This window comes from Trinickia mobilis (genome assembly GCF_017315705.1).
Taxonomy (GTDB): domain Bacteria; phylum Pseudomonadota; class Gammaproteobacteria; order Burkholderiales; family Burkholderiaceae; genus Trinickia_A; species Trinickia_A mobilis.
In genome coordinates, this window is record NZ_JAFLRF010000044.1 from 1 (window position 1) to 44,702 (window position 44,702).

Below are 44,702 nucleotides of genomic sequence, written 5' to 3' on the forward strand. Positions count from 1 at the left end.
TCTTTCGAGCGTTCGGCGGCGGGTGGGATGTTCCTCCCGACAGCCGAGTAGCAGAAGCAGCGCAAACGGCAGTGACTGTGAAATGACCGCCGCTCACTGACCTGCCAGCGGCGGCATAGACGGGATAACCGCAGCCGTCGCGGTCCTTGTATTCCAGCCCGAGACTATCTGTAGAAACGCAACGATCCGACAGCCAGGAAAATGAGGGAGGCGCAGGCGCAACTGGATGGATGGAACGAAGAGCGATGGCACTGTTTATTGTATTGCCACGGCTATTCGGTCGTCAGGCGCTTTCGCGCCTCAAGAAGTATGGAGGCGGAAAGCTTTGGGTCCGTCACAATCCGGGCGATCGTCACAGCCCCAATCATCGTCGAAAGCGTGACAAGCGCCTTTTTCTTCGCGGCAGCGGCTGGCAAATCGTCGAACTGCGCCGCCATGGCTTCCACCAGCTTCGAAAAGCCTTCCGTCGTCGCTTCGCGCACGTTCGCCGCGCTGCGTGCCAGTTCACTCCCCAAGGCTACGAAGGGGCAGCCGCTTCCCGGGTCATCTCGGTGCTTCGTCGAAAGATAGCCGGAAATTACTGCGGCAGGCCCACGGCCACCAGACGCGGCAGCTTCAACACCATCAATGAGCGACTGGATAGCCTGACTCACGGATTCCTCGATAACCTGATCCTTCGATTCGAAGTGCTTGTAAAAGCCCCCGTGAGTCAGCCCCGCCGCAGACATGACGTCCGACAGTGCCGCGCCGCCAATTCCTTTTCGCCGGAACTCCACCGACGCGGCATCTACGATGCGTTGCCTTGTCTGCGCCGCTTCCTGCCTCGATTTTCTCATCGCTCTCTGCCAATGCCGCATGGCGGCAACCATCCTCACCATCCAGAGGATACACAACATCTAAACAAAGTTCCACAAGCCTGCCAGGACGAGCGCCATCAACCGCATGGCGCAAATGACCATAAAGTTGTCATTTGCGAAGATAGCCCAAACGTCACATTCTGTCTGGAGTGATCCCAGTCCGAACGCGACTTTTGTTCGTTACTGAACGATCTTGGCCATCCTTGGAGAGGACCATGAAAGTGACGGCGATTTTCATGTGCATGTCCAACATAGCCGCCGCGACGCCTATCTCGCAGCATCGATCGATCCCTGCGAACTTGAACGCCGCATGCGCTCGATCGAAATCGACGGGTAGGGAGTCGAGCCAGTCGGCCCACGCGCCTCGAGACGATAGCGAAATGCGCGGAATACGGCGCTTGGCGCGCAGAGAGCTTAAATAAGCCCGGCCGTTCAACAAACCCTTCCCGCTCCCGGTTCGGTCGCGCCCGCCCCACTGACACGGGAATGTTCACGAAAACACGCTCGTGGCTATCGGCTCTTCAGGAGGGTTCGAACTTTTCGATAGCCTTCCCCGCTCATTGACATCATATTATGATGTTTAATATCATCTAAATGTCGAGACGGAATTGCAACCACATAGGCGCCAGATGCGTTCAAACCCTATAGACCTGTATGGCGCACGCACGGGGAACTGTCTGCGTGTCGCGATAGCTCTGGAAGAGGCAGGATTGCCTTATCGCCCCATCGGGCTGAATCTTCAGCAAGGAGAACAGCAGGAGGCGAAGTTCCTAGCCCTCAACCCGGCGGGCAAGGTGCCTGTGATCGTCGACCGCACCGATAATGACGAAGCGCTTGTTCTCACGCAATCCAATGCGATCCTGCTCTATGTCGCAGAAGCTGTTCCGGGAACCTTGTTCCCTGTTGGCGGCGCACGCCAACGTGCCATCGTTTATGAACGATTCTGCTACTTTTTGACGGATGTAATTGCCGTCAGCCACGCCGCATTTCACCTCCGGTCGGATGGCCAGAAGGGCGCTTCGCCGCAAGCGCTCGACCTACGCGCTATAAAGGCTCTCTCCGCTGCAGAGCGATTCGTAAAAACGTCCACGTTTGTCGCCGGGGAGACCTTTACATTAGCCGATATCGCAGCGGTCACTATCGCGTTCGCTCTTGAGCGGCACATTGATTGGAGCATGCTTCCACAACTTCATCGCTGGTACAGGGCCGTCATGGCGCGGCCTGCCGTCCTTCGAGGATTGGCGGCCTTCGGCGCGCGACAAGGGTAAAAAGATGTCGGCTACCGAAGGACCCCGCCTCTTCGGCAGCTTCATCGGGAAATCACTAACGACCCGTCATCGGCATCTGGCCGTGGGCGGCGCTTGCATTTGTAGGCCCGGCGACGGTTACAAGGGCCATCGCAACTCCGAGGGAGAGTGAGCGCATATCGAGTGCGATATTTCCGTTCAACTTAGATCTCTTGTGATTGTTTTGAGGTAGTTCGTTGGTCTTTGACGTTGCGAAGCAGCTCAAGCGGCGAATGCGTCACACTGGGAGTATTGACGGCGGTTATCGACCAAATCTCGGCCGCTCTCCGCAGTGAATACTCATGCAGGCACGCGACGCGCCGACTCGTTTAAATCCACTTGCTACATTCACGGCGCCTCGTTTGGAAAACCGTCAAGGCTCATAGTGCGACCTTCTTAATGCCCCGAGTCGGTACCGGCGGCCCTTGGCCCCACCTTGCGCAGCAGTGGCGCCAGCGCCGTAGCGATAACGAAAATGGCCATTATCAGAAGGAACGCATCGGCGTAGGCCATCGTCAATGCTTCGCGGAAGACCAACGAACGCAGTTGCTTGAGTGCGGCCAGCTTCGCACGGCCTACATCATCCATTGCCCGCCCGAACTGCGCTTGCGCTCGGTGCAGAAACAACTGTGCAGATGGGTCGCTTGCGGTAAGCCTGCTTGCGAGGCGCTCAAAGTGAAAATTTGTCCGATTGTTGAGGATCGCACCGCAAAATGCGATGCCCACCGCTCCGCCCAGGTTGCGCATCATGTTGAACAGTCCGCTGGCATATTTGAGCCGTTCCATGGGCAAGCTACCCAGACCCAGTGTGACGGCAGGCGCCACAGCGAACACCTGAGGAAAGCCACGAATGAGTTGCGGCCAGAGAAACTGATCTCCGCCCCAATCGTGCGTGATCCAGCTAAATCCCAGCATGGATAGCCCGAACATCGCAAGACCGAAAGTCATCAGCCAACGCAGGTCGACTCGGCGAGCGAGGACGATATAGAACGGCATACCCAGGAGTGCGCCAACTCCCGTCGCACAGACAATCGTGCCAATTTGCAAAGCCGATAGGTCACGCACGTACCCTAGGAACAATGGCACCAGATAGATGGTGGTAAAAATACCAATACCAGTAATGAAGGACAGGATGCAGCCGATCAGGAAATTGCGGTCCCTCAAGGCCCGTAGATCAACTACAGGACGGGGAAATGTCAGGCTGCGCGCCACGAAAAGCGTGCCGGCGATGGCCGAAACCCAAGCACCAAGACGGATGCCGGCATCATCGAACCAGTTCCAGCGCGCTCCTTCCTCGAGCACATACTCCAGGTTCCCAAGAAACGCGGCCATAAGGCCAATACCCAAGTAATCAGCGCCCTTTAGCAAAGAGAGGTCCGGTTCATCGATATCGACAAGCGTGGCAGTGCCGAAGGTCACCAGTAGACCAGGCACCAAGTTGATGTAGAACAACCAGCGCCAGGAAAGCGCATCAGTGACCCAGCCGCCAATGACCGGCCCGAGCGCCGGTGCCAGGGAGGCTATCGTACCAATCACAGCCGCGGCGAGTGGTTGCCGCTTGCCGGGGAAGTAGTGAAAGATCGAGGTGAAGACCGTGGGGATCATCGACGCGCCCAGCATGCCCTGAAGAGCCCGGAACACGATCATGCTTTCAATGCTCCAGGCCAGTCCGCACAGCATGCTGGCGACAGTGAACCCGAACGCTGACACAACGAACAGCCACCGGGTGGAAAAGACGCGTGTCAACAAGCCGGACATCGGGATAACAATAATCTCAGCGATCAGGTAGGCCGTCTGCAGCCACCCGATTTGATCCCTCCCGGCGGACAGACCGCCGCCGATATCCTGCAGCGACGCAGCGACAATTTGGATATCAAGCAGGGCGACGAACATACCAACGCACATCACCGCGAACGGCAATATCGGTGGCATCGACGCAGGCGTACGATCCGATGCGTTCATGACTCGAACCTGTGGCTGTCTACAGCGGCAGATACCGATTGCCCCGCAATCAACCCGCAAACGGCGGACATGGGTAAAACGAGTTCAATTTGCCCCAGCATCCGCGCATGCATTCGGATTCCGTTGGCGAACGCGAACTTGCCCGTCCGATCCCGCTGCATGCTTCCTCTCCTTGACCAATAGACGGGCTCCATCCCCAGCCCATCGTGGAAACGCGGGCCGCCGGCTTGCGCTCATTTAGCGTTCAAGCGACATCCTATTAGCGTTCAAATGCAATCTAAAGTCAACAGAAAATCGGAGGAAGCCTCAACTGGCACAGTCCCGCATTTGCAACGAACGTGCAGGCATAAGACTGTGTACATGACTAACAACGGGCGAGAAGTGATGGGAGAGTTGACGGGCGCAGCGGTCGGCCGCATACACCAAGCACGTGGATGGCAGACCCGGTAGCATCTCGGCGATGCGCTCATAGCCTTCGATCCAACGCAAACTTTCAAAAGCGGAGAGTAACCGCGATCCGCCGGCAGATTACAAGCGCTGTGCTATGTCATTGAAAGTAAACAGGCTTTTTCTCGACCGAGACTCGCCGGTCAAGATGCGGATAACGAGACGGGCTGTCGGGCCGAACCCGTTTGCGGCAATCATCGGCGTTCGACGCAACCTCCCCCTCGAAATCACCACCGGCGATCACAAAATCCTGCAGACCGGACTATCAGATGTCATTGGCCCCCAGCACCACGTATCTCGCGCACCCCGCGGCCAAGGCGTCGGCGCAGAAGCGTGCGCAACGTCGCGCCGTCGACATAGCCGACCTCGGCGGCGATCGCCTCGACATCAAGACGGCTTGTGCGGAGCAGATGAACGGCCCGCTCGACGCGAAGGTCTTGGAAGTAAGACAGCGGAGATTTGCCCAGCACGGCCTCGATGCGACGCTGCAGTGTTCGTGCACTTGTGGAAAGGGACTCTGCCGCTGCCTCAAGCGAAAAGCCCTGAGCGAGCCGGCCTCTTGCCCAACGCTCGAAGCGCTCGACGAGCGGGTCCGCCCGAGCCAGATGATCCGGAATCATGTAGGGCGCCTGTGAAGGCCGCGCGTCTACCAGCATGTAGCGGGCTACCATCGACGCAAGCGCGGGGCTCGCCTGATTCAGCAGCCAAAGAGCGAGGTCCAGGTGCCCCATCGCGGCTCCGGCCGTCGTAAAGTCACCCGAGGGCACCAGCATGCGCGTACTGTCCAGGCGGATCGCGGGATAACGCTGACGAAACAGCGGCGCGAGCCACCAGGTTGTGGTCGCTTCATGATCGTCCAACAGCCCAGATTCCGCCAGCACGAAAGTGCCGACGCAAGCGGCCGCGATCTTGGCGCCGTTGGCGTGGCTTTCGGTCAGCAATGCCATCGCATCAATCACGTCGCGCCGACCGAGCGCGGGCAGCAGTTGTGCAGGCATCTTCGTGCCAAGTGCAGGCACGACCAGCCAGTCGGGGCTGGTCATTGCGCTCACCGGTTTGACCGGAACGCGCATACCCAAAGCAGTCCGCACGACGCGTCGCATACCGATCAGCTCGATGTCGAAGCGCGGGCCCACTCCAGGCTCCTGAACTTCGGCGAGTTCGTTGGCGGTGGTGAAAACGTCGAGCATCGAAGAAAGTGCCGTATCGAAAACGCCGTCGAGGGCGAGTACCGTCAAACGCATGGCGTAAATGATCATAAAGTTGTCATTTATGACGATAGCCCAAACGCCGCACTCTGTCTAGAGTGATCCCAGTCCGAACGCGATTCTAGTTCGTGCCGACGATCCTGATCATCCTTGGAGAGGACCATGAAAGTGACAGCGACGGGCATGTGCATGCCCTTTACCGATGATCGACAGCAGCGCCTGCAAAGGGAGCAGTCGGTATGAGCCTTCCAAATGAGATCGTCACGTCGCAACGTGAAAAGGCAGACGAACACTATGGCCGCTCGAATCTGTTGGAAGCAATCCGAGCTGCGCTTGCGGCGGCGGGATCGGGGGATGGCGTATTGACGCCGGAGGTGCTCGCGCCGTTGGACCAATTCCATACGAGAGGCGCAGACGCGACGATTGAGCTTGCTCGTGAAGCAGGTATCGCTGTAAACAGCGTTGTGCTCGATATCGGCTCAGGCCTCGGTGGTCCGTCACGTTATCTCGCCTCGGCATTTGGCTGCCGAGTCTATGGCATCGACCTGAATGCCTCATTTGTGGACGCGGCGGCATACCTCTCGCAACGAGCCGACCTCGACTCGTTGGTGAGTTATCAATGCGCTGACGCTTTGTCAATCCCGTACGAAGACGGTTCGTTCGATTTTGTCTGGACACAGCATGTGGCCATGAACATTGCGGACCGCGACAAGCTGTATGCTGAGGCGTTTCGCGTACTGAAGCCCGGTGGCCGGTTCGCGATCTACGATGTCGTCGCCGCCAGTGGCGCGCCGCTACACTTTCCAGTGCCTTGGGCGAGTAATCAGAATACAAGCTTCCTGCTCAGCCCAACGTCAATGCGAGACATCTTGGAAGCTGCCGGCTTCCGTGTCATATCCTGGCACGATGGGACTCGGGCAGGCATCGAATGGTTCGAAGCACGTCGTGCAGCGTCGACGGCAACAGCGGGAACGCCTGCGCTCGGCTTACACGTCGTTATGGGACAAGCATTCCCGACGATGATTGCCAACTTCGCCCGCAATCTCGCCGAAGGCAGGATCGGACTCATTCAGGCTGTGCTCGAGCGTGCGGCCCAAACTAGATAGCGGCAGGTTAACCGGGCGGGCTTCCGTAATGCGGTGATGATCCCGCGGATATTATCAAGATCCAACGTAGAGATTTACTGCTACGTCTCTCTGAGAAAATTCAGATGGCACGCAACTCAAAAAGCCGAAAACCGATCCTTATTGGCACGCGGAATCATATCAAGCGCCGAACTTACCCCTGATGGCGTTGCTCGCAGCCGGCCCTGGAGCAAGCTCGAAATTCGGCCCAGTAGCGGGCTTGCCGGTACGCGCATCAACGACCACGAGTTTGGCAGGCCTACCGGTGCGCTTGTTGACAACTTGCAACGCGACACCGTCGTCCGCAAAGTGGTCATTACCAAAAGCGGTAAGCGCAAACAGAACGGACCGGAAGGCCTTTCCTCGCTCGGTTAGTAGATATTCCATGCGAGGAGGCGTTACGCTGTAAAGGCGCTTCTCAAGGAAGCCATTTTCGACCAAGGTCGCGAGGCGTCGGCTAAGAATATTGGGCGAAATCCCAAGATTACGCTCAAACTCGTCGAAGCGCGTCGAACCTCTTACTGCGTCCCGGAGGATCAAAATACTCCACCATTCGCCGACGCGCTCCAAAGTGCGGGCGATTGGACATTCCATGTCTTCAAAGCTTTTTCGTTTCATGGTTTCGAGTCTAGCTTAGTGAATTTCACTTTGCAAGTTACTGTATTGGATGACTTCGGCGTATCTAGGTGCTACGGTTGTCCGGACGCGTCCCGGCCAGCCAATAGGGGTTAATGCCAATGGCCGCACCGTGTGACTATTTTCAATGTAGCCACTTCAACAACGCAATTTATTGTCGCATCGCCGTTCTTCAGCCATTTCCCGTGTTCGGATTGAGCGGCTCCCGGTAAACCGGGCCATCATGTCAGCGAGTTCTCGGCGGCAGACCTGAAAGGTGCTGAAGCTGGCACGCCCAACAGGCTGTTGAAATATCCCTTCGCCAACACGTGCTATTCCATTTTGTGCCACATGCGGCGTCACGCCATGTGCGCGGCACGTTGCCACGAAATGTAGCAAAGCATCGCACCCGTGCCACAACTCTTGCGAAACCGCCGGGCCTGACAGTCCGCGCCGGATTCATGTGTCTCGTTGCTGCGCTTCTCGCCATGCCAGTTCTCATGAGAGGCAGCACTTCTGTCAGCATGCGTTCGCTGCGAATCGAATACAGCACCTGCAGCAGCAGCGCCCGAATCAGCTTCTCCGGCGCGATGCTCGGGCGACCGCTCTTGGCCTCGCTCTCGTACCTACGCGAGAAGAGTGCATCCATGCGAGTGAGCGTGTCGTTCAGCCACAGCCGAATCGGTCGCAACGGGTGATCGGCTGGAACGAAGTCATCCAGCCGAGACGTCGTGAACATCGACTCGATATAACCGTCCGCTCCGCGCATCGCTTTGGTCTCAGTGTTGTTCGATTCTTTGTCTCGACGTTTGCCCCTCCCGCCCGGATGACCGGCGCGGAAGGTATTTCAACAGCCTGCCAATAGTCGACCACCGTTACCTTCCCGTGCTTTCGCGCCCAGATATCCAGCGTGATGCCGCAATCCATAGTCCTGCAACGAGAAGCCCCTTCTCTCCATCAGGATTAGCGCGATTGCATCTCCGATCGCAGACATCACTGCCACACTGGCCGTCGGCGTAACTTCCAGTGGGCAAGGCTCCTTTACGATCCCCATATCGATCACCTTGTCACTTAGCCGACGCAATTCTGATTCGGGATGGGATGTGATGGCGATAATGGGCCCGCAGTCAAGATGACGAGCAAGCTGTATCGCATCCAGAACCTCCCTTGTTTTCCCGCTTGTCGAAAAGGCCACGATGCAATCTTTCGGCGATATCACCCCGAGGTCGCCGTGCACAGCCTCGCCTGGATGAAGGTAGGTTGCCGGGGACCCCGTAGAGCAAAGTGTAGCGCCGAACTTTCTAGCCACTAACCCGGCCTTGCCCATGCCCGTTGTAACGATCTTTCCGCAACAATTAAATAGCGTTTCGATCGCTTCATCGAAGGATGGATCCAAAGTTACTGCTGCAATTGCTGCAGCTTCCGCCGCCAATATTGCATGGGCCCTAGTTGTCCACTGCGACATTGTTCTTCCTTAGCTTCAGCGTGAGTCGTTTGCGCAGGTTGCGCGACTGCCGGCAGGCAGGCGTCTGGGATCGGCTGCACGAGGTACTTCTGGCGACGCTTCGAACCACCAATCGCATCGACTGGTCGCTGCGTGTTTCGTCATTCCTTGTACCGTCGACTCCGGCTCTCCACTTGATAAACCGACACCTGCATTGCCAAAGAGCAAAACCTGGCGCTTCTCGGCGATGGTATTAGTCAGACGCGGGTCCCATTCGCCCAAGTTGCCCCGGAAGCGATGACAGAAGAAAAGGGGCGGCTCAGCGGAATCCTTTCCGACCACTCGGTATGCGTGCCTGACTCCGCCACCTTCAACAGATCGCGTCTTTGCTGCCTGGAAGGCATTGCTTGTCACCATGCTGAATGCCTCTCCTTCAAAAAACGAATCGCTAGTGCCCAGCATGTTCAGGGCCCTTCATGCTTTCTACACAGTAGTAACTATCATTACAAAAGCATAATTTCGAGACCAGTGTTGATTACCCTCGCTCAATGCACGGGCGCTTGTCCATCTGCGAGCGGCGTGTTGGCGAGCGCTGCCACGGACTGCGACACCCCCGGAAGGGAATGACCCATCATTAACAACACCTGAAACACGGATCTGTAAGGCCTGTTGGAAACGTGTCGCTGTTGCTTCTTTTTGGATAGTAGATATCATGGTGATAGTGTCAAACGGTGGGGCGCGAGAAGCCATTGTGCAGGCCCCGAATCCGCGATCCTGGATGGTCCGATCGAACTGACCAAAGAGGAAGAGAAATGAAAGGACTCACGCCAGATTTCCGGCTTGTCTCCCCCAAGCCTGCCATCGAGTCTGTCTCTGTGACGGCAAATCTTGCCCTGCAGCGCTCATCCGACCTACTGGCATCTATGCCTGCTCCGATTGCAGCCCAGTTCGCCGAGCTAAATGCGCTGGAAATTGTGAGAACAGAATTGGACCTTGAAATGCCACCAGTCGGATTGGTGCTGCGACAAAGGGAGCAGATGTCATTGCCACGCAATACTTTGTCCGCACCGTGAGAGAGGCCGCGGGCAAATTATCAGCTTGACATAGCGAGTTAAATAGCCTTCCGGCTAACGACATCTTGGGGTGAAGCGCGAAAGGCTGGCAAACGAACCACGCCAGAAGAAATTCGCGTAGGTGTGCTGATTTTCTTTGGCGCTATACGAGATCTTTTGCAGGATAACGTTTTCATCGTGAAAGCCGCCGTGCCGACGACGCCGGGCTGAACGTAAGCCGTCGATCGCGGTCGATTACTTCAGGCCAGCTTCGGCTAGCTACGATCATTGGGCCGCGAGAGGCATTGGTCACTCGAATGTCTCTTCCACTTCGACAAGAGGTTCATCGCGTGCAGACTGAAACCCGAAAAGAAGTCAGGGAGGCTTCAAAAGCTGAGGTATTGAGGCGTAAGGGCTGCGCCTGCGTCGAATAGCGTTACATCCGCTGAAAAAAATCGGGGCTTGCTTGCGGACAACGGATCGAAGCGTGCTGTCGCATTGTGCGCACGGCCGACAGCGCGATCTGTTCGTAAAAGGTCCCGCTTCCTGTAACCAAATTGCGCGCTGGAACGATCTAGTGAATGACAGGCGCTCATCACCGAGCTGGCGCGACTTGCTTGGTCCGGGTCGCTCCTCTCCATACTGGATTCATTCATGAAGCAACTTCGTTCACTCCTCCGTCTCGTTGATCCATCGTGCCTCGCTTCGAAGCTTCAGCACCTTTCCCCATTGCCGATTCGCTTGATGATCGGGTACGGGTTCATGGCTCACGGGTACGCAAAGATAGTGAAGCATCCAGAACATTTCGCCGCGATCCTTCATGCGCTCGGCGTACCGGCGCCGCATTTCATGGCCTGGGCGACCATCGTGATCGAGCTGCTTGGCGGGTTGGCGATTTTTGTCGGTGCCTTCGTGCCGATCATTACGGTGCCGATGCTTGTCGTGCTTGCCGTAGCTTCGCTGACGGTCCATCTGCAATTCGGGTTCACCTCGATCAAGCTGATGGACGTCGTGAACGGCATACCGCAGTTCGGACCACCGGGCTACGAAACCGACCTGCTGTATGCGACCGGATTGCTGACCCTGGTGTTCGGTGGTGCCGGGCCGCTCGCCGTCGATACGCAGCTGCGCCTGTGGTACGCGGGCATTCAAAGTCATCATCGCGTGCCCGAGGCCCACGTCTGATTGTTCGAAACCTGTCGGCGTTGGCGCTCTTTCGGCGCTTTGCATCATGACCGCTGGAAACCTGAACCACACCGTGGCCGAGCACGTGAACGCGTCGGCGCAATCGACTGCGGAGCGCCGGCTGAGCGCGCTTCTCCTGCAGTCGCTCGATGGTGACAGGGCGGCTTACCGCGATTTTCTCTTCGAGCTGACGCGGCATCTGCGCGCTCGGCTGAGGAAGAAACTGCGCAGGCGGGATGAAGATGTGGAAGACCTGGTGCAGGAGATCCTGATCGCCGTTCACAAGGGTCTCGATACGTTCACGCGAGAAGTGCCGCTTACAGCCTGGATAAGTGCCATCGTGCGCTACAAGGTGGCGGACTATCATCGCGCGCGCTTTCGCTGGGACTCGCTGCATGAGCCACTGGATGACGACGGGGGACTGTTCGTGGAATCCGGCAGTGACAGATCGGACGCGCAGCGTGACCTGCAGAAGTTGCTGGCGACACTGCCGCAAGCGCAACGGCTGCCGATCGTGCACATGCGGCTATGGGGCATGTCGGTTGCCGAAACGGCTTCGCTGACGGGGCTTTCCGAGTCCGCCGTGAAGGTCGGGGTACATCGGGGACTGAGGGCGCTTGCCGCCAGGATTCGGGGGAAAGACCATGAAGACTGAAGACCTCATCGCGACACTCGCGGACGCGCCGCGTCCGCCCAGCCGAGCGACGGTTAGCAAACGCCTGGGCTTAGCCCTTGTGGCAAGCATCGCAACGGCGTTGCTAATGCTGCCGACGATCCCGCGTAACGGTGTCAGGCTCGAGACGGCATTCCTCGCGCAACTTTTCTGGGTCAAGGTTCTGCTATCGCTGTCGATGATGGCCGCAGGGCTGTGGGTGACCGCACGCCTCGCGCGACCGGGTCTCCGCGTCGGGCGCGCCTGGCTCGCGCTAGGTTTTCCGGTTGCAGCGGTATGGTTCGCCGCGGTGGCGATCCTGTCTGGATCGCCCGGTACGGACCGCGTGGATCTCGTGCTGGGGCACACCTGGCGCACGTGTTCGCTCTACATCGCTCAACTGTCGAGTCTGCCGCTGCTCATGCTGTTCTGGGCGATGCGAGGGCTGGCCGTCACACGACCCGTGACGGCAGGTGTGACGATCGGGCTGCTGGCAGGAGCGATCGGCACATTGGCCTACTGTTTGCGCTGTCCGGAGACCGAGGTGCCCTGCTGGGCTACCTGGTACTCGCTGGGGATGGCCGTTCCCGCACTGATCGGGGGGGTGGCCGGTCGATGGATACTCCGCTGGTAGATGCGGTTCCGGTTTGCCGTGACAGTGGTTGGACCAGACGCTTCCTTGGTTTTCGCTCAATCCATTTGAGGTGAGACGGCTATAACCAGCAGATTCTTTCCTCCGCCGTAACCAAAAACGTCTGAGGACCGATATATCCAATAGCAAGCCTGCGAATGTGCTTGCCACTTGGGCGATGGTTCAAATGGCCTTTGGATAGGTATGCAAATTAAGCGGCTTACTCCTATGAAACAGACGAAAGTGTCTGACGAGAAGTACTTATGTCATGACGGGCCAGTCAGGAAGATGCCAACCCAACCTGAAAAGGAATCGAGATGAAAGCGCGAAACATTCTGGGCATGATCCTAGTGGCTGGTATTTGCGGAGCAGCTCTAACTGACGCAAATGCTCAGGAAAAAACCCGTGCGGAAGTGCGGCAGGAACTCATTGATGCGGAAAATCATGGCTCGAATCTGGTCACCGACGCATCGTACCCGGACGTCAGCCCGGCCTACCAGCAACGTCTGGCCCAAATGAACTCGGCGCAAGCCGGCGGTACCGGGGGAGGATCGAGTGGAACAAGTGCGAGCGGCACGAAGGACGCTCCTGCGAGTTCCGGTTCTCCGGACGGCTGTGCTGGTCCGGTCAGCTTCTGCAACATCTATTTTGGTAGTTGAGCGGGAGCGAGGGCAATGAATTGCTCCACACTGCCCTCGATGGACCGATTGGAAGAAAATGCTGACGCGCATGCGGGCTGTTGCGCGAAGAGTCCGGAGGGGGCGAGGAATTTGTGAACCAATTAACTGCCATGCGGGTTTTCACAGAGGTTTGGAGGCTGCAGAGCTTTACGCTCGCAGCAACCCACCTTGGAATGTCTGCGGCCGCCGTTACGCGCCATGTCGGTATGCTTGAAGCGCATCTGAACGTCAGATTGATCAACCGCACGACGAGACGTCTGTCGCTATCGGATGCGGGAAGCGACTACCTGGACGCATGCCGGACCATCTTGCGGCACATCGACGAAGTGGAGTCGGCCATCGCCGATTCGACATTATCCGCGCGCGGGACGCTACGGATCGGTACTTCGCGGGTGTTTGCCTCGGCGTACCTTTGCGATCTTCTGTCCGCATATAGCCGGACCCAGACTGCAGTCAATTTCGAAGTTCAGAGCTTCGATGGGGAGTTCGATCCTGCGGAACGAGGCCTCGATATTGGTTTTGTGGACATTCCACCCACGCGCTCGTCGTTGATATGCCGCGAGCTATTCTCGTTTTCGGATGTACTTGTTGCATCCCCGGCATATCTGTCCGGTCACGGCAAGCCTGAAACCCCAGGTGAACTCGAAAATCATAAGCTGCTGAAAATGTCGGGACATTTGCAGCATGCCTGGGAGTTTAGAGACCGGGCGGGATGCTACCGCGTTGAGCACGGCCGCGGCGCGCTGAAGACATCAAGCCCTGAGATGGCACGTGTTGCGGCGTTGAGGAATATGGGCATTGCCTTGCTGCCAAATCCCTTGGTGCGCGGTGACATCATGCAAGGTAGCTTGATACATTTGCTGGAAGCCTTTGACGTTGATCGGTCGCCTCAGTGTTTCTCGCTCGTCTATCAAGAGCGGAGCAAACTCACGGCGAAGGTTCGGACCTTCGTCGACTTTACCACTGCATATTTCCGCGACGAAGCGGACTTCCCCCCGCTCAAGGCGGTTGCCTGAGTCATTCAGGAGACGCAGCCCCGCCCCGACGATGTGTCATCGGGCAGGCCGACTTACCCGCCGGGAGGATTTTGCGGGGTGAGGAGCGCGCCCTTTCTGGATCGCGATGTCGGCGGACGTAAGCGCTCGCCCATCCCGAGCCATGAGTTCCAGGCGCCGGATCGGCTCTTCTTTCTCCTTGTCGACCGCCATCATCATCGGCTCGCCGGGAGCGAACAGATATTGCTCGCCCCACTGCCGGAGCGCCACGAGCACGGTCTGCAGACGCTGCCCGGCCTCCGTCAAATGGTATTCGCTATGCGCGCTGCCGTCCTCGGCCGGCCGCGTCTCCATGATGCCGGCGGCGACCATCTCGCGCAGGCGAGTGCTGAGGATGTTCTTCGCCATGCCGAGATTCTTTTGAAACTCGCCAAAACGCCGAACACCCTTCAACGCGTCGCGGACAATCAGCAGCGTCCACCAATCGCCGACGATGTCCAAGGATCGCGCGACCGGGCATTCGGCGGTCTTCAAGCACGTACGTCGCATGGTTTCCTCTTTTTCTGGCGTTTCGTTGCGCCTTTACAGGCAGCTTGTCGAAACTCGGCTCGTGAACATCGGGCCGGCGACGCGACCCGTCTTGCGGGCCAGTATAGCGCGTCTGGTTGCATGATTAAACCGGCGTGTGTTAAATTCGCGGATCGGTAGCATGATTAAACGGTCTTTTGGTCGATCGGCAGGTCGTCCGCCGATAACGGAACCCGCAAACAAGTGCATATGCACCCAGATGGAGTGCGATAATGTGGATCGTCAGGGTAGCACTCAGAAGGCCCTATACTTTTATCGTCCTGGCCTTGCTGCTCGGCATCATCGGGCCGCTCGCCGTGCTGCGCACGCCAACGGATATCTTTCCCAATATCAACATTCCGGTCGTCAGCGTCATCTGGACCTATAGCGGCCTGCCGCCGAACGAGATGAGCGACCGGATCGCCGGGAACTTCGAGCGTTTCACGCTCGCCACGGTCAACAATATCGAGCACATCGAGTCACAGTCGCTCTCGGGTGTTTCGGTCATCAAGTACTTCTTTCACCCCGGCACGAACGTCGACTTGTCGATCAGTCAGCTGACGGCGGGTGCGCAATCGTGGCTGAAGCAATTGCCCCCAGGGAGCACGCCGCCGCTCATCCTCTCCTATAACGCCTCCAGCGTTCCCATCATTCAGCTGGCGCTTTCCAGCAAGACCATTCCGGAGCAGGGTCTCTACGACCTCGCCAACAATTTCGTCAGAACGCAGCTCGCCGGCGTCGCGGGTGCGTCGATTCCGTTTCCGTACGGGGGGCGTACGCGCCAAGTGCAGGTCGATCTCGATCAGCGGCTGCTGCAGGCGCGCGGCGTTTCGGCCGACGACGTCGTCAACGCGATCAACGCGCAGAACCTGATCATCCCGGCCGGCACGCAGAAGGTAGGAGAGTTCGAGTACAACATCAAATTGAACGGCAGTCCGGTTGCCGTCCAGGACCTCAACGACCTGCCGATCAAGACGGTCAACGGCACGGTCGTCTACGTCCACGACGTGGCGCATGTGCGCGACGGCTCGGCGCCGCAGACCAACATCGTCCGCGTCGACGGCCGGCACGCGTCGCTGATGACGATCCAGAAGACAGGCACCGCGTCGACCCTCGATATCATCGGCCAGATCAAAGCGCTGCTGCCATCCGTGCGCAACGCGTCGCCGCCCGCGCTCGACATCCAGCCGATCGGCGATCAATCGGTGTTCGTGAAGGCGGCCATCAGCGGCGTGGTGCGCGAAGGGGTCATCGCCGCCGCGTTGACCGCGCTCATGATCCTGCTCTTCCTCGGAAGCTGGCGCTCGACGCTCATCATCACCATTTCGATCCCGCTGTCGGTGCTCTGCTCGCTGATCGGGCTGTCGCTTCTGGGCGAGACGATCAACATCATGACGCTGGGGGGACTGGCGCTCGCCGTCGGCATTCTGGTCGACGACGCCACGGTCGCCATCGAAAGCATCAATGCCCATCTCGAGCGCGGCGCCGAAGTCGAGGCGGCCATCCTCGCAGGCGCTCAGGAGATCGCCGTGCCGGCATTGGTCGCCACACTGTGCATATGCATCGTTTTCGTGCCGATGTTCTTCCTGTCCGGCGTCGCGCGCTACCTCTTCGTGCCGCTGGCGGAGGCGATCGTCTTCGCCATGCTCGCCTCCTATGTGCTCTCCCGCACGCTGATCCCAACCCTCGCGAAGTACTGGCTGCGGATGCACGAGGGGCACGGCGCGGAGCACGGCTCGCGCAATCCGCTCGTCAGACTGCAGGATGCCTTCCAGCGCGGCTTCGAGGCACTGCGGCAGCGCTACCATCGGATCCTGGCGCGAATGATTGCACGGCGCCGCATCTTCATCCCCGTGTTCCTCGGCTGCATGCTGGCGTCGCTTGCGCTCGTCCCGTGGCTCGGCAGCAACTTCTTTCCGTCGGTCGACAGCGGTCAGATCAAGCTGCACCTGCGCGGCCATGCCGGCCTGCGGGTCGAGGAAACCGCGCGGCTCACCGACGACGTCGAGGCGGCCGTGCGGAACACCATTCCGGGCGCCGAGATATCGAGCGTGGTCGACAACGTCGGCCTGCCGATCAGCGGCATCAACCTCTCGTACAGCAACTCCGCTCCGACCACCGCCGCCGATGCCGACATCCTCATCACGCTGAAAGAGAAGCATCGTCCGACCGCGGACTACGTCCGTCAGTTGCGGGCATCGTTGCCCAAGGCGTTTCCGGGCGTCAGCTTCGCTTTCCTGCCTGCCGACATCGTCAGCCAGATTCTGAATTTCGGCGCCCCGGCGCCCATCGATATCCAGGTCAGCGGATTCAACGTCGAGGCCAACAACGCGTTCGCGCAAAAGCTGCAAGAGCAGGTCCGGCACGTGTCGGGCATTGCCGATGTGCGCATTCAGCAGGACCTCGACTATCCGGAGTTCGACGTCAAGGTCGACCGCAGCCGCGCGCAGGATGTGGGCCTGTCCCAGCGCGAGGTGGCCAACGTCCTGCTGTTCACGCTGACGGGCAGCTTCCAGACCAGCCCGACGTTCTGGCTCGACACGAAAAACGGCGTCTCCTATCCAATCGTCACCCAGACACCGCAGCCGCAGCTCGATTCCCTGGACGCGCTTCGCAACGTGCCGCTCACCACGGCAGGCGGCCAGGCGCAAATCCTGGGGGCAGTCAGCACGATCACGCGCAGCGTGGGACCGGCTGTGGTCTCGCACTACAACGTGAAGCCGACGATCGACATCTACGCCGCCGTGCAGGACCGCGATCTCGGTGCCGTTGCGACGGACGTCAACAAGCTCGTCGATGCGGCGCAAAAGAATCTGCCGCGCGGCTCGTCCATCGTGGTGCGCGGCCAGGTGCAGACGATGCAGACGTCCTTCGCGGGCCTCTTCGGCGGTCTCGCTTTCGCGATCCTGCTCGTCTATTTGCTCATCGTCATCAATTTCCAGTCCTGGACCGACGCCTTCATCATCGTCACGGCGCTGCCCGCCGCGCTGGCCGGCATCGTCTGGATGTTGTTCCTGACCCGCACGCCGCTCTCCGTGCCGGCGCTCACCGGCGCAATCATGAGCGTCGGCGTGGCGACCGCGAACAGCATCCTGGTGGTGAGCTTCGCCCGCGATCGTCTGCTCGAGGTAGGCGGCGACGCGCTGAAGGCAGCGACCGACGCCGGCTTCTCCCGCTTCCGCCCCGTGCTGATGACAGCGCTCGCGATGGTCATCGGCATGGTGCCGATGGCGCTGGGCCTCGGCGACGGCGGCGAACAGAACGCGCCGCTCGGCCGCGCCGTCATCGGCGGGCTCGGCTTCGCCACCGTCGCCACCCTGCTCTTTGTGCCCGCCGTGTTCAGCCTGATCCACGGCCGTAAAAAGAAGGCGCCGGCACCCGGCCCCACGCAACGACGAGAATTGGATACGGAGTTTGAACATGAGTGAACATCAACTGCAAGGGCGCAAGCTGCTCCCGCTGTGCGGCGCGGTGCTCGTGATCGGCGCGGTCGCCTGGGGCATCTGGTCGCGCGGCAGTGCCGAGGCGGCGCTCGTCAAGGTGACCAACGACGAGGCGATGCCGACAGTCTCCGTGATCCCGGCCGCCGCCGGCCCCGCCGACGAAGCGCTCGTGCTTCCCGGCACGGTGCAGGCCGAATACGAGACGCCGATCTACGCGCGCACCAGCGGCTACGTGAAGCACTGGTACACCGACATCGGCACGCGCGTGAAGGCCGGGACGCTCCTTGCCGAGATCGACTCGCCCGAAGTCGACCAGCAGCTCCGCCAGGCCAAGGCCGACCTGGCAACGGCAAAGGCGAACAACCTCATTGCGCAGGAAACGGCGAAACGCGTCCACGCGTTGCTGCCGACGCAATCCGTCTCGGCCGAGCAGGACGATCAGGCAACCAGCGATGCCGCGGCCAAGGCCGCGCTCGTCGCCGCCGCCGAGGCGAATGTCGAGCGTCTGACTCAACTGGTCGGGTTCGAGCGAGTCGCGGCGCCCTACGACGGGGTCGTCACGGCGCGCGAAACCGATGTCGGCGACCTGATCAATGCCGGCAGCGGCAGCGGGCCGGAACTCTTCCGGGTCGCCGATACCAGCAAGCTCAGGATCTATGTCCAGGTGCCGCAGAGCTACGCGGCGCTCGTGAAGCCCGGCGTCACGGCCGCGCTGCAGTTCCCGGAATATCCGGGCCGGACCTTCCCGGCGAACTTCACGCGCTCGGCCGACGCGATCAATCCGAGCGCGCGGACCCTGCTCGTCGAACTCGAAACCGACAACGCGAGCGGCGAGCTGTTTCCCGGCGGCTATACCGATGTCCACTTCGAGGTGCCGGTCGCGCAGCGCGGCGTGAACATTCCGGCCAACGCGCTGCTGTTTCGGGCCGAAGGGGTACGCGTGGCGAGCGTCGCAAGCAGTGGCCTCGTCGCGCTGCATACGGTCACGCTAGGCCGCGATTTCGGTCCCACAGTCGAAGTCACGACTGGGGTGGCGCCGGGCGAGAAGATCATCCTCAACCCGCCTGCGTCGCTCGCCGACGGCGAGCGAGTGCGGGTGCAGAGCGATCGCGATCCGGCTCCAGGAGGCCGGTCATGAAGCGATTTCTAAAATGCGGCGTACCGCTCGTCGCGTGCCTGCTCTCCGCCTGCAATTTCGCGCCGAAATACGCGCCGCCGCCCGTTGCGACGCCCGCCGGCTTTAAGGAGTCCGCGGACTGGACGCCGGCGACGCCGCAGGATTCGGCGCCGCGCGGGCGATGGTGGCAGATCTTCCAGGACCCGGCGCTCGACCGGCTGGAAGACCAGGTGACGGCCGCGAACCAGAACCTGAAGGCTGCGGTCGCCCAGTACGACGAAGCGCGCGCCGACGCAAAGACGGCGCAGGCCGACTATTACCCCACGCTCGACGCGAGCGGGTCCGCGTTGCGCGAGGGCTTGTCGCGCGACGCGGCGAATCCGTTGCCGAACCGATCGTTCAAGAACTACAGCCTCGGACTCGACTTCGATTACGAAATCGACGTCTGGGGCCGCGTGCGCAACCAGGCGAAGGCCGGCGCGGACCGGGAGCAGGCCAGCGCCGGCGATCTCGCCACGGTGGATCTGAGCCTCCATGCGGAGCTCGCCAACGACTACTTCATCCTGCGCGGCGACGATGCCGAACAGGACGTGCTCGACCGGACGGTCGAGAACTATCGCAAAGCGCTGGAGCTTACGCAGGCGAGGTTCGACATCGGGTACGCGGCAAAGCCGGACGTCTCCGCGGCCGAGGCCCAGTTCGAAAGCGCTACGACGCAGGCCACCGAGATCCGGCTGAAGCGGACGAATCTCGAACACGCCGTCGCGATCCTCACGGGACAGCCGCCGGCGGGCTTCGCGCTGCCTGAAAACAAGCTCGATGCAACGCCGCCCGACGTCGCGCCGGTACTGCCGGCCGCCCTGCTCGAGCGGCGTCCCGACATCGCGGCGGCGGAACGCCGGGTCGCGGCCGCCAATGCGGACATTGGCGTCGCCAAGGCCGCCTATTACCCGGCCTTCAATTTGAACGCGCTGCTCGGTGTCGAGGCAGCCATGCCGAACCACCTCTTCACGGCACCTGCGCAAGCGTGGTCGCTGGGCCCTTCCGCCGTCGTGAACCTCTTTGACGGCGGCAAGCGTCGTGCGCTCAACGACCGCGCCCGCGCTTCCTATGAGGAGGCCGCGGCACAATACCGCCAGACCGTACTCGATGCGTACGGCGAGGTCGAGGACAGTCTCGCGTCGCTGCGCCTCCTCGCTCGCGAGGCCATCAGCCAGCAGGCGGCCGTGACCGCCGCCGCGGATTCGACGGCACAGGCGACGCATCTCTATTCCGGGGGGCTGGCCAACTACTACAACGTCATCGTGGCGCAGAACATCGAGCTCACCGCACGACTGACGCAGGTCGACATCGCGACGCGCCGGATGACCGCCGACGTGTCGCTCATCAAGGCGCTTGGCGGCGGCTGGCAGCGCAAGGACGGGCTGGCGCCCGGCACCACGACCGACTCGGTCGCTTTCCTTCATCGCCGAAACGATCCCTCTTTGTAGGCGGACGCGAAGTATGGATACCATCAGAAACATGAAGGCTTTTGTCGCGGTCGCAGAAACCAGCAGCTTCACGAAAGCGGCACATCAGTTGTCAACGACGCTGCCTGTGATATCGCGCTGGATCTCCGAGCTCGAAGGTCATCTGCGCACTCGCCTCTTGAACCGCACGACACGCCGTGTCGCGTTGACCGAAGCCGGCCAGCGGTATTTAGAACGTTGCCGCGAGATTCTGGCATCGGTCGCCGCAGCCGAAGCGGAGGCTTCGGACGCCCGTGCCATTCCGGCAGGGACACTCAGGATTCATGCGATGTCGAGCATCGGCCAGAACTACGTCATACCTGCGATTGCCGCCTATCAGGCGTGCTATCCGGAAGTCACCGTCGACCTGACGCTGACGCAGGGCGTGCCGGACCTTCTGGAAGAAGGCTACGACGTGGCGATCCGGCTGTCGCGCGATGCGCTGCCGGATTCGAACCTCGTTTCCCATCATCTGGGGGCTATCCGCACGGTCCTGTGCGCCGCGCCGCGCTATCTCGAGGTCCATGGCACGCCTCGCACCGTGAAAGATCTCGCGCGCCATTCGTGCCTGCAGCTGGCGCTGCCCATGTTTGCGTCGGACCGATGGCTGCTCATCGGCCCGGACGGAGAACGCGAATTCCAGCTTCCCGCCAGCCGCTTCAAGGTGAACATGCCCGACGCGATGGCGGTGGCATTGCACGAAGGCATGGGCATCGGGACCCTTCCGACGCTCGCCATCCGTTCCGCTTTGCGAGCGGGCTCCCTGGTCAGGGTGCTGCCCGACTATCATCTGCAGGAGCTCAATGTCTACGCGGTTTACGCTTCCCGACAATATCTCGATGCGAAGATCAGGACGTGGGTCCAGTTCGTCCGGGAATGGATAACCGACGCGATACGCGCAGACGACATAGGCATTGCCGGTACGCCTGGGAAAGACGTTGAACCGAGATTGCCGCGAAACATGGCAAGCGTGCGGGACGGCAGTTCAGCGGACTTCGCGCGGCCCGTTTCCACCGCTTCAACTCGGGTGCTGTGCTGAGAAACAGGTAGAAATCCGCGGCGCCGCGCTCCGATTCGCTCGAACGCGCGCGCACCGCTTCCGACTGCCCGCCGACATCAATGGTCGTGATCGTGATGCCAGTCGCCGCCGCCATGATCGTGATGCCACTCCGCCTCGCGCTCGTGGTGCCGGTCGTCGTGCTCGTGATCCCAGCCATGGTGCCGTTCCTCCCACTCGCGGCGCCCCCAGTAGCGATCGCCGTCGTAGTAGCGCTCGCCGTACCAGCCGGGACTCACCACGACCACACCGGGTTCAGGAGGCGGCGCATAAACGACAGGCGGCGGCGGTGCGTAGACCACCGGTGGAGGCGGGGGCGCATACACGACCCCGGGAATGCCGATATCGACACCGACATCGACGTGCGCGAACGCCGCGGACGATGCCCCAATTCCAGCGCCTGCAATCAGTGCTAACGCAATCCAGCGGCTTCGTGTGAGGGCCATGATTTTTCTCGGGTATGTGGGTTTAAGCAAAGGAATGCACAGTCGTTTTCGCTACGCTCAGTCGCAGTCGCGGCAGTAGCCTTCACAGCAGCTGTCAATGAAGCGCACTTTATCGAGACGGCATACCGCGCGTGTGTTTTTGTGTATCCAAAGGTGTCACATGTAACCCGTGTGCGGCCGAGAAATATCCGGTTTCAGAACTCACAACGCGCAGGTCAACAGCGCGCTCTGCCAAGGCGTTATGGAGGGGAACGGCGCAACGCCAACCCCATCGCCGAGCGGAGCGAAACATGAAGACCCCAATCGAGGATTCCTTGCGCGGCCAAGTCGAGAAATGGCTCGCGCCGGAGTGGGCGGCGGCGGTGCGGGTCACGGCGTTCGGCCGTACCCGCTTTGATGGAGGGCGCTACGTTTGCGTCGAAGCGTTATCGCGATCCGGCGTGCGTGCCTTGTATTTCTTCCGCCATGGCGACGGCAGTTGGCGCGTGTATCCCGGCTCAGCGCGCAACCGGCGTCGCGCGATACCCTCGCCGGCCGACGGCCAGCGTGAGCATCGCCGATAGCGCAAGACTCGCCGCGACGACATAGAGCCCCGCTGCGTATCCGCCCGTCAGCGTCTTCAGCCAGCCGATCGCGAACGGCCCGACGAATCCGCCGAGGTTGCCGATCGAATTGATCATCGCGATGCCGGCCGCGGCGCCGGCACCCGAGAGGAACGTGCTCGGCATCGCCCAAAGCGGCGCCTTGGCGGCGCTGATGCCCACGTTGACGATGACGAGCGCGAGCACCACGCTCAACGCGGAATCCGCGAAGCCGGCCCAGGCGAGTCCCGCGCACGCCGCAGCGCAAGGAATCACGACGTGCCAGGTCCGCTCGCCGCTGCGGTCGGAACGGCGCGCCCAGAGCACCATTCCGATGACGGCGAGCACGCTCGGAATCGCGTTCAACGCGCCCGTCTCCAACGAGGAGAATCCGAACTGGCGGATGATCAGCGGGGCCCACAGGCCGAGCGTATAGAGGCCCGCGGACGTGCCGAAGTAAATCATCGCCATCACCCACACGCGCGGGTCGCGCAGCGCGCCCAACGCGCCTGCCACGTGCCCGCCTTCCGACTCCCGTCCGCGGCGCTCTTCGCGCAGCGTTGCCGTGAGCCAGGCCTTTTCGTCGTCGGCGAGCCAGGCCGCCTTGGCAGGCGAATCCGTCAGCGCTTTCAGCACGACGAAGCCGAGCGCAATGGCAGGGATGGCCTCGATGATGAAGAGCCATTGCCAGTCCTTGAGACCGGCCATGGCGGGCATTTGCATGATGGCGCCGGAAATCGGCGAGCCGATCGCCGTCGACAACGGCGCCGCCGCCATGAACGCCGCGGCGGCCAGGGCGCGTTGGCGCGCTGGAAACCACTCGCTCAGATAAAGGATGATGCCCGGGAAGAAGCCCGCTTCCGCCACGCCGAGCAGAAAGCGCAACGCGTAAAACGACTTCTCTCCGGTGACGAAGGCCGACGCCACCGACACGAGCCCCCACGTCACCATGACGCGCGCGATCCACACCCGCGCGCCGACCTTGTGCAGGATCAGGTTCGACGGCACTTCGAACAGGAAATAGCCGAGAAAGAAGATGCCTCCGCCGAGGCCGAACATCGTCGGCGTGAGTCCGAGGTCCTGGTTCATCGTCAGCGCCGCGAAGCCGACATTCACGCGGTCGAGGAAGCTGACGAAATAAAGCAGCATGACGAACGGCAGGATGCGCCAGATCAGCTTGCGCACCACACGGGTTTCCAAGTCCGCCCCCTCGGGGGGCAGCGAGCGAATGTGAGCGTGGGGGTCGGTCATGATGCCTCCCGCCGGGCCGCCCCAAGGGAGGCATCCGCCCCCTCGGGGGGCAGCGAACGATAGTGAGCGTGGGGGTCGGTCATATTGTCTCCGTCGAGACGCCCGTGGCGTGTGCGCCCGGGCGTCTTCTTGATGTGCGTTTGCGGCTGCGTTTGCGTCCTTAGGCGGCTCAAGCTGCCTGCGAATTGGCCGCCGCATTCGAAGCGAGCATCGCGCATACGGCTTCGGTCACCTCTGCGGTGGTCGCCTTGCCGCCGAGGTCGCCCGTATGGAGCGCGGGGTTAGCCGTCACGCGTTCGATCGCCTCCATCAACTGACGCGCGGCGCTCCGCTCGCCGAGATGCTCGAGCATCATGACGGCCGACCAGAACGTGCCGACCGGATTGGCGAGCCCTTTGCCCATGATGTCGAAGGCGGAACCGTGGATCGGCTCGAACATCGACGGATAGCGGCGCTCCGGATCGAGGTTGGCGGTCGGCGCGATGCCGAGGCTGCCGGCGAGCGCGGCGGCGAGATCGCTCAGAATGTCGGCGTGCAGGTTCGTCGCGACGATGGTGTCGAGCGTCGCGGGCCGGTTGACCATGCGCGCCGTGGCCGCATCGACGAGCTCCTTGTCGCATTTGACATCGGGGAACTCCTTCGACACCTGCAGCGCGATCTCGTCCCACATCACCATCGCGTGACGCTGCGCGTTGCTCTTCGTGATCACGGTCAAGCGCTTGCGGGGGCGCGACTGCGCGAGGCGAAACGCAAAGCGAAGAATGCGCTCGACGCCCGCGCGCGTCATGATCGAAACATCCGTTGCGACTTCGATCGGGTGCCCCTGGTGCGCGCGGCCGCCCACGCCGGAATACTCGCCTTCGGAGTTCTCGCGCACGATGACCCAGTCGAGGTCCTTCGGCGCGCAGCGCTTCAGCGGCGCATCGATGCCGGGCAGGATGCGCGTCGGACGCACGTTCGCGTACTGATCGAAGCCCTGGCAGATCTTCAGGCGCAGGCCCCAGAGCGTCACGTGATCGGGGATGTGCGGGTCGCCTGCGGAGCCGAACAGAATCGCGTCCTTGCCGCGCAGCGCATCGAGCCCGTCCGCCGGCATCATCACGCCGTGCTTGCGGTAGTAGTCGCCGCCCCAATCGAAGTCTTCGAAGTCGAAACGGAAGTTCGGGCTGCCCGCGGCGATGGCTTCGAGCACGCGCCGGCCGGCCGGAACCACTTCCTTGCCGATGCCGTCGCCGGGAATCGTGGCAATGCGATAAGTCCTCACCTGTCGTCTCCAGATATGTGAATGTGGGAGCGATGGTAGAGCGGCGAGGGGCGCTGCAAACGTTGCTAGACTTAAAGCATTCTTAACTTGAAGTTGACAATGGGAAGACGATGGACGGCCCCCACGCTCACTCACGTTCGCTGCCCCCCGAGGGGGCCGATGCCTCCCTCGGGGCGGCCCAGCGGGAGGCATCATGACCTCTTCGATACAGCCCGACGACCTCGCGTTTTTCTCGACGCTGGCGGCGAGCGGCAGCCTGACGGCCGCCGCGCGCGAGCTCGGCTTGACGACCGCGGCGGTCAGCAAGCACCTCGCGCAAATGGAGGGGCGGGCGGGGATCTCGCTCGTCAACCGGACGACGCGCCGCATGAGCCTCACCGCCGAAGGGGAGCTTTATCTGGCGAGGGCGCGCCGCATCCTCGGCGAGATGGACGACCTCGCGCAGTTGCTCGGCGGCGCGCAGGCCGCGCCCAAAGGCCTGTTGCGGGTCAACGCGACGCTCGGCTTCGGCCGCAGCCACGTCGCGCCGTTGATTTCGCGGTTCGTGCGCCGGTATCCGGAAGTCGACGTGCAACTGCAGTTGTCGGTCGACCCGCCGCCGCTTTCCGACGATGCCTTCGATGTCTGCGTGCGCTTCGGCGAGCCGCCCGATGCGCGCGTCATCGCGCGAAAGGTCGCGCCCAATCGGCGCCTGCTCTGCGCATCGCCCGCGTATTTCGCCAACCGGCGGCTGCCGCGCAGCCCGGCCGAGCTGTCGAAGCACAACTGCATCGGCATCCGGCAAGGCGACGACGCCTACGGGCTCTGGCGTTTGACGAGCGGACGCGGCGCGGCGGAAAAGACGGAGACCGTGCACGTGCGCGGCAACCTGACCACCAACGACGGCGAAATCGCGGTGAAGTGGGCGCTCGACGGCCACGGCATCCTGATGCGCGCGGAGTGGGATATCGCGGAGTACCTCGCCGACGGACGCCTCGTCCACGTGTTGCCGGAATACCGCACGCCCGGCGCGGACATCTATGCGGTGTATCCGCAGCACCTGCAGATGACCGCGCGCGTCAAGGCGTTCGTCGACATGCTCGTGGAAGCGCTCGGCAAGCGCGGCTGAGCGCAGCGGCACGAACGCCGCTCGTCAAGGCATCAGCCCATTGCCATGCCGACCGAGCTCCAAAGCGACCGAAGCTCATCCGCGCCGGGAGGCCGGCCACTGTCCTTGAGAATGCGAATCGCCGACGCCGCCTCGGGCTTCTTGCGCTCCGACAGACGCCGCGACAGCAGTTCGAGAAACACCGGCAAGTCGTCGTCGCCGTGCAGCTTCACAAAGTCGGCGACCGTCTCGACCATGGCCGCTTCGAGCGTCGCATAAGACATCGTGCTCGCGAGATGCGAAGCGCCGCGCGCAAGCTCGAGCTCGTAACGCGCGGCGCATTCCACGAGTTCCGACCTGGGGCGCGGGCGGGGAAAATTGTCGATGTCGTTTTTACGCGGCCTTTTCTGCATGCAACGGGGGGCGTTCATTTTCTCTCCTGTGAAAGCAGGGATTCATCGTGTCCACGTGTTCGATCGACCGGTCAATCGCGGTCGTGCCAGTGACCGTGATCGTGATAACCGCCCTCCGGCACGATGATGCAACCGCTCAACGCGCTTCCGAGACAGATGGTCATCAAGACCAGCGCAATGATTCGTTTCATGACGTTCCTCGCGTGTCAGTGCTAGGAACAACGATATGGATCGAGCGGATTACCTTTGTGTTTGTGTGTAACGAGACGTGTCGCGTGCGGCGCCCGCTGTTTCGGATCACAGTGACGCGCGAGCGGGAGTGCTCGATTCGCGTCAGCCCGCGCGGAGTGGCGGTTTTGGCAAGGAAATGGGCGGGACGGGACGGCAATCGGCGGCTAGCGCAGCCTTGGACATTTACTTACAAATGTCACGCCGTCGCGCGGACGAGGGCCTCCGGCGGACGCTATATTGGACCGCATCGAATAGGAGGACGCTGTCATGAAACACTCATCGAACGCGGCGCAATCGAAGTCGACTCGTATTCGTGCACTCGCCGCCGTGGCCGCTGTCGCCGTGACGGCCGCATGCGGGACCGGCATCGCGGCATTCGCCGGGCTGCTGCCCGCGTCGAAGGGCGTGGCCCTCGCCGTGACCACGACGCCGTTGATCGACGTGCAAATCGCCGCTGCGACGCATGCGCGTCATCACTTCGTGATTAACGCCGGGCCGGGCACGTTCGCCGTCGAAGCGGCCGCGCACAACGCTCGCCAGCCGGCAAGCACGCGCGGATTTGCGGTCCGCGATGTCTCCTTCCCGCCGACTACGACGCCTCCGGCGCTCGCGCCGAATGTCTAGGCCGGGCAAGCGGGCGCCATCGGGCGGCGTCCGCCGGCGCGGCGGCTTGGTCGACCGCGCGCCGCAATCCGATCAATGCCGCGTGTCCGGCAATGACTGAATCAGCGCATTGACGCTCATGTCTTCTTCGAGATCGGGCCAATACAGCTCTTGGCGGTCCAGCGAAATGGCGAAGTGGCTGCGTTCGTCCGCGGTCGCGGCTTCGAGTACCGGAAACCAGCGCAATGGGAACTCGAGTTCCTGGCCGTCGGACAGCTCGAGGAACAGATGGGTGCGGTCGAAGCGTACGTCAACGGCGCTGGTTTCCATGGTCGTCTCCTGAGCGGACTGAGCGGACTACGGCTTACAGAATAGATCGCGGCTTGGTTGCGTCAAGCGAGTGCCCGGCGTCGTCCGCGGTGCCGGGGAATGGGCATGGAACGAGGTATGCGGGCGCTGCGCATTCGACCCCGGCGCGCCGCGCGCCTGCCTGCGAGAAGCAAACGCCGAGCCAATTAGCGGTTTTCACCTATCAAGCAAGCCGCTGCCATTGCCGATAACGCAATGGACATGCTGCGACCCGAAGCCATGCGGTGAGCAGCGCTCACGATTCGGCCAACCCATGCCAGGCAAGCTGACCCTTCTCGATTCGATTCTCGCGACGCCGCCTTCGGGACACCACGACGTCACGGCGTCCATTCGCGCGTCGCTGCTTTCGACGCTGTTCGAGAACACCCGGTCGCTGGTCATGTCGGGCACCGCCGGCGCGTTCGTTGCGCTCGTGGCGCTCATCCGCTTGCGTCAGGAATGGGCGGCGCTGTGGCTCGTGGCCGATCTCGCGCTGCTCGCAGGACGGCTCGGCATCGTCCACGGCTATGTCGCGCGCAACCGCGCCGAGGCCGTGCATCCCGCCCCCTGGGCAGTGCGATACGCACCGGTATCGCTCCTCTACTGCTTCGCGCTGGGCGCCGGAACGATGGCCTGCGTGATGTCGCCCGACTCCGAGCTGGCCTCGCTCGCGACGATGGTGACGGCCGGCATTCTCGGCGGCGTCGCGTCGCGCAACGCGGCGTTGCCGCGGCTCGCCATCGCGCAGATCTGCCTCGGCGCGCTGCCCATCGGCGTCGGTGCCGCGCTCGCGCCGCGCAGCTCGGCATGGATTCTCATACCGCCGCTCTTTCTCTATATCTGCGGCATGGCCTCGATCGTCCGGCGCCACTACGGCAGCCTCGTCGCGCTCATGACGGCAGAGCAAAAGCACGCCGAACTGGCGGCGCGATTCGACGCGGCGCTGACCCACATGCCGCACGGCCTCTGCACGATCGACGATGCCGGCAAAGTCGTGATCGCGAACCGCCGGACGGCCGAATTGTTCGGCGCGACGGTCGAAATGCTGAGGCTCAATGTGCCGCTGCCGGAGTTCATCGGGCACGCGGGCCTGGCGAAGTTCGGGGAGACGCTCAGAAGACAGCTTGTCGAGCGATGCACCACGTGGCTCGCCGAGGAACGCACCCCGCTCGACCTGCCGCTCAACGACGGCCGCCGGCTCGAAATGACGCGCAACCCGGTGCCGGACGGCAGCGCCGTCATCATCATCGAGGACGTGACGGAGCGCCGCCTGACCGAAGCGAAAATCCTGCACCTGGCGCGTCACGATCCGCTCACGGGCCTGCCGAACCGCCGCGAATTGAGCGAGCGGCTCGGCCAGTTGCTGGCGCGCAACGCCGCCAATCAAGCGCCGCCGCTCGCGGTGATGTACCTGGATCTGGACGGCTTCAAGCAGGTCAACGACAGCCTCGGCCATCACGCCGGAGACGAGGTCCTGGCTGCCGTGGCAGCGCGCTTGCGCGCGATGCTTCGATGCGGGGACGGCGAGCTGGTGGCCCGCATCGGCGGCGACGAGTTCGCCGTCATCGTCGAGCGCGCGGCGCCGGCGATGAGCGAAGCGCTCGCCGAGCGCGTCATTTACCGGCTATCGGAACCGTACCTGCTGTCGACCGGCGAGACGGTCGGCATCGGCACCAGCATCGGCATTGCATTCGCCGTCGACGGCGATTCGTTCGAACGCTTGATGAGGCGCGCAGACGCCGCGCTGTATGACGCGAAAACAGCCGGAAAAGGAACGTTTCGTTTTGCGGCGGCCAACGGGAACAACGAAACGGCCGTCGCGCCGGCGAACCGGCATGCGACTCGCGGAAGCGGCCAAGTGGCCTAGTCGAACTCGATTTCGCCGCCGCGCCGCAGCGCCTCCAGTCGACACAATTGCTCCGGCAGGACGCGCACGACCGAGAGCGGCAGCAGCGGCTTTAGGCGAGGCCGAAAGTCACTGGCCAAAGAAAATGTCGCATTGGGGCCGCGACGGACACGCGTGCACGCGCATGCCGCCAGACGCGCCGCGCATATCCGACACGCCGCCATAGGCGGTATCCGTGCTCGATTGCGCGGACGTATCCGCGTTCTTCATCATCGCCGCCTGACCCGGCGTTTGCTGGTTTTCCGGCTGCGTTTCCGCTGCGCTCACCGCGCCCGCCGCCGCCAGCAGCAGAGCACCCGCTATCGGCAATACCAAGCGTGATTTCATGTCGGCACTCCTTTCATGCGCTAGTCGCCTGCTTGAAAATCGAGGCGGCTCGCTAGTCTGGATGTCTTGGCACGCCAGCATTCAGCCGGCGTGCAATGGTCCGGGAATTGGACTTTCTTGTGCTTCTTGGGGACGTAAGCGCTGAAACGCTGAATCCGGTTTCGAGCGCACGACGCTAATGCCGATAGGCCCGATTAGCGCTGGCAGATGCGTGCGGAAGAGGGCACGTAATTCTGCGCATCATGACTTGGTGAGTCGGCGAACGCGAATTAGGCCGCGCCGCTTGAATAAATATAGGGAATGCGGCTGGAAATGCCAGACAAACATGGCGCACGAATCAAAGCGGCCCCGCGCTCTCGGCTTCGAGATCGAGCGACCACGCCGCCGCGACGCGATTGCGGCCCTGGCTCTTCGCCGCATACAGCGCGTGATCGGCGCGCGCCATCAGATCCGCGAGCGGTTCGCCGTCGCGGTATTCGTCGACGCCGGCGCTGAACGTGCACGACAGCTCGCCCGCCGCAACCTTGCAGCGCGACACCGATACGCCGACGCGCAGCCGGTCGATCATCCCGGCCGCCTGCTCGCCTTCGTCGGCCGGAAAGAACACGGCAAACTCCTCGCCGCCGAGACGGCCGAAGATATCGCTCGAGCGCAGATTGTAGGCGACGACGGACGCGAAGTGCGCCAGCACGAGATCGCCGCTCGCGTGGCCGTGCTTGTCGTTGATGGCCTTGAAGTGATCGATGTCGACGATCGCCATGAAGAGCCGCTTCTTCATGCCCTTCACCGCTTTCGCCATCGCCTGCGCCTGCGCGAGAAACGCACGGCGCGCAAGCGCGCTCGTCAGTTCGTCGACGTTCGCGAGGCGTTCGAGCCGCTCAGCCATGCGGTCGTGCGCGAGCATCACCATGCCGATCGACAGGCACGGCAGCATCAGAATGCCGAGCCCGAGAAAGGCGACGTTGAGCGGCGTTGCTTCCAAGAGCGCGTGCTGGCGAATCAGCCCGAGGCCGTAGGTGAGGCCGCGCACCGCGTGCCCCGCGCCGCCGAGAAACGCGACGACCGTCACGAACCGGTAGGTGTACTTCGGCCGCTGCGGCGGACGCGCCCGGTACGCAAGCCAGCCGACCGCCACGTAGATATAGGCGTGAAACGCCGAGACGGCTGCGATGCGGACAAAGATGTCGGGGGTGTCGTAAGTCCAGTACGCAATCGCCAGCATCATGACGCCGAGCGCGGCGTATTCCGGCCACCAGGCGCGTCGCTGGCCGAAAAACAGACGGCAGCCGTGCAACACGAGCAGCACGGCATAGGCGAGCAATCCGTTCGCGCAAAGGATCGCGATGCCGCGCGGCGCGTGCCCTTGCATCGCGAAAAGCACGAACGAGACGATCGACACAGCGTTGGCGCCGATCCAGTACGTCAGCCCCGGAATCGCGGCGGACCGCAATGAACCGAGCACAGCCATGCTCATGAGGCCGGAGAGAACGGTGACGGCAAGAATGCTGACTGGGCTGAATAGCATAGGCGCGCGGGACGAGGTGCCGCCAAAACACCGCAACGTGTGTCGACAAACAGGTTAACGGCCGCCCTCGCGCACACTTGATGCCGGTGCGCCGAATTGTTGCGCATGCAACCAACTTGGGAATCGCAGCGATCCCGCTACGAGCGCAGCCCGAAAAAGCTGTGCCACAGCGAATTGAACACGCCGGAGTGGCGCGGGTCTTGAGCGGCCGCCTCGTCTTTCGGCGGCTCCGGTTCGGCGGCGGGCGCAGGTTCTGCGGCGGCCGCCGCAGCCGGCTCCTCGGCTGGCGCTTCGGTCTCGGCGACATTGGCGGGAGCGGGCGCGGGCGCCGGCGCCGGCGCCTTGCGCGATTCATGCAGCGCCCAAACGCTATTGGCAATACGCGTCGCGAGCGGAACGTCGCAATCGCGGCCAAGCAGCACGCCGAACAGCACGTCGCGGTTATGCCCTTCTTCCGCGAAGCGCATCGCCATTTTTACGAGCTCCGCGTATGACGCCTCGGCGGCGGCCTGGGCCTGTGCTTCGCGCTCCGTCTTCATGCGCGCCTCGTGTTCCTGCTGGCGGTCCCAGCGCCGCATCTCGTCCGCGTACACGGCGTCGTACACCTTGCGCTGCAAAGGGTCCGAAAGGATCGTGTAAGCCTCCTTGATCTCGAGAAACGCAGCGCGGGCCTGCTCCTCGCGGCCGGCGTTGCGATCGGGATGCCACTTCATCACTGCCTTGCGATAAGCGGCTTTGATTTCGTCGACGGTGGCGTCCTCGCGCACACCCAGCCTGTCATATAGCGTCGCCATCCCTTGCTCGATCCGAGTTGCATGCCGGGCCATCGTAGCACGCATGCATGGCAGCGCCGGGACGCTCGAGCCGCGTCTCGGGCATGAAGTACCATACGCCCAGCGCTCGGCGAGTTCGTCGGCGCTGCATCTGAATCGCCGCCCGCCGCGTATGAGTATTTGGGGTTCCTGAGCCCGTCGGCCTAGCAAGTCTCTGGAGAACCGCAATGTTGAAACGCATCGTCGGATATCTCGCAGGCATTTGCCTCTTGTTCGCCTCCGGACTCGCGGCGGCAGGCGTTCGGCCGTTCGATCAGGCCGCCTTCGACAAATTGAAGGCCGAAGGCAAGCCGGTCGTCGTCTACTTCCACGCGACGTGGTGTCCGACCTGCAAGATCCAGCAGCCGATCGTCGACCGGCTCAGCGCGTCGGCCGGCCTGAAAGACGTGACGCTCTTCGAAGCCGACTACGACAAGGAGGTTGCGCTCAAGCGCGCGTTGCACGTCACGCAGCAATCGACGTTCGTCGTCTTCAAGAACGGGCACGAAGTCGCCCGCTCGACCGGTGAAACCGCCGAACCGGCAATCAAGAGCACCCTCGAAAAGGCGTTGTGATGGACCTGGCGGGCGGCGCCTTCGCCTGGAGCACGTACGGTCTCGGGTTGCTCGCGGGCGTGCTGTCGACGCTCTCGCCCTGCGTGCTGCCGCTGATTCCGATCCTGATGGCTTCGGCGCTGGCCGCGCACCGCCTGGGGCCGCTCGCGCTCGCGGCCGGACTGGGTCTTTCGTTTGCCGCGATCGGAATTTTCCTGGCCGCCGCCGGCGCCTCGCTCGGCCTCGATGACGACGTGCTGCGCAAAATCGCAGCGGGGCTCCTGATCGCGTTCGGCCTCGCGATGCTGTCGCGCCGTTTGCAGGCGCGCTTCGCGAGCGGCGTCTCTCCGCTCGCGGACCGCGCGCAAGGATGGCTTGCCAAGCTGAAAGGCGAGACGGTGCTCGGCCAGTTCGCAATCGGCCTGCTGCTCGGCGCGGTGTGGGCGCCCTGCGTCGGCCCGACGCTCGGCGCGGCGACGACGCTCGCGGCGCAAGGCAAGCACCTCGGCAACATCGCCGCGCTGATGGCGTGCTTCGGCATCGGCGCAGCGTTGCCGTTGATGCTGCTGGGTACGTTCTCGCGCGCGGCGCTGGTTAAATTCCGCGGCCGCGTCAGCGCCGTCGGCGCGACGGGGCGGATCGTGCTCGGCACGCTGTTCGTCGCGTTCGGCGTCTTGATCGTGTCCGGACTCGATCGCCAGCTCGAAGCGGCGCTGCTGGCACTGAGCCCGGACTGGCTGACTGCGCTGACCACCTCGATCTGAGCGACAGGCGTTCGCGTGCTCACGCGAGCGCCCCCGGCAAAGAACGCTTGCCGGTCAACCACTTGGTCGGCCTGTGCCCAAGTTACCCACAGCCTTGCCAACAAAAAATGGGGATAAGTTCCGGCGCCGCCGATCCGGCGGGTGTTCCCTGCTTTTCGTTCACGCGCTTGAAATAATCAAAATCGGCGAGCGACGCGCCGGCCACGTGGCAACCCTCGATTTTGCCCGCATCCCGTTTCAATCAATAAAACAACAAATGGCGCGATTAACGATTTAGATAATGAAAACTAATGCTTGATTTTATCGCTCAATTGGATTTGAATGACGACTCTCGGATTCGTCATGTGCTTTGAATAGTTTTGCCGGCGAGCTAAAGCGGTTATTTCATCCGAGAGCTTTAATGTGGCGGATTGTTTCAGAAATGTTCTCAGTGCGCCGCCCCCGACGCAAAACGCGGCACTTTCGCACACAAACCCCGGGAATCCAATATGAGCGAGAAAAAGAAAGCGCTAGTCGGCACCGCCACGCGGTTATTTGCGCAATACGGCTATCACGCGGTGGGTATCGATCGCATTATTGCCGAGTCGCAAGTGGCAAAGATGACGATGTATAAGTACTTTCCGTCGAAGAGCAAGCTCGTCGTCGAAGTACTCAATACTCAAAACGCGGCGCGTGCCGCCGATATCGCCACTGCCGTCGCACCGTATTCCGATCCAATGGAAAAACTGCATGCGGTTTTCCTTTGGCACAACACGTGGATCAATTCCGATACTTTCACCGGCTGCATGTTCACCAATGCCGCCGCCGAATTCCACGCGGAGGAAAACGAAATTCTCGCGGCAGCATCGGCCCAAAAAGAGGGATTTATTCGCACGCTCGCGGGTATTCTCGGCGGCGTCCTCGATGCCGAAAACGCCGAGAAAGCCGCGCGCCGCTGCGTGATGCTGCTCGACGGCGCAACGCTTTCCGCTCAGGTCAGCGGCCGCCAGGACGCCGCGCTCGATGCGTGGGAGATGGCGGCAGCCCTCGTCGAAAGCGAACGCCTGCAAGTCGCCTGATGCACGGCATGCGGGCCGCGCCGGCGGCTGCGGCCCGCGTGCGGTGAGAACATTCGGGAGCGCAAGCCGCGGCCAGCGGGACGCGACGCCCGTCGCGACGCAGCGATCGTGCGCTTTAAAAAGGCCGCGGCCAAAATCCGAGATCGCGTTACACTCAGTCGGTACAATCACATCCAACAACGACTCGAGGACACGTTCGATGCGCACTACCGGCTCATCCGGAGCAATGGCCCTGCTCACCGAATTCGACGACGCAACCAACCGCGAAGTCCGTTCGCTGCGGCTCGAGGCAACCGCCGACGGCAAAGGCATTCTTCTGATCGATCTCGACGAACGCAAGCCCGGCATCCACCGGGAAGTGCGCTACGAAATCACGCCTGCCGAATTGATCGCCGCGATTCGCGCACACGGGGCCGAGCTGCCCGGCGAGCCTCACGCCCGCTGAGCCGGCTGAACTTCAAGCGTCACATTCAATGGTCCGTTCCGGCGGCCGGCGTTCCGGCGCATGGGTGCGCCGGAACGCCGCTCCCCGAGCGACGCCGCCAAAGCGGCGCTGCGCGCCTTCCTTTTTTTCATTCGGCCCGGTGTTTTGGACTGCGCCGACTGAGCAATATTGAATAAACTGAAAGACGGCACGACACGCATGGGCATTGCGCGGGTGGCGCTCGCCGGTCAATGAAATGCGTGATAATCGATAAGTTTCCAAACCGCCTCACAGACCTGTCAAAGGCCGAGGAAGTAAGCCGATGCTACATGACCTCGTCGTGCGCTATGGCCCGGCGCTCGTATTTGCCAACGTGCTGGCTGCATCGCTGGGTTTGCCTGTTCCCGCGCTGCCGACGCTCGTTCTATTCGGAGCGATGGCCGCGCTCCACCCCGAATCGGTCGGGGCGCAACTCGCGCCCGTGCTGATTCTTTCGGTATTTGCAACGCTCATCGGCGACAGCGCCTGGTTCCTCGCCGGCCGCATGTACGGCGGCAATACGCTGAAAACCATCTGCAAGCTCTCGTTGTCGCGCGATACGTGCGTGAAGAAGACGGAGCGCTTCTTCGGCCGCTGGGGTGTGCGCGTATTGGCGGTGGCGAAGTTCGTGCCGGGGCTGTCGATCGTCTCCATCCCGATGGCCGGGGCGATGAACACGCCCTACCGCAACTTCCTCCTGTACGACGGCATCGGCGCGGCGGTCTGGGCGGGCGTCGGGCTCATCGTCGGCGCGCTCTTTTCGCAGCAGATCGACATGCTGTTCGCGGGCATCAACCGCCTCGGCAAGGCCGCGGCGCTCGTCGCCGTGGTGCTGCTGCTGCTCTACGCGGCCTATCGCTGGACGCGCCGCCGCGCGCTCCTCAGGAAGCTCGCGGCCGCGCGCATCAAAGTCGACGAACTGTACAGCCTGATGCGTCAAGAGCAAGCGTCGGCGCCGGTCGTGTTCGACATCCGCTCGGACGAAAAGCGCGTGCTCGATCCATACGTGATTCCCGGCGCGCTGTTCGCCGACGAGCGTCATATCGAGGACATCATCAAAACCTACCGTCCCGAACAAAAGCTCGTCATCTATTGCTCGTGCCCGAACGAAGTGTCGGCTGCGTGGATGGCGAAGCAACTGTCCGAAGCCGGCTTCAACGACGTGCTGCCGCTGCTCGGCGGCCTCGATGCGTGGCGCGACGCCGGCCGCCCGTTGTCGCCGCTGCCCACGGCAAGCGCGACAATGGCAGACGCAGGCGCGGACCCCACGCCGAAGGCCGTTTAGGCCTGTTCAGCGCCGAGCGCTCCCGGAGCGGCGCATGCACCGGCGGATTCGCCGAATCCGCCGCACGCTGTTCGTTTCCAATTTCCGCCAAGGAGTCTTCCGAATGCCTGCGTCAAGCGATGTCGAAGGACAACCGGTAGTCGATGCACCGTTCTCGTCGCTCAATACCCGCTTCCACCAGATGTTCCCGCTGCTCACGCCCGAGGAGATCCGGCGGATACGGCGCTTCGGCACTCAACAGCACTGGGAATCGGGCGAACTGCTGTTTCAGGCCGGCCGCCCAGGCCCCGGGATGTTCGTCATCCTCAGCGGCGCCGTGCGCATCCTGCGGCACGACGGCTTCGGCAAAGAGCATCTGATCGTCGAACACGAAAGAGGCCATTTCATGGCCGAAGTCGCCCAGCTCTCGGGGCGGCATTCGCTCGTCGACGGACTGGCGGTCGGCCCCGTCGACGCCCTCCTCGTCCCGCCTGACCAATTGCGTGCGTTGATCGTCGCCGAAGCCGAGCTCGGCGAGCGGATCATGCGCGCGCTGATTCTGCGGCGCGTCGCGTTGATCGAGCAAGGCGCCGGCGGCCCGGTGCTGATCGGACGCAGCAACGAGGCCAGGCTTGTCGCGCTGCAGGGATTCCTGTCGCGCAACGGCCATCCGCACACGGTGCTCGACGTGGGCGCCGACAACGATGCGCGCGCGCTCGTCGAGAACTTTTCGGCCGAACCCGAGGATCTGCCGCTCGTGATGTGTCCCGACGGCACCGTGCTGCGCCGTCCGAGCGACGCGCTGCTCGCGTCGACGCTCGGCCTGCTGCCGGATCTCGACGACTCCTGCGTGTACGACGTCGCGATCGTCGGCGCCGGCCCGGCAGGGCTCGCGACTGCCGTCTATGCGGCGTCGGAAGGGCTGTCGGTGATCGTGTGCGATTCCCGCGCGCCTGGCGGCCAGGCCGGCGCAAGCGCACGGATCGAAAACTATCTCGGCTTTCCGACGGGCATCTCGGGACAGGCGCTCGCAGGGCGGGCATTCGTCCAGGCACAGAAATTCGGCGCGCATGTGGCGATCCCCGTGAGAATCACGGCGCTCGATTGCGGCGAGCGGCCGTACCGGCTGGAGACGGGCTGCGGCGGCTCGATCTCGTCGAGGTCGGTGGTGATCGCAAGCGGCGCGGTCTACCGGCGGCCGAATATCCAAGGTCTCGACAAGTTCGACGGACGCGGCGTCTATTACTGGGCCTCGCCTGTGGAAGCGCGCTTGTGCAAGCATTCGGAAGTCGTGCTGGTGGGCGGCGGCAATTCCGCAGGACAAGCGATCGTCTATCTCGCGACGCATGCCAAGCATGTGCATGTGTTGATCCGCAGAAGCGGCTTTGAAGCGACGATGTCGCGCTATCTGATCGACCGGATCGCCGCCTTGCCGAACGTGACCGTGCATCCGCATTCGGAAATCGAAAGCCTGGAGGGCGATGAAGGCGGACTTGGCGCGGTGGTCTTGAAGGCCCCGCTCGAAAACGGCACGACGCGCTTCGATGTGCGGCACCTGTTCTTATTCACGGGCGCCGATCCGAACACCGATTGGCTGCGTACCTGCAGTGTCGAGCTCGACCCCAAGGGCTTCGTGCTGACCGGCTCCGACGGACCGGGCGGAGCGAGCGGCAACGCGCCCGGTTCGGCGCTCAGTTCGAGCCTGACGACGTCGGTCGAAGGCGTGTTCGCGATCGGCGACGCGCGTGCAGGTTCGACCAAGCGGGTAGCTGCGGCAGTGGGCGAAGGCGCCGCGGTGGTCGCGCAAATTCACAAGATGCTGGCCGCGCTCGCCGGGGAGCCGGTAGAGGGCGGCTGTTAGGGCCTGCTGACGCTCGTGCCGGTGGCCGGAAAGTTTGCGATGGGTTGCGTCGTTGTCGCCGCGGGCTTCTTCGTCTACGCAATCAGCGGACGTCATGCCGTCGACGGACGCGTGTCGTCATGGTTCATGGTGTGGGGCTGCGGCCTCTGCTCGCTCGGCGAATTGCTCGTGAGCGGCCTCGGTCTCGCGTTGCTCGCGTTCCTGCTGCTGCCGTTCATGGGCAAGCTCTCGCGTCAGCATCATCGGGGCGCTGAACAGCAGCGCGACGCGAGGCGCGAAGAAGCGCTCGCTTCCCCTCGCATCGCTTAAAGCTCCATCCTGGCGCGCACGAAATCGATGTGCGACTGCATCGCCGTGCGCGCCTCTTCTGGCTGGCGAGCGCAAATCGCCTCGCACAGCGTGCGGTGCTGCATCAGCAACTGATCGGACGCGTTCGCGTCCTGTTCGCGCAAACCCGTTCCGCTGATCGTGATGTGATCGCGCAGCATGCCGATCACGCTCGTATGCAAGTGCAGGAACATCGCGTTGTGCGACGCCTGCGCAATCGCTTCGTGCAGTTGGGCGTCCGCTCGCGCTTCGGCGGGCTTGTCGTCGGCGGCGTGCGAGCGCTCCAGCTCGCCCAGCAGCGCGCGAATCCGCTTGCGCTCCTCCGCGTCGGCGCGCTGTGCGGCGAAGTACGCCGTCGCCCCTTCGAGCACGCGCCGAAACTCCAGCATGTCTTCGCGCAGCGCGGGATGATCGGCGACCAGTTGCCCCCACGGCGACGCGATGCCCGTGCGCAGCTGATCGGTGACGAACACGCCCGAGCCGCGCCGGCTTTGCACCAAATCGCGCGCGGCCAGCCGCTGGATGGCCTCCCGTATCGTGTTGCGCGACACACCGTACTGCTCCGCCAGCTCGCGCTCGGCCGGCAGGCGCGAGCCGGCGCGCCACGTGCCGTCGATCAGCGCCGTCTCCATTTGGCGCATGACGCCTTCCACGCGTCCGCGCGCGGCGCCCCTCGCCGATATCTTCCTTGTTGTCGTCATCGCCGTCTCCGCCCTTCGTCCCGCGGCGCCGCCCCGTTTGCCGGAACTGGTCCAACCAATTTGAGCCCGCGCACGTAAGCGGGAATTATGCGCTGGAGCACGCCAAAACTGCGCCGGCGCATTCAATTCGTCGGGATTGACGCAGCGGGAAAAGCGGCGCGCGACATCAGCGAGCGAGACATGACGGAACGGCAATACCCCACTGTGCGCCCCGCGCACGTCTACTTATTCGGCACCTGTCTGGTCGACATGTTCGTACCGCAAGCCGGTCTCGATGCGGTGCGCCTCCTCGAACGCGAGGGGCTTGCCGTCCACTTTCCGCGCGCGCAAAGCTGCTGCGGCCAGCCGGCGTACAGCAGCGGCAATCCTGAGCAGGCGCGCGCCGTGGCGCGCGCGCAGCTCGATCTGTTTGGCGAACGCTGGCCGGTCGTCGTGCCTTCGGGATCTTGCGCGGGCATGATGCGGCATCACTGGCCGAATCTCTTCGAGCACGATCCGGCGGCTCAAGCGAAGGCGCGCGCGCTGGCCGAGCGCGTCTATGAACTCGGCGAATTCCTGCTGCGCGTGCTCAAAGTGCAATACGCGCGAGAGCGCGCGACGGATCTCGCGCCGGAGCGAGTCGTGCTGCATACGTCGTGCTCGGCGCGCCGCGAAATGGGAACGCGCACGCACAGCGCCGAACTCGTGGATGCGCTGCCCGGCGTCACGCGAATCGAACATGAACGCGAATCCGAATGCTGCGGCTTCGGCGGCACGTTTGCGTTGAAGCACCCCGATATTTCCGGCGCGATGGTGCAGGACAAGCTCGCCTCGGCCTGCGCGACCGGCTGCGACCGGCTGGTCTCGGCCGACTGCGGGTGTCTGTTGAACATCGGCCACGCCGCCGCGAAGCAAGGCGCGCCGCTGCCGGTCGAACACCTTGCGTCGTTTCTGTGGCGGCGTACCGGCGGCCAGGCCGACGATGCGGAGGAATCGGCATGAGCACCCTCTCCGCACGCACACGCATACTCGGGCGGCTGCGCGCCGCCGCGCCCTCGGGAGCATCGGATACGCGCGAATTCGATGCGCGCATCGACATTCATTACGACCAGCAGCGCCGCGCGGCTCCCGCATCGGCGCCGCAACTCGTGCAATCGATGCAAACAGCGCTCGAAGCGTCCCACGCCGAAGTCTGGTGCACCGACGCCGCCTCATGGCCGGCGCTCGTTGCGCAGCGGCTGGCAGCGGCTGGCGTTCGGCGCTTGCTTGTCGATGAGGCGCGCGCGGAGGGCGCAGCTCTGACGCACGCGCTACCGCTATCGGTTGAACCACGGCCCTTCGCTGCACCGATCGAAACCTGGAAGGCCGAACTCTTCGAAACGGCCGATGCCGGCTTTACTGTCGCCCGTTCCGGCATCGCGTCGACGGGCACGCTGATACTGGAACCCGATGCCGGAACGCCGCGCAGCGTGTCGCTCGTGCCGCCGCTGCATATCGCGCTCGTGCACGCGCGCACGCTCTTTCCCGACATGCACGCGGCGGCAAAAGCCGAATGCTGGCGCGACGGCATGCCGACGAACCTCGTGCTGGTCTCCGGGCCGTCGAAGACGAGCGACATCCAGCAAACGCTCGCCTACGGCGCGCATGGGCCGCGCGAACTCTGGGTCGTGATCGTCACCGACGACGACACCGGCAACGCGGCATCAGGAGACAAACGATGAGCACGAGCCCGCTTCACTTCGTACCCACCGAAGACTTCAAGGCGCGCGCCCGCGCGGCGCTCGATGATCCGAAGCTGCGCAAGAGCATGCGCGGCGCGATGAACTTCCTGCAGACCAAGCGCGCAATCCAGTTTCCCGACGCCGGCGAACTCGAGAACCTGCGCGATCTCGGCGAAGCGGTGCGCCAGCATGCGTTGTCACGGCTGCCCGAGCTGCTCGCACAACTCGAAGAAAAACTGACCGCCGCCGGCGTGCACGTCCATTGGGCCGAAACCGCCGACGAAGCCAACGCCGCCATCGAACGGATTGCGAAATCGCACGGCGCGCGACGCATCGTCAAAGGCAAGTCGATGGCGAGCGAAGAGATCGAGCTGAATCACTATCTCGCCGAGCGCGGCATCGACTGCATCGAGGCCGACTTGGGCGAGTACATCCTCCAACTCGCGGGCGAGAAGCCCGTGCACATCGTGATGCCCGCGCTTCACAAGACGAAGGGCGAAATCGGCGAGCTGTTCGAAGCGCACATTCCCGACGCGCACTACACCGAGGACGTCGACGAACTGATCCAGACCGGCCGGCGCGCGCTGCGCCAGACGTTCGTCGACGCGGACATCGGCCTCTCGGGTGTCAACTTCGCGGCGGCGGACACCGGCACGCTGTGGCTCGTGGAGAACGAAGGCAACGGACGCCTCGTGACGACCGTGCCGGACGTGCACATCGCGATCATGGGGATCGAGAAGGTCGTCGCGAAGCTCGAACATATCGTGCCGCTCGCGAGCCTCTTGACACGATCGGCCACCGGGCAGGCGGTCGCGACTTACTTCAATCTGATTTCAGGGCCGCGTCGCAGCGGTGAACTCGACGGTCCGCGCGAAGTTCATCTCGTGCTGCTCGATAACGGACGCACGCAAGCGTATGCGGACGAGCAGTTGCGCGCGACGCTGCAATGCATTCGCTGCGGGGCGTGTATGAATCACTGTCCGGTTTATACGCGTATCGGTGGGCATGCTTATGGAACGACCTATCCTGGGCCGATCGGCAAGATCATTTCGCCGCATTTGCTGGGGCTTGAGGCAACGGCCGACTTGCCGACTGCGTCGAGCCTGTGCGGAGCGTGCGGTGAAGTGTGTCCGGTGCGCATTCCGATACCGCAGTTGCTGATCCGCTTGAGGACTGAGGCCAATCGGAATCCGTACGAGACAGTCGAGCATCCGCTGCGTGGGCAGGGGGCGAAGTTCAGCCGCGGCGAACACTTGATCTGGCGATTCTGGAGCGGCGCGTTTGCGCATCCGCGCGTGTATCGGGTGTTTCGGTGGGCAGCAACACGGCTGAGAGCGCTGACGCCGGCCAGGCAGATGGGGTGGACGCAATATCGGATACCGCTTACGCCCGCGCGGCGCAGTCTTGCCGATAGGTTGCGGGAGCGGGGGCAGATCGAATAAACGGCATGCTCGACCCTCCCGCTGACTTGCGTGCTGATTCATTCGTCGGCGCCCTCGCCCGCGGTCCTGCGCTTTTCGTTGAACCTGATCTGGCGCCGGGCCACGAGGTCCGCCGATCCGAGCGCGCAACAGACAGCCCGGAAAACCTCAAAAATTTCCCGTCGAACTGTTGCCATTACCACAAAGAGCCTTATGTATCAGTCCTCCGCGCACTAGACTTAAAGTGTTTTATCAAGTTGCAACTGCAACGGAAGGAGAAATCCATGTCGAAAAGGACGATGCGCCTGGTTCGCACACTCTCCGACATCCGGCGGGCCCAACGCTGCACGGCGCTGCGGGCCGCCCGCCAGGCCGCCGAGCTGGCGGCGCTGGCCGCCGAGGCCAGCGAGCCCGAGCCGCCGACGTCCTCGCCAGACCTGCCGCCCAAGCGCGAACGCCGCGAATGCGCAACAGAAACGATCTCGGACTTCGACTTGAGCATCTACGCCGGCTAGCCGGTTTGCGCGGAGCGCCGCGCGAACGGGTTCTGAGCGCCGCCGATTCGCCGGTGCAAAGACTCCCGAAAACGCTCACCTTTGCGGTTGCGCATCCGTTTCGACGGTGAGCAACGCCGCTTTCACCGCTCACCTGAGCGCGTCTAATCAGCCCGTTTCCTTCATAAAGATAGGGCCTCGGCTTGAATTTGCACCGCGCGCGGGCATCCGGGCATCAGCAAGCCCGACATGCGACTACGCCTCCGGCCCGATCTCCCGAAAACGCTCACCTTTGGCGTTGCACCTTGGCACACGCGCGACACAATGAGCGGCGGCGCCCCTGCGACAGGGCGCACCAGATCGCTGCCGATCACCGGCGCAGCGTCTTGATTTTCACCTCAGATAATTCAAATAAGCTCATTAATTAGACGGTGTGATCCCCATTAGCGGGTCATTCGACGCGGGAAACGCAACAATCTGTTCCCCACTCTCGACTCGCGAAAGACACCGCCTCCATATACGATAGCGAAACGTCTTTCCCGCCCAAGCGTTTTTTAAAGGAGTACCTGTGAGTCCTGACCGCGTGCGATCGAAAGCATTTGCCATGCCGCTCACGAGCCCCGCGTTTCCGATGGGGCCGTACAAGTTCTACGGCCGTGAGTTCCTCATCATCACCTACCGTACCGATCTGGACCGCCTCCGCGAGATCGTCCCCGAACCGCTGGAAGTCAGCGACCCTTACGTTCATTACGAATTCATCCGCATGGCCGATTCGACCGGCTTCGGCGACTACACCGAAAGCGGGCAGGTCATTCCGGTCACGTACGAAGGCAAGCCCGGCAGCTATACGCTCGCGATGTATCTCGACGACCATCCGCCGATCGCCGGCGGCCGCGAGCTGTGGGGCTTTCCGAAGAAGCTCGCCTCGCCGACGCTCCACGTCGACACGGACCACGTGCTCGGCACGCTCGACTACGGTTCGGTGCGTGTCGCCACGGGCACGATGGGCTACAAGCACAAAGAACTCGATATCGCGGAACAAACGAAGCGCATGGCCGCGCCGAACTACCTGCTGAAGATCATTCCTCACGTCGACGGCACGCCGCGCGTCTGCGAGCTCGTGCGCTACTACCTCGAAGACATCAAGCTCAAGGGCGCATGGACGGGCCCGGCATCGCTGCAGCTCGCACATCATGCGCTCGCACCGGTGGCCGATCTGCCCGTCCTCGAGATCGTCGAAGCGCGGCATCTGATCGCGGACCTGACGCTCGGCCTCGGCACTGTCGTGCACGATTACCTCGCTCGCTAAGCCCGCTGGGCAAAACACCGGCAAACCATCATCCAAGACAAAACACGAACATGACGACACTCAAAGGCAAAACAGCAGTCGTGACCGGCGCCGCAAGCGGCATCGGCAAGGAAATCGCATTGGTGCTCGCGGCACAAGGCGCTGCGGTGGCGATCGCCGACC

Annotated in this window: 44 protein-coding genes and 2 pseudogenes; 29 read left to right on the forward strand and 17 right to left on the reverse strand. The window is 62.7% G+C overall.

Annotation, left to right across the window (positions count from 1 at the left end; genetic code table 11):
- Positions 1–272: 272 nt before the first annotated feature.
- On the reverse strand, positions 273–869 hold the full coding sequence (locus tag J3489_RS31795) for a TetR/AcrR family transcriptional regulator (RefSeq protein WP_242540468.1): 597 nt from the start codon (positions 867–869) through the stop codon (positions 273–275).
- Between the two features lie 226 nt (positions 870–1,095).
- Between J3489_RS31795 and J3489_RS31800 the strand changes: the two genes are divergently transcribed.
- Together J3489_RS31800 and J3489_RS31805 are read left to right on the forward strand one after the other, a co-directional pair.
- The gene (locus tag J3489_RS31800; protein WP_309491452.1) at positions 1,096–1,194 is read left to right on the forward strand and encodes a DUF3563 family protein; all 99 of its coding nucleotides are present in this window, start codon (positions 1,096–1,098) and stop codon (positions 1,192–1,194) included.
- Between the two features lie 292 nt (positions 1,195–1,486).
- Positions 1,487–2,125, forward strand: a complete 639-nt coding sequence (locus tag J3489_RS31805) for a glutathione S-transferase family protein (protein WP_207004796.1) — start codon at positions 1,487–1,489, stop codon at positions 2,123–2,125.
- Positions 2,126–2,539: 414 nt separating this feature from the next.
- On the opposite strand, the gene J3489_RS31810 is transcribed toward J3489_RS31805, so the two are convergent.
- Positions 2,540–4,105: a DHA2 family efflux MFS transporter permease subunit gene (locus J3489_RS31810; protein ID WP_207004797.1), complete on the reverse strand. Its 1,566-nt coding sequence runs from the start codon at positions 4,103–4,105 to the stop codon at positions 2,540–2,542.
- 719 nt (positions 4,106–4,824) lie between these two features.
- Positions 4,825–5,796, reverse strand: coding sequence for a GlxA family transcriptional regulator (locus J3489_RS31815; protein WP_207004836.1), 972 nt, complete (start codon positions 5,794–5,796; stop codon positions 4,825–4,827).
- A gap of 203 nt (positions 5,797–5,999) precedes the next feature.
- Between J3489_RS31815 and J3489_RS31820 the strand changes: the two genes are divergently transcribed.
- Complete coding sequence (locus J3489_RS31820) at positions 6,000–6,866, forward strand: class I SAM-dependent methyltransferase (protein WP_207004798.1); 867 nt, start codon at positions 6,000–6,002, stop codon at positions 6,864–6,866.
- 159 nt (positions 6,867–7,025) lie between these two features.
- Here the strand turns inward: J3489_RS31820 and J3489_RS31825 are convergent, their stop codons facing one another.
- The 3 genes and pseudogenes from J3489_RS31825 to J3489_RS31835 all read right to left on the reverse strand — a co-directional run bounded on the left by J3489_RS31825 (position 7,026) and on the right by J3489_RS31835 (position 8,964).
- Positions 7,026–7,502, reverse strand: a complete 477-nt coding sequence (locus J3489_RS31825; RefSeq protein WP_207004799.1) for a winged helix-turn-helix transcriptional regulator — start codon at positions 7,500–7,502, stop codon at positions 7,026–7,028.
- A 511-nt stretch (positions 7,503–8,013) separates the two neighbouring features.
- Positions 8,014–8,268: pseudogene (locus J3489_RS38030) on the reverse strand (transposase); the annotation flags it as partial.
- Positions 8,269–8,346: 78 nt separating this feature from the next.
- Complete coding sequence (locus J3489_RS31835; RefSeq protein ID WP_207004800.1) at positions 8,347–8,964, reverse strand: SIS domain-containing protein; 618 nt, start codon at positions 8,962–8,964, stop codon at positions 8,347–8,349.
- Between the two features lie 791 nt (positions 8,965–9,755).
- Between J3489_RS31835 and J3489_RS31840 the strand changes: the two genes are divergently transcribed.
- From J3489_RS31840 to J3489_RS31865, 6 genes are all read left to right on the forward strand, one after another.
- A complete protein-coding gene (locus J3489_RS31840) occupies positions 9,756–10,016 on the forward strand; it encodes a type 2 periplasmic-binding domain-containing protein (protein ID WP_207004801.1) in 261 nt (86 codons plus the stop codon).
- A gap of 633 nt (positions 10,017–10,649) precedes the next feature.
- The gene (locus tag J3489_RS31845) at positions 10,650–11,180 is read left to right on the forward strand and encodes a DoxX family protein (RefSeq protein WP_207004802.1); all 531 of its coding nucleotides are present in this window, start codon (positions 10,650–10,652) and stop codon (positions 11,178–11,180) included.
- A gap of 46 nt (positions 11,181–11,226) precedes the next feature.
- The gene (locus J3489_RS31850; protein ID WP_207004803.1) at positions 11,227–11,835 is read left to right on the forward strand and encodes a sigma-70 family RNA polymerase sigma factor; all 609 of its coding nucleotides are present in this window, start codon (positions 11,227–11,229) and stop codon (positions 11,833–11,835) included.
- Positions 11,825–12,466 carry a DUF1109 domain-containing protein gene (locus J3489_RS31855; protein ID WP_207004804.1) on the forward strand — a complete coding sequence of 214 codons (642 nt, stop codon included), beginning with the start codon at positions 11,825–11,827 and terminating at the stop codon, positions 12,464–12,466. The genes J3489_RS31850 and J3489_RS31855 overlap by 11 nt, the downstream gene beginning before the upstream one ends.
- Positions 12,467–12,780: 314 nt before the next feature.
- Complete coding sequence (locus tag J3489_RS31860) at positions 12,781–13,122, forward strand: DUF4148 domain-containing protein (protein ID WP_207004805.1); 342 nt, start codon at positions 12,781–12,783, stop codon at positions 13,120–13,122.
- 113 nt (positions 13,123–13,235) lie between these two features.
- Positions 13,236–14,159 carry a LysR family transcriptional regulator gene (locus J3489_RS31865; protein ID WP_207004806.1) on the forward strand — a complete coding sequence of 308 codons (924 nt, stop codon included), beginning with the start codon at positions 13,236–13,238 and terminating at the stop codon, positions 14,157–14,159.
- Between the two features lie 36 nt (positions 14,160–14,195).
- On the opposite strand, the gene J3489_RS31870 is transcribed toward J3489_RS31865, so the two are convergent.
- The gene (locus J3489_RS31870; RefSeq protein WP_207004807.1) at positions 14,196–14,687 is read right to left on the reverse strand and encodes a winged helix-turn-helix transcriptional regulator; all 492 of its coding nucleotides are present in this window, start codon (positions 14,685–14,687) and stop codon (positions 14,196–14,198) included.
- Positions 14,688–14,938: 251 nt separating this feature from the next.
- Here J3489_RS31870 and J3489_RS31875 point away from each other — a divergent pair, with 251 nt between their 5' ends.
- The 4 genes from J3489_RS31875 to J3489_RS31890 are packed head-to-tail and all read left to right on the forward strand — an operon-like array spanning position 14,939 to position 21,812.
- The gene (locus J3489_RS31875; protein ID WP_207004808.1) at positions 14,939–18,133 is read left to right on the forward strand and encodes an efflux RND transporter permease subunit; all 3,195 of its coding nucleotides are present in this window, start codon (positions 14,939–14,941) and stop codon (positions 18,131–18,133) included.
- Positions 18,126–19,286: an efflux RND transporter periplasmic adaptor subunit gene (locus J3489_RS31880; RefSeq protein ID WP_207004809.1), complete on the forward strand. Its 1,161-nt coding sequence runs from the start codon at positions 18,126–18,128 to the stop codon at positions 19,284–19,286. Before J3489_RS31875 ends, J3489_RS31880 begins: the two co-directional genes overlap by 8 nt.
- Positions 19,283–20,755: an efflux transporter outer membrane subunit gene (locus J3489_RS31885; RefSeq protein WP_207004810.1), complete on the forward strand. Its 1,473-nt coding sequence runs from the start codon at positions 19,283–19,285 to the stop codon at positions 20,753–20,755. The genes J3489_RS31880 and J3489_RS31885 overlap by 4 nt, the downstream gene beginning before the upstream one ends.
- Before the next feature lie 13 nt (positions 20,756–20,768).
- Entirely contained in the window at positions 20,769–21,812 is a 1,044-nt protein-coding gene (locus J3489_RS31890) for a LysR family transcriptional regulator (protein ID WP_207004811.1), read from the forward strand.
- A 77-nt stretch (positions 21,813–21,889) separates the two neighbouring features.
- On the opposite strand, the gene J3489_RS31895 is transcribed toward J3489_RS31890, so the two are convergent.
- The 3 genes from J3489_RS31895 to J3489_RS31905 form a co-directional block, all read right to left on the reverse strand.
- Complete coding sequence (locus tag J3489_RS31895; RefSeq protein WP_207004812.1) at positions 21,890–22,276, reverse strand: hypothetical protein; 387 nt, start codon at positions 22,274–22,276, stop codon at positions 21,890–21,892.
- Positions 22,277–22,773: 497 nt separating this feature from the next.
- The gene (locus J3489_RS31900) at positions 22,774–24,108 is read right to left on the reverse strand and encodes an MFS transporter (protein WP_207004813.1); all 1,335 of its coding nucleotides are present in this window, start codon (positions 24,106–24,108) and stop codon (positions 22,774–22,776) included.
- Positions 24,109–24,277: 169 nt separating this feature from the next.
- Positions 24,278–25,372: a tartrate dehydrogenase gene (locus J3489_RS31905; RefSeq protein ID WP_207004814.1), complete on the reverse strand. Its 1,095-nt coding sequence runs from the start codon at positions 25,370–25,372 to the stop codon at positions 24,278–24,280.
- A 193-nt stretch (positions 25,373–25,565) separates the two neighbouring features.
- On the opposite strand from J3489_RS31905, the gene J3489_RS31910 reads away from it, so the two are divergent.
- Positions 25,566–26,480 carry a LysR family transcriptional regulator gene (locus J3489_RS31910; protein ID WP_207004815.1) on the forward strand — a complete coding sequence of 305 codons (915 nt, stop codon included), beginning with the start codon at positions 25,566–25,568 and terminating at the stop codon, positions 26,478–26,480.
- A 32-nt stretch (positions 26,481–26,512) separates the two neighbouring features.
- Here the strand turns inward: J3489_RS31910 and J3489_RS31915 are convergent, their stop codons facing one another.
- Entirely contained in the window at positions 26,513–26,890 is a 378-nt protein-coding gene (locus tag J3489_RS31915) for a hypothetical protein (protein WP_207004816.1), read from the reverse strand.
- A 480-nt stretch (positions 26,891–27,370) separates the two neighbouring features.
- Here J3489_RS31915 and J3489_RS31920 point away from each other — a divergent pair, with 480 nt between their 5' ends.
- Positions 27,371–27,727 (forward strand): hypothetical protein, encoded by a 357-nt coding sequence (locus J3489_RS31920; protein WP_207004817.1) that lies wholly within the window; start codon positions 27,371–27,373, stop codon positions 27,725–27,727.
- A 72-nt stretch (positions 27,728–27,799) separates the two neighbouring features.
- Here J3489_RS31920 and J3489_RS31925 read toward each other — a convergent pair whose 3' ends face one another.
- Positions 27,800–28,036, reverse strand: a complete 237-nt coding sequence (locus tag J3489_RS31925; RefSeq protein WP_207004818.1) for a DUF2442 domain-containing protein — start codon at positions 28,034–28,036, stop codon at positions 27,800–27,802.
- Positions 28,037–28,328: 292 nt separating this feature from the next.
- On the opposite strand from J3489_RS31925, the gene J3489_RS31930 reads away from it, so the two are divergent.
- Positions 28,329–29,921 carry a sensor domain-containing diguanylate cyclase gene (locus J3489_RS31930; RefSeq protein ID WP_207004819.1) on the forward strand — a complete coding sequence of 531 codons (1,593 nt, stop codon included), beginning with the start codon at positions 28,329–28,331 and terminating at the stop codon, positions 29,919–29,921.
- Between the two features lie 108 nt (positions 29,922–30,029).
- Here J3489_RS31930 and J3489_RS31935 read toward each other — a convergent pair whose 3' ends face one another.
- The 3 genes from J3489_RS31935 to J3489_RS31945 form a co-directional block, all read right to left on the reverse strand.
- Positions 30,030–30,287: a hypothetical protein gene (locus tag J3489_RS31935; RefSeq protein WP_207004820.1), complete on the reverse strand. Its 258-nt coding sequence runs from the start codon at positions 30,285–30,287 to the stop codon at positions 30,030–30,032.
- Positions 30,288–30,624: 337 nt separating this feature from the next.
- On the reverse strand, positions 30,625–31,812 hold the full coding sequence (locus J3489_RS31940) for a GGDEF domain-containing protein (RefSeq protein ID WP_207004821.1): 1,188 nt from the start codon (positions 31,810–31,812) through the stop codon (positions 30,625–30,627).
- A gap of 137 nt (positions 31,813–31,949) precedes the next feature.
- Positions 31,950–32,606 (reverse strand): J domain-containing protein, encoded by a 657-nt coding sequence (locus J3489_RS31945; RefSeq protein ID WP_207004822.1) that lies wholly within the window; start codon positions 32,604–32,606, stop codon positions 31,950–31,952.
- Between the two features lie 206 nt (positions 32,607–32,812).
- On the opposite strand from J3489_RS31945, the gene J3489_RS31950 reads away from it, so the two are divergent.
- The 4 genes from J3489_RS31950 (at position 32,813) to J3489_RS31965 (ending at position 35,445) form a co-directional block, all read left to right on the forward strand.
- Positions 32,813–33,199 (forward strand): thioredoxin family protein, encoded by a 387-nt coding sequence (locus tag J3489_RS31950; protein WP_207004823.1) that lies wholly within the window; start codon positions 32,813–32,815, stop codon positions 33,197–33,199.
- Complete coding sequence (locus tag J3489_RS31955) at positions 33,199–33,942, forward strand: cytochrome c biogenesis CcdA family protein (RefSeq protein WP_207004824.1); 744 nt, start codon at positions 33,199–33,201, stop codon at positions 33,940–33,942. Before J3489_RS31950 ends, J3489_RS31955 begins: the two co-directional genes overlap by 1 nt.
- 488 nt (positions 33,943–34,430) lie before the next feature.
- Entirely contained in the window at positions 34,431–35,000 is a 570-nt protein-coding gene (locus J3489_RS31960; RefSeq protein WP_207004825.1) for a TetR/AcrR family transcriptional regulator, read from the forward strand.
- Between the two features lie 199 nt (positions 35,001–35,199).
- Positions 35,200–35,445, forward strand: coding sequence for a hypothetical protein (locus J3489_RS31965; protein ID WP_207004826.1), 246 nt, complete (start codon positions 35,200–35,202; stop codon positions 35,443–35,445).
- Between the two features lie 12 nt (positions 35,446–35,457).
- Here the strand turns inward: J3489_RS31965 and J3489_RS31970 are convergent, their stop codons facing one another.
- Positions 35,458–35,706 (reverse strand): hypothetical protein, encoded by a 249-nt coding sequence (locus tag J3489_RS31970; protein ID WP_207004827.1) that lies wholly within the window; start codon positions 35,704–35,706, stop codon positions 35,458–35,460.
- A gap of 40 nt (positions 35,707–35,746) precedes the next feature.
- Here J3489_RS31970 and J3489_RS31975 point away from each other — a divergent pair, with 40 nt between their 5' ends.
- The 3 genes and pseudogenes from J3489_RS31975 to J3489_RS31985 all read left to right on the forward strand — a co-directional run.
- Positions 35,747–36,748 carry a DedA family protein/thiosulfate sulfurtransferase GlpE gene (locus tag J3489_RS31975; protein ID WP_207004828.1) on the forward strand — a complete coding sequence of 334 codons (1,002 nt, stop codon included), beginning with the start codon at positions 35,747–35,749 and terminating at the stop codon, positions 36,746–36,748.
- Between the two features lie 103 nt (positions 36,749–36,851).
- Positions 36,852–38,588: an FAD-dependent oxidoreductase gene (locus J3489_RS31980; protein WP_207004829.1), complete on the forward strand. Its 1,737-nt coding sequence runs from the start codon at positions 36,852–36,854 to the stop codon at positions 38,586–38,588.
- A 15-nt stretch (positions 38,589–38,603) separates the two neighbouring features.
- Positions 38,604–38,897 (forward strand): annotated as a pseudogene (locus tag J3489_RS31985) (hypothetical protein); the annotation flags it as partial.
- On the opposite strand, the gene J3489_RS31990 reads toward J3489_RS31985, so the two are convergent.
- Positions 38,894–39,616 carry a FadR/GntR family transcriptional regulator gene (locus J3489_RS31990; RefSeq protein WP_242540472.1) on the reverse strand — a complete coding sequence of 241 codons (723 nt, stop codon included), beginning with the start codon at positions 39,614–39,616 and terminating at the stop codon, positions 38,894–38,896. The pseudogene J3489_RS31985 and the gene J3489_RS31990 sit on opposite strands and share 4 nt — an antisense overlap.
- A 180-nt stretch (positions 39,617–39,796) precedes the next feature.
- Here J3489_RS31990 and J3489_RS31995 point away from each other — a divergent pair, with 180 nt between their 5' ends.
- From J3489_RS31995 to J3489_RS32020, 6 genes are all read left to right on the forward strand, one after another.
- The gene (locus tag J3489_RS31995) at positions 39,797–40,597 is read left to right on the forward strand and encodes a (Fe-S)-binding protein (protein ID WP_207004830.1); all 801 of its coding nucleotides are present in this window, start codon (positions 39,797–39,799) and stop codon (positions 40,595–40,597) included.
- Entirely contained in the window at positions 40,594–41,316 is a 723-nt protein-coding gene (locus J3489_RS32000) for a LutC/YkgG family protein (protein WP_207004831.1), read from the forward strand. The genes J3489_RS31995 and J3489_RS32000 overlap by 4 nt, the downstream gene beginning before the upstream one ends.
- Positions 41,313–42,758, forward strand: coding sequence for a LutB/LldF family L-lactate oxidation iron-sulfur protein (locus J3489_RS32005; RefSeq protein WP_207004832.1), 1,446 nt, complete (start codon positions 41,313–41,315; stop codon positions 42,756–42,758). Before J3489_RS32000 ends, J3489_RS32005 begins: the two co-directional genes overlap by 4 nt.
- Positions 42,759–43,021: 263 nt before the next feature.
- Positions 43,022–43,252, forward strand: coding sequence for a hypothetical protein (locus J3489_RS39005; protein ID WP_374193509.1), 231 nt, complete (start codon positions 43,022–43,024; stop codon positions 43,250–43,252).
- 547 nt (positions 43,253–43,799) lie between these two features.
- Complete coding sequence (locus tag J3489_RS32015) at positions 43,800–44,540, forward strand: acetoacetate decarboxylase (RefSeq protein WP_207004833.1); 741 nt, start codon at positions 43,800–43,802, stop codon at positions 44,538–44,540.
- A 50-nt stretch (positions 44,541–44,590) separates the two neighbouring features.
- Positions 44,591–44,702, forward strand: a 112-nt coding sequence (locus J3489_RS32020; protein ID WP_207004838.1) for an SDR family NAD(P)-dependent oxidoreductase, incomplete at its 3' end; no start/stop codon positions are given.

Coding starts and splice junctions, on each gene's coding strand:
- J3489_RS31910 (WP_207004815.1), top strand. CDS start 25,566: ATGACCTCTTCGATACAGCCCGACGACCTCGCGTTTTTCTCGACGCTG.
- J3489_RS31875 (WP_207004808.1), top strand. CDS start 14,939: ATGTGGATCGTCAGGGTAGCACTCAGAAGGCCCTATACTTTTATCGTC.
- J3489_RS32000 (WP_207004831.1), top strand. CDS start 40,594: ATGAGCACCCTCTCCGCACGCACACGCATACTCGGGCGGCTGCGCGCC.
- J3489_RS31975 (WP_207004828.1), top strand. CDS start 35,747: ATGCTACATGACCTCGTCGTGCGCTATGGCCCGGCGCTCGTATTTGCC.
- J3489_RS31850 (WP_207004803.1), top strand. CDS start 11,227: ATGACCGCTGGAAACCTGAACCACACCGTGGCCGAGCACGTGAACGCG.
- J3489_RS31945 (WP_207004822.1), bottom strand. CDS start 32,606: ATGGCGACGCTATATGACAGGCTGGGTGTGCGCGAGGACGCCACCGTC.
- J3489_RS31795 (WP_242540468.1), bottom strand. CDS start 869: ATGGTTGCCGCCATGCGGCATTGGCAGAGAGCGATGAGAAAATCGAGG.
- J3489_RS31860 (WP_207004805.1), top strand. CDS start 12,781: ATGAAAGCGCGAAACATTCTGGGCATGATCCTAGTGGCTGGTATTTGC.
- J3489_RS39005 (WP_374193509.1), top strand. CDS start 43,022: ATGTCGAAAAGGACGATGCGCCTGGTTCGCACACTCTCCGACATCCGG.
- J3489_RS31925 (WP_207004818.1), bottom strand. CDS start 28,036: ATGGAAACCAGCGCCGTTGACGTACGCTTCGACCGCACCCATCTGTTC.
- J3489_RS31995 (WP_207004830.1), top strand. CDS start 39,797: ATGACGGAACGGCAATACCCCACTGTGCGCCCCGCGCACGTCTACTTA.
- J3489_RS31980 (WP_207004829.1), top strand. CDS start 36,852: ATGCCTGCGTCAAGCGATGTCGAAGGACAACCGGTAGTCGATGCACCG.
- J3489_RS31915 (WP_207004816.1), bottom strand. CDS start 26,890: ATGAACGCCCCCCGTTGCATGCAGAAAAGGCCGCGTAAAAACGACATC.
- J3489_RS31930 (WP_207004819.1), top strand. CDS start 28,329: ATGCCAGGCAAGCTGACCCTTCTCGATTCGATTCTCGCGACGCCGCCT.
- J3489_RS31880 (WP_207004809.1), top strand. CDS start 18,126: ATGAGTGAACATCAACTGCAAGGGCGCAAGCTGCTCCCGCTGTGCGGC.
- J3489_RS31920 (WP_207004817.1), top strand. CDS start 27,371: ATGAAACACTCATCGAACGCGGCGCAATCGAAGTCGACTCGTATTCGT.
- J3489_RS31805 (WP_207004796.1), top strand. CDS start 1,487: ATGCGTTCAAACCCTATAGACCTGTATGGCGCACGCACGGGGAACTGT.
- J3489_RS31890 (WP_207004811.1), top strand. CDS start 20,769: ATGGATACCATCAGAAACATGAAGGCTTTTGTCGCGGTCGCAGAAACC.
- J3489_RS31835 (WP_207004800.1), bottom strand. CDS start 8,964: ATGTCGCAGTGGACAACTAGGGCCCATGCAATATTGGCGGCGGAAGCT.
- J3489_RS31935 (WP_207004820.1), bottom strand. CDS start 30,287: ATGAAATCACGCTTGGTATTGCCGATAGCGGGTGCTCTGCTGCTGGCG.
- J3489_RS31965 (WP_207004826.1), top strand. CDS start 35,200: ATGCGCACTACCGGCTCATCCGGAGCAATGGCCCTGCTCACCGAATTC.
- J3489_RS31885 (WP_207004810.1), top strand. CDS start 19,283: ATGAAGCGATTTCTAAAATGCGGCGTACCGCTCGTCGCGTGCCTGCTC.
- J3489_RS31870 (WP_207004807.1), bottom strand. CDS start 14,687: ATGCGACGTACGTGCTTGAAGACCGCCGAATGCCCGGTCGCGCGATCC.
- J3489_RS31950 (WP_207004823.1), top strand. CDS start 32,813: ATGTTGAAACGCATCGTCGGATATCTCGCAGGCATTTGCCTCTTGTTC.
- J3489_RS31840 (WP_207004801.1), top strand. CDS start 9,756: ATGAAAGGACTCACGCCAGATTTCCGGCTTGTCTCCCCCAAGCCTGCC.
- J3489_RS31810 (WP_207004797.1), bottom strand. CDS start 4,105: ATGAACGCATCGGATCGTACGCCTGCGTCGATGCCACCGATATTGCCG.
- J3489_RS31895 (WP_207004812.1), bottom strand. CDS start 22,276: ATGGCCCTCACACGAAGCCGCTGGATTGCGTTAGCACTGATTGCAGGC.
- J3489_RS32005 (WP_207004832.1), top strand. CDS start 41,313: ATGAGCACGAGCCCGCTTCACTTCGTACCCACCGAAGACTTCAAGGCG.
- J3489_RS31955 (WP_207004824.1), top strand. CDS start 33,199: ATGGACCTGGCGGGCGGCGCCTTCGCCTGGAGCACGTACGGTCTCGGG.
- J3489_RS31815 (WP_207004836.1), bottom strand. CDS start 5,796: ATGCGTTTGACGGTACTCGCCCTCGACGGCGTTTTCGATACGGCACTT.
- J3489_RS31940 (WP_207004821.1), bottom strand. CDS start 31,812: ATGCTATTCAGCCCAGTCAGCATTCTTGCCGTCACCGTTCTCTCCGGC.
- J3489_RS31845 (WP_207004802.1), top strand. CDS start 10,650: ATGAAGCAACTTCGTTCACTCCTCCGTCTCGTTGATCCATCGTGCCTC.
- J3489_RS31990 (WP_242540472.1), bottom strand. CDS start 39,616: ATGACGACAACAAGGAAGATATCGGCGAGGGGCGCCGCGCGCGGACGC.
- J3489_RS31960 (WP_207004825.1), top strand. CDS start 34,431: ATGAGCGAGAAAAAGAAAGCGCTAGTCGGCACCGCCACGCGGTTATTT.
- J3489_RS31855 (WP_207004804.1), top strand. CDS start 11,825: ATGAAGACTGAAGACCTCATCGCGACACTCGCGGACGCGCCGCGTCCG.
- J3489_RS31900 (WP_207004813.1), bottom strand. CDS start 24,108: ATGACCGACCCCCACGCTCACATTCGCTCGCTGCCCCCCGAGGGGGCG.
- J3489_RS31820 (WP_207004798.1), top strand. CDS start 6,000: ATGAGCCTTCCAAATGAGATCGTCACGTCGCAACGTGAAAAGGCAGAC.
- J3489_RS31825 (WP_207004799.1), bottom strand. CDS start 7,502: ATGAAACGAAAAAGCTTTGAAGACATGGAATGTCCAATCGCCCGCACT.